Source organism: Alistipes sp. Marseille-P2263 (assembly GCF_018101075.1).
In the GTDB taxonomy this organism is placed as follows: Bacteria; Bacteroidota; Bacteroidia; order Bacteroidales; family Rikenellaceae; genus Alistipes; species Alistipes dispar.
This window is the reverse complement of record NZ_JAGQEJ010000006.1, coordinates 115,344-171,015: the sequence shown is the minus strand read 5'-3', so window position 1 is coordinate 171,015 and position 55,672 is coordinate 115,344. Positions and strand designations below refer to the sequence as shown.

General features: G+C 64.0%; 52 protein-coding genes and 2 tRNA genes (2 of these 54 only partly in view). 28 read left to right on the top strand and 26 right to left on the bottom strand.

The window, feature by feature from the left end; translation table 11 throughout:
• The 4 genes in view from KB554_RS08975 to KB554_RS08960 are tightly spaced (at most 13 nt apart) and all read right to left on the bottom strand, a layout consistent with a single transcriptional unit that may run on beyond the window.
• Positions 1–1,068, bottom strand: partial view of a trehalase family glycosidase gene (locus KB554_RS08975; RefSeq protein WP_211035684.1) — the 5' portion only. 540 nt of this gene lie to the left of the window's left edge; 1,068 of the gene's 1,608 nt are visible here — the first part of the coding sequence; it begins with the start codon at positions 1,066–1,068; its stop codon lies beyond the left edge, outside the window.
• 12 nt (positions 1,069–1,080) lie between these two features.
• Entirely contained in the window at positions 1,081–3,012 is a 1,932-nt protein-coding gene (locus tag KB554_RS08970) for an alkaline phosphatase (protein ID WP_211035682.1), read from the bottom strand.
• A 12-nt stretch (positions 3,013–3,024) separates the two neighbouring features.
• Positions 3,025–3,873 (bottom strand): endonuclease/exonuclease/phosphatase family protein, encoded by an 849-nt coding sequence (locus tag KB554_RS08965; protein ID WP_211035680.1) that lies wholly within the window; start codon positions 3,871–3,873, stop codon positions 3,025–3,027.
• 13 nt (positions 3,874–3,886) lie between these two features.
• Entirely contained in the window at positions 3,887–6,769 is a 2,883-nt protein-coding gene (locus tag KB554_RS08960) for a GH92 family glycosyl hydrolase (RefSeq protein ID WP_211035678.1), read from the bottom strand.
• Between the two features lie 204 nt (positions 6,770–6,973).
• Between KB554_RS08960 and KB554_RS08955 the strand changes: the two genes are divergently transcribed.
• Together KB554_RS08955 and KB554_RS08950 are read left to right on the top strand one after the other, a co-directional pair.
• The gene (locus KB554_RS08955) at positions 6,974–8,152 is read left to right on the top strand and encodes a DNA-binding transcriptional regulator (RefSeq protein ID WP_141428986.1); all 1,179 of its coding nucleotides are present in this window, start codon (positions 6,974–6,976) and stop codon (positions 8,150–8,152) included.
• A gap of 290 nt (positions 8,153–8,442) precedes the next feature.
• Positions 8,443–9,315: an SDR family oxidoreductase gene (locus tag KB554_RS08950; protein WP_141428988.1), complete on the top strand. Its 873-nt coding sequence runs from the start codon at positions 8,443–8,445 to the stop codon at positions 9,313–9,315.
• 193 nt (positions 9,316–9,508) lie between these two features.
• Here the strand turns inward: KB554_RS08950 and KB554_RS08945 are convergent, their stop codons facing one another.
• From KB554_RS08945 to KB554_RS08935, 3 genes are read right to left on the bottom strand one after another with little or no spacing between them, the layout of a single operon-like run.
• Positions 9,509–10,654: a cytochrome d ubiquinol oxidase subunit II gene (locus KB554_RS08945; protein WP_211035677.1), complete on the bottom strand. Its 1,146-nt coding sequence runs from the start codon at positions 10,652–10,654 to the stop codon at positions 9,509–9,511.
• Positions 10,655–10,657: 3 nt separating this feature from the next.
• Positions 10,658–12,223 carry a cytochrome ubiquinol oxidase subunit I gene (locus KB554_RS08940; protein ID WP_141428991.1) on the bottom strand — a complete coding sequence of 522 codons (1,566 nt, stop codon included), beginning with the start codon at positions 12,221–12,223 and terminating at the stop codon, positions 10,658–10,660.
• Between the two features lie 4 nt (positions 12,224–12,227).
• Positions 12,228–12,434, bottom strand: coding sequence for a DUF4492 domain-containing protein (locus KB554_RS08935; protein ID WP_141429996.1), 207 nt, complete (start codon positions 12,432–12,434; stop codon positions 12,228–12,230).
• Positions 12,435–12,526: 92 nt separating this feature from the next.
• On the opposite strand from KB554_RS08935, the gene KB554_RS08930 reads away from it, so the two are divergent.
• Complete coding sequence (locus KB554_RS08930; RefSeq protein WP_211035675.1) at positions 12,527–13,984, top strand: Na+/H+ antiporter NhaC family protein; 1,458 nt, start codon at positions 12,527–12,529, stop codon at positions 13,982–13,984.
• On the top strand, positions 13,981–14,631 hold the full coding sequence (locus tag KB554_RS08925) for an HAD family hydrolase (protein WP_141428994.1): 651 nt from the start codon (positions 13,981–13,983) through the stop codon (positions 14,629–14,631). Before KB554_RS08930 ends, KB554_RS08925 begins: the two co-directional genes overlap by 4 nt.
• A 244-nt stretch (positions 14,632–14,875) precedes the next feature.
• On the opposite strand, the gene KB554_RS08920 is transcribed toward KB554_RS08925, so the two are convergent.
• Positions 14,876–16,024: a sigma-54 dependent transcriptional regulator gene (locus tag KB554_RS08920; protein ID WP_211035673.1), complete on the bottom strand. Its 1,149-nt coding sequence runs from the start codon at positions 16,022–16,024 to the stop codon at positions 14,876–14,878.
• A 191-nt stretch (positions 16,025–16,215) separates the two neighbouring features.
• On the opposite strand from KB554_RS08920, the gene KB554_RS08915 reads away from it, so the two are divergent.
• From KB554_RS08915 to KB554_RS08855, 13 genes are all read left to right on the top strand, one after another.
• Entirely contained in the window at positions 16,216–16,914 is a 699-nt protein-coding gene (locus KB554_RS08915) for a DUF4290 domain-containing protein (protein WP_211035672.1), read from the top strand.
• 191 nt (positions 16,915–17,105) lie between these two features.
• On the top strand, positions 17,106–18,245 hold the full coding sequence (locus KB554_RS08910; protein ID WP_211035671.1) for a TlpA disulfide reductase family protein: 1,140 nt from the start codon (positions 17,106–17,108) through the stop codon (positions 18,243–18,245).
• A 4-nt stretch (positions 18,246–18,249) separates the two neighbouring features.
• Positions 18,250–19,020: a UDP-2,3-diacylglucosamine diphosphatase gene (locus KB554_RS08905; RefSeq protein WP_211035670.1), complete on the top strand. Its 771-nt coding sequence runs from the start codon at positions 18,250–18,252 to the stop codon at positions 19,018–19,020.
• A complete protein-coding gene (gene thyA / locus KB554_RS08900) occupies positions 19,017–19,910 on the top strand; it encodes a thymidylate synthase (RefSeq protein WP_211035669.1) in 894 nt (297 codons plus the stop codon). Before KB554_RS08905 ends, thyA begins: the two co-directional genes overlap by 4 nt.
• A gap of 17 nt (positions 19,911–19,927) precedes the next feature.
• Complete coding sequence (locus KB554_RS08895) at positions 19,928–20,407, top strand: dihydrofolate reductase (protein WP_211035668.1); 480 nt, start codon at positions 19,928–19,930, stop codon at positions 20,405–20,407.
• Positions 20,408–20,481: 74 nt separating this feature from the next.
• Positions 20,482–21,180 carry a 4Fe-4S dicluster domain-containing protein gene (locus tag KB554_RS08890; RefSeq protein ID WP_141429006.1) on the top strand — a complete coding sequence of 233 codons (699 nt, stop codon included), beginning with the start codon at positions 20,482–20,484 and terminating at the stop codon, positions 21,178–21,180.
• A 2-nt stretch (positions 21,181–21,182) separates the two neighbouring features.
• Entirely contained in the window at positions 21,183–22,271 is a 1,089-nt protein-coding gene (locus KB554_RS08885) for a heterodisulfide reductase-related iron-sulfur binding cluster (protein ID WP_211035667.1), read from the top strand.
• Between the two features lie 91 nt (positions 22,272–22,362).
• Positions 22,363–23,370 carry an FAD-dependent oxidoreductase gene (locus tag KB554_RS08880; protein ID WP_211035666.1) on the top strand — a complete coding sequence of 336 codons (1,008 nt, stop codon included), beginning with the start codon at positions 22,363–22,365 and terminating at the stop codon, positions 23,368–23,370.
• A gap of 2 nt (positions 23,371–23,372) precedes the next feature.
• Entirely contained in the window at positions 23,373–23,705 is a 333-nt protein-coding gene (locus tag KB554_RS08875; protein ID WP_141429011.1) for a 4Fe-4S dicluster domain-containing protein, read from the top strand.
• A 2-nt stretch (positions 23,706–23,707) separates the two neighbouring features.
• Positions 23,708–25,495: a (Fe-S)-binding protein gene (locus KB554_RS08870; protein ID WP_211035665.1), complete on the top strand. Its 1,788-nt coding sequence runs from the start codon at positions 23,708–23,710 to the stop codon at positions 25,493–25,495.
• Positions 25,496–25,509: 14 nt separating this feature from the next.
• Positions 25,510–26,418, top strand: coding sequence for a cysteine synthase family protein (locus KB554_RS08865; RefSeq protein ID WP_141429015.1), 909 nt, complete (start codon positions 25,510–25,512; stop codon positions 26,416–26,418).
• A gap of 270 nt (positions 26,419–26,688) precedes the next feature.
• Positions 26,689–26,764, top strand: a tRNA-Met gene (locus tag KB554_RS08860).
• A gap of 162 nt (positions 26,765–26,926) precedes the next feature.
• The gene (locus tag KB554_RS08855; protein ID WP_162852162.1) at positions 26,927–27,091 is read left to right on the top strand and encodes a hypothetical protein; all 165 of its coding nucleotides are present in this window, start codon (positions 26,927–26,929) and stop codon (positions 27,089–27,091) included.
• A 158-nt stretch (positions 27,092–27,249) separates the two neighbouring features.
• Here the strand turns inward: KB554_RS08855 and KB554_RS08850 are convergent, their stop codons facing one another.
• Positions 27,250–29,310 carry a thioredoxin family protein gene (locus KB554_RS08850; protein WP_211035663.1) on the bottom strand — a complete coding sequence of 687 codons (2,061 nt, stop codon included), beginning with the start codon at positions 29,308–29,310 and terminating at the stop codon, positions 27,250–27,252.
• A 68-nt stretch (positions 29,311–29,378) separates the two neighbouring features.
• On the opposite strand from KB554_RS08850, the gene KB554_RS08845 reads away from it, so the two are divergent.
• Positions 29,379–30,278 (top strand): glycosyltransferase family 2 protein, encoded by a 900-nt coding sequence (locus KB554_RS08845; protein ID WP_141429019.1) that lies wholly within the window; start codon positions 29,379–29,381, stop codon positions 30,276–30,278.
• Positions 30,279–30,400: 122 nt separating this feature from the next.
• Here KB554_RS08845 and KB554_RS08840 read toward each other — a convergent pair whose 3' ends face one another.
• The 7 genes from KB554_RS08840 to KB554_RS08810 all read right to left on the bottom strand — a co-directional run bounded on the left by KB554_RS08840 (position 30,401) and on the right by KB554_RS08810 (position 35,954).
• Entirely contained in the window at positions 30,401–31,402 is a 1,002-nt protein-coding gene (locus KB554_RS08840) for an adenosine kinase (protein ID WP_141429021.1), read from the bottom strand.
• A gap of 157 nt (positions 31,403–31,559) precedes the next feature.
• Positions 31,560–32,540: a 6-phosphofructokinase gene (pfkA, locus tag KB554_RS08835; RefSeq protein WP_141429023.1), complete on the bottom strand. Its 981-nt coding sequence runs from the start codon at positions 32,538–32,540 to the stop codon at positions 31,560–31,562.
• Between the two features lie 107 nt (positions 32,541–32,647).
• On the bottom strand, positions 32,648–33,988 hold the full coding sequence (locus KB554_RS08830) for a PspC domain-containing protein (RefSeq protein ID WP_211035661.1): 1,341 nt from the start codon (positions 33,986–33,988) through the stop codon (positions 32,648–32,650).
• Between the two features lie 25 nt (positions 33,989–34,013).
• Positions 34,014–34,826 (bottom strand): head GIN domain-containing protein, encoded by an 813-nt coding sequence (locus tag KB554_RS08825; RefSeq protein ID WP_141429027.1) that lies wholly within the window; start codon positions 34,824–34,826, stop codon positions 34,014–34,016.
• A 29-nt stretch (positions 34,827–34,855) separates the two neighbouring features.
• Positions 34,856–35,191: a PadR family transcriptional regulator gene (locus KB554_RS08820; protein WP_141429028.1), complete on the bottom strand. Its 336-nt coding sequence runs from the start codon at positions 35,189–35,191 to the stop codon at positions 34,856–34,858.
• Positions 35,192–35,195: 4 nt separating this feature from the next.
• Positions 35,196–35,405 carry a PspC domain-containing protein gene (locus KB554_RS08815; RefSeq protein WP_141429030.1) on the bottom strand — a complete coding sequence of 70 codons (210 nt, stop codon included), beginning with the start codon at positions 35,403–35,405 and terminating at the stop codon, positions 35,196–35,198.
• A gap of 6 nt (positions 35,406–35,411) precedes the next feature.
• Positions 35,412–35,954 carry a PspC domain-containing protein gene (locus KB554_RS08810; protein ID WP_211035659.1) on the bottom strand — a complete coding sequence of 181 codons (543 nt, stop codon included), beginning with the start codon at positions 35,952–35,954 and terminating at the stop codon, positions 35,412–35,414.
• A 292-nt stretch (positions 35,955–36,246) separates the two neighbouring features.
• Here KB554_RS08810 and fsa point away from each other — a divergent pair, with 292 nt between their 5' ends.
• The 5 genes from fsa (at position 36,247) to KB554_RS08785 (ending at position 39,443) form a co-directional block, all read left to right on the top strand.
• On the top strand, positions 36,247–36,903 hold the full coding sequence (fsa, locus tag KB554_RS08805; RefSeq protein ID WP_211035657.1) for a fructose-6-phosphate aldolase: 657 nt from the start codon (positions 36,247–36,249) through the stop codon (positions 36,901–36,903).
• A gap of 139 nt (positions 36,904–37,042) precedes the next feature.
• On the top strand, positions 37,043–37,561 hold the full coding sequence (locus KB554_RS08800; RefSeq protein WP_141429034.1) for an RNA polymerase sigma factor: 519 nt from the start codon (positions 37,043–37,045) through the stop codon (positions 37,559–37,561).
• Complete coding sequence (locus tag KB554_RS08795) at positions 37,536–38,066, top strand: hypothetical protein (protein WP_211035655.1); 531 nt, start codon at positions 37,536–37,538, stop codon at positions 38,064–38,066. The genes KB554_RS08800 and KB554_RS08795 overlap by 26 nt, the downstream gene beginning before the upstream one ends.
• Positions 38,067–38,078: 12 nt before the next feature.
• A complete protein-coding gene (locus KB554_RS08790) occupies positions 38,079–38,948 on the top strand; it encodes an outer membrane beta-barrel protein (protein WP_211035653.1) in 870 nt (289 codons plus the stop codon).
• A gap of 12 nt (positions 38,949–38,960) precedes the next feature.
• On the top strand, positions 38,961–39,443 hold the full coding sequence (locus KB554_RS08785; protein ID WP_211035651.1) for a DUF4252 domain-containing protein: 483 nt from the start codon (positions 38,961–38,963) through the stop codon (positions 39,441–39,443).
• 97 nt (positions 39,444–39,540) lie between these two features.
• On the opposite strand, the gene KB554_RS08780 is transcribed toward KB554_RS08785, so the two are convergent.
• From KB554_RS08780 to KB554_RS08770, 3 genes are read right to left on the bottom strand one after another with little or no spacing between them, the layout of a single operon-like run.
• Positions 39,541–40,284: a succinate dehydrogenase/fumarate reductase iron-sulfur subunit gene (locus KB554_RS08780; protein ID WP_141429041.1), complete on the bottom strand. Its 744-nt coding sequence runs from the start codon at positions 40,282–40,284 to the stop codon at positions 39,541–39,543.
• A 39-nt stretch (positions 40,285–40,323) separates the two neighbouring features.
• The gene (locus KB554_RS08775; RefSeq protein ID WP_141429042.1) at positions 40,324–42,270 is read right to left on the bottom strand and encodes a fumarate reductase/succinate dehydrogenase flavoprotein subunit; all 1,947 of its coding nucleotides are present in this window, start codon (positions 42,268–42,270) and stop codon (positions 40,324–40,326) included.
• Between the two features lie 32 nt (positions 42,271–42,302).
• Entirely contained in the window at positions 42,303–43,001 is a 699-nt protein-coding gene (locus KB554_RS08770) for a succinate dehydrogenase cytochrome b subunit (RefSeq protein WP_141429045.1), read from the bottom strand.
• Positions 43,002–43,120: 119 nt separating this feature from the next.
• Between KB554_RS08770 and KB554_RS08765 the strand changes: the two genes are divergently transcribed.
• Both KB554_RS08765 and KB554_RS08760 read left to right on the top strand, forming a co-directional pair.
• Positions 43,121–43,657, top strand: coding sequence for a 5-formyltetrahydrofolate cyclo-ligase (locus tag KB554_RS08765; protein ID WP_211035649.1), 537 nt, complete (start codon positions 43,121–43,123; stop codon positions 43,655–43,657).
• A gap of 141 nt (positions 43,658–43,798) precedes the next feature.
• Positions 43,799–44,614 (top strand): patatin-like phospholipase family protein, encoded by an 816-nt coding sequence (locus KB554_RS08760; protein ID WP_232522858.1) that lies wholly within the window; start codon positions 43,799–43,801, stop codon positions 44,612–44,614.
• Between the two features lie 359 nt (positions 44,615–44,973).
• Here the strand turns inward: KB554_RS08760 and KB554_RS08755 are convergent, their stop codons facing one another.
• Both KB554_RS08755 and KB554_RS08750 read right to left on the bottom strand, forming a co-directional pair.
• On the bottom strand, positions 44,974–46,344 hold the full coding sequence (locus KB554_RS08755; RefSeq protein ID WP_211035647.1) for a DUF5723 family protein: 1,371 nt from the start codon (positions 46,342–46,344) through the stop codon (positions 44,974–44,976).
• 16 nt (positions 46,345–46,360) lie between these two features.
• Entirely contained in the window at positions 46,361–47,284 is a 924-nt protein-coding gene (locus tag KB554_RS08750) for a hypothetical protein (protein WP_141429051.1), read from the bottom strand.
• A gap of 119 nt (positions 47,285–47,403) precedes the next feature.
• Here KB554_RS08750 and uvrC point away from each other — a divergent pair, with 119 nt between their 5' ends.
• The 3 genes from uvrC (at position 47,404) to KB554_RS08735 (ending at position 49,839) form a co-directional block, all read left to right on the top strand.
• On the top strand, positions 47,404–49,227 hold the full coding sequence (uvrC, locus tag KB554_RS08745) for an excinuclease ABC subunit UvrC (RefSeq protein ID WP_141429053.1): 1,824 nt from the start codon (positions 47,404–47,406) through the stop codon (positions 49,225–49,227).
• Positions 49,228–49,488: 261 nt separating this feature from the next.
• Positions 49,489–49,572 (top strand) — tRNA-Leu (locus KB554_RS08740).
• Positions 49,573–49,575: 3 nt separating this feature from the next.
• Positions 49,576–49,839 (top strand): DUF418 domain-containing protein, encoded by a 264-nt coding sequence (locus tag KB554_RS08735; RefSeq protein WP_211035645.1) that lies wholly within the window; start codon positions 49,576–49,578, stop codon positions 49,837–49,839.
• Between the two features lie 136 nt (positions 49,840–49,975).
• On the opposite strand, the gene KB554_RS08730 is transcribed toward KB554_RS08735, so the two are convergent.
• From KB554_RS08730 to KB554_RS08710, 5 genes are all read right to left on the bottom strand, one after another.
• Positions 49,976–50,398 carry a hypothetical protein gene (locus tag KB554_RS08730; RefSeq protein ID WP_211035643.1) on the bottom strand — a complete coding sequence of 141 codons (423 nt, stop codon included), beginning with the start codon at positions 50,396–50,398 and terminating at the stop codon, positions 49,976–49,978.
• A 5-nt stretch (positions 50,399–50,403) separates the two neighbouring features.
• Positions 50,404–52,512: a M6 family metalloprotease domain-containing protein gene (locus KB554_RS08725; RefSeq protein WP_211035642.1), complete on the bottom strand. Its 2,109-nt coding sequence runs from the start codon at positions 52,510–52,512 to the stop codon at positions 50,404–50,406.
• A 166-nt stretch (positions 52,513–52,678) separates the two neighbouring features.
• Positions 52,679–53,899 (bottom strand): DUF4876 domain-containing protein, encoded by a 1,221-nt coding sequence (locus tag KB554_RS08720; RefSeq protein WP_211035640.1) that lies wholly within the window; start codon positions 53,897–53,899, stop codon positions 52,679–52,681.
• A 40-nt stretch (positions 53,900–53,939) separates the two neighbouring features.
• A complete protein-coding gene (locus KB554_RS08715) occupies positions 53,940–55,472 on the bottom strand; it encodes a DUF6850 family outer membrane beta-barrel protein (RefSeq protein ID WP_242116248.1) in 1,533 nt (510 codons plus the stop codon).
• Positions 55,469–55,672 carry the 3' portion of a hypothetical protein gene (locus tag KB554_RS08710; RefSeq protein WP_211035638.1) on the bottom strand. It continues 201 nt past the right edge of the window, so only the last 204 of its 405 coding nucleotides appear in the window; the start codon falls outside the window, past its right edge; the stop codon is at positions 55,469–55,471. Before KB554_RS08710 ends, KB554_RS08715 begins: the two co-directional genes overlap by 4 nt.

The window sequence follows — 55,672 nt, the reverse complement described above, 5'->3', positions numbered from 1 at the left end:
GAGCGAGGGCACGCGGTGCGGGCGGGCGAACTCCGTGGTGTCGGAAAGGTGGGCCACCAGCCGGTCGAGGCGCTCCTTGTCCAGCGCATCGGTTTGCAGGGCCCAGTAGGCTCCGATGCCCTTCGTCGGGCAGAGCGATCCGTCGCCGTAGCGGTCGTGCAGGAATCCGTCCCGCTCGTCCCAGAGGTGTTCGTTGATGTAGCGTTTGAGCATTTTCATCTCCTCTTCCATCCATTCGATCTCCTGCCACCGTTCGATGTGGAATCCGATCTGGAGCAGCGACTCGTCCACGAGCATCTGTTGCAGGTTGGTGTCGAGCCATACCATGTGGCCGTGCGAAAAGATCGGGTTGTATTCGGGTTTCACGCGCGGCATGTTGTCCATGCCCGTGCCCCAGCCGCTCGACCAGTAGGTCCCGTCGGGCCACGTGCGGTTGAGCTTCCACCACTTCGCATAGCCGCACAGCGCGGGGAAGATGCGGTGCAGACGGTCGATGTCGCCGAACTGCCGGAAATAGGTCAGCTCGATCCACGGCAGCAGGTCGGGGCCCGTCGAGGTGGGGTCGTAGCGTTCGAAACAGTCGGAGCCGTCGGCGCGGATTTCGCGGCAGATGAAGCCGTCGGGGTGCTGTTTGGCGTAGAAGTTGTCCATCGACCGCTGGAAGGGGAAATAGCGGTATCCGTAGCGGGCGTAGAGCATCATGAAGGACATGTCCCACATGAAGATGTTGCCGTTGTAGGCCATGTCGAGGTAGGGAGAGACGAATCCCGATCCCTCCTGCGGCTGGCGGATGTTGCCCACGGCGATCCGCCAGGCGTGCCAGTACATTTCGATCTCCTTGTCGTGTCCTTCCCAATACGGGGCGGGCAGGATCCTGCGCGCCTCGTCGAACGGCCGGGGTTCGATGCGTTCGGGCGCGGCCGTGCGGTATTCGTTCTCGGCCACGAAGACCTCCTTTACGTAGGTGTTCTTGTAGGGCAGTTCGTAACGGCCCGACTTCAGCCCCTGGGCGGCGGTCTGGGCGGCGATGCAGAGCGACAGCAGCGTCGCTGCGACGGTTCGTTTCATGGCGTTGTCTGTTTATTCGGTCAGGGAACGGATGCGGCGGGCGATTTCCGTGTTGAGGTAGGTTCCGCAGAAACGGTCGGCGCCGGGGCCGTAGGCGAATACGGGCAGCATGACCGGCGTGTGGTCGTCGCTGACGTAGATGCCCGTGATGCGGCCGGTCTGCTCGTCACCGTCGAGGAGCGTCAGTCCGCCCGTCTCGTGGTCGGCCGTCACGACGACGAGCGTCTCGCCGTTCGAGTCGGCGAATTTCAGCGCCTCGGCCACGGCCATGTCGAAGCTCAGCATCTCGATCACCGAGCCGGGCAGGCAGCGCGAGTGGCCGGCGTAGTCGATCTTCGCCCCTTCGACCATCAGGAAGAAGCCTCCGTCGCCCCGCTCCTGCAGTTTGTCGATCGCGGCGCGCGTGGCTTCGGCCAGCAGCGGGAGGTTGGCCTCCTCGGCCGCGGCCTCCATCCGTTCGTCGATGCAGACGACCTTGTCCTTCGCGTCGTTGATCCGGTCGATCGAACGGACGAAGCGGTAGTTCTTCGCAAGTTCCTTTTCCATGTCCAGGCCGTCGCCGCGTTCGGTGAACTGGCGGATGCCGCTGCCGCAGAGCAGATCGACCGGTGCGTCGAGCAGGCAGCGGGTCAGCTCGTCGGCGTTGTCGCGTTCGACCGAGTGGCCGTAGAAGGCTGCGGGCGTGGCGTCCGCGACGTTGCCGAGCGTCACGACGCCCACCGGAAGCCCCTTCTCCCGGAAATGGTCGCTCAGCGACGGGTAGGGTTGGCCCTCCTCGCTCGTCGAGATGTGGCGGTTGGCATGCCGCTCGCCCGTGGCCAGGGCGCTGCCGCCGGCCGCCGAGTCGGTCGTGAAATATCCCTTCGCGTTGTTGCGCTGAAGACCGATGTAGTTGAAGTTCATCAGCGTGAGACCCTTGTTGGCATAGGCCGCGGCCACGATCTGCGACAGGCCCATGCCGTCGCCGATCAGGAAGATCACGTTCCTGATGCGGCCCTCGCCGCCGTCGTTGAGGTACGTGGGGCGGTAGATGTCGATTCCCTTCGAGAGCCGGAGCTTGTCGTTCTGGAACCCGCGGAAGTCGTGCGTCGTCTTGTCCAGCCGTTCGGTCCCTGTCACGCCGGCGGCGGCCGTGCGGCGGTCGCCGATACGGAAGTTCTTGTTGCCGAAGTCGGCGAAGAAGGCGGCGCAGGCCTCCGGGTTGTCCGTGTTGATGTAGTCGATCCCCATGTCGTAGAAGGTGTAGTAAACCGTGATGCCTTCGGGCGCGTTCCAGAAACGGACGGGTTTGCCCATTGCGTGCGCCCGGTCGATCGCCTCTTGCAGCCGGGCCTTCTCCTCCGGGATGATCGACCCTTTGCCGTTCCATTGCGAGAAAGCCCGGAAATCTGCGCTCACGAGGGCGACGCGGGCCGCCTGCGCAGGCGTGTAGTCGGCGTCCCATGCGCCGTCGAAGCGGATGTATTCGGGATATTCGCCGAACTCCTCAGGGGCGGGTATTCGTCCCGTGGCGACGATCCTTACGGCTTCGGGGTTCGTCGCCGGATCGAACACCTCGGGGTGACGGCCGAGCAGGTCGGCGACGGCGCGCAGCGTCGGCCCGGTCTCCGACTTGAGCTCGATCATCAGTTGCAGATGCCGGTCGGAGTCGGCGAAGGCACGACCGCCGTTGCGGGCGAACAGCGTGGCGATCGGTTCGACGTAGAGCGCTTCGAAGGTCAGCGCCGGATTCGGCTCTTCGGGGTCGTGACCCACGAGGAGCTGCCCGTCGTGCAGGAAGACGTCGGCTTCGATCGACGAAACCTGTTGGGCATAGGCCTGATAGAACGGTACGCGGCGGGCGTAGTCGTTGTGCGAATGGATCAGCACGGGAGGCTGCGCGGCGGCGACCGTGCAGAACGGCAGCGCGGCGAGCAGCAGAACAAGGCGGAGATTCGGTTTCATTGCAGGTTGTTTTTAACGGTTGAATTCGAGTGTCGCGGCGACGGGCGCGTGGTCGGAGAGATACCCGCCGCCGAGCGTGTCGGGCAGCACCTCGCAGCGCACGGCCCGGATGCCGCCGCCGATGAAGATGTAGTCCAGCAGCGGCCTTTCGGCTTCGGGAATCCGTCCGAAATCGGAGAAACTCCACGCCGGACCCGACCGCTCCGCGGCGGTGAGGCGTGCGTCGCGCAGGAATCCGTCTTCGCCGACATGCGCGATCACGGGCGAATCCGGCTCGGCGTTGAAGTCTCCCGTGAGGATCACCGGGCGGTCGCCGCGCAGCGAGTCGATGCGCTGCCGGAGCAGTGCGACGCCTTCGCGGCGGGCCGTTTCGCCTTCGTGGTCGAGGTGCGTGTTGATGAAGAGGAATTCCCGGCCGTCGCTGCCGCGCCGCAGCACGACCCACGTGGCCAGCCGTTCGCAGGCGCCGTCCCATCCCTTCGACCCGGCGCGTCCGGGTTCCTCGCTCAGCCAGAACGTGCCCGAGTCGAGCAGGTCGAACGTCCCGTCGCGGAAGAGCACCGCGTTGAACTCGCCCGCGCGGACGCCGTCTTCGCGGCCCACGCCGACGGCCCGGTAGTCGGGCAGCGCCGCGCGGAGGTCGTCGAACTGGTTGGCCAGCAGCTCCTGCGTTCCGAGCAGGTCGGGTTTCCGGGTACGGATCAGTCCGGCGATGCGTTCGCGGCGGAAGCGCCAGTTGTCCGGACCGTCTTCGGGATTGTCGTAACGCATGTTGAGCGTCATGACGCCGAGCGGCCGCGGTTCGGAGTCGCCGCAGGCGGTCGCGGCGCCGAGGGCCAGCAGCAGGAGAAGTCGTTTCATGGCAGGTTGTTTTTCATTCGACGTAAAGATTTCCGGCGGGAATCGGGGTGAACTCCTTTTCACCGGGCGCTTTCCAGCTCCACGAGAGTTCCTGTCCCTCGTAATCCTCGAAATAACGCAGCTCGAAGGCGTGCAGCCCCGCTTCGAGCGCCACGCGGCCGGTCGCTGTGACCGAGGCGTGCGAGCCGTCGTTGTCCACGACCTTGCGGCCGTCGATCAGCAGCACGCTGCCGTCGTCGCTCTTGGTGGCGAACTCCCAGATTCCGCGTCGCGGAATCCGGATCAGCCCTTCGAACAGATAGGCGAAATGGTCTTCCTGCAGGGCGCCGGCGATCGAAGGTTCGGGCATGACGCCGGTAGCGGTCCGACGGCCTCCGGGAATGTCGGCCGTGCGGGCGAACCGCCCTTCGTAATATGTGTACCGCACGCCCTGTGTCGCGGCCTCGGTGGCTGCGGGCGGCAGGAACCGGGCCTTTTCGGCGCGGAGCGTCAGCGTGTGGCTGGGCGCTGCTCCCGCTTTGAAGCCTTTGGCGCGGAGCGTCAGCGAACGGTCCACGCGCACCGGTTCGGTGTAGCGGGGCGATTGCGGTCCGGGCTCCGAGCCGTCGAGCGTGTAGCGGATTTCGGCCCCGGGGGTGGTCGTCGCCAGTGTGATCTCGACCGGCTCGGTGAACAGGTGCGCGGATTGCGTCGTGTAGGGGATCGAAACGACCTCGCCCCGGGTCAGCGAATAGGGGCGGGCGTCGGGGGACGTGCCCCGGTCGAAGTCCGGTTCGGGACGGAGCGCGAAGTGCAGCTCGCCGCCCCGCATGAGCTGTTCGTAGGTGAGGACGTTCGTCTCCACGGGTTGGCCGTCGAGCGTCACGGAGCCGATGTAGCGGTTCCGCTGCGGATCGTCGGCCGTGACGGTCAGCGTCCGTCCGCCGGAGAGCCGCACCACGGCGCGCTCGAACAACGGTGCGGTGAGCACGAACTCGTTCGACCCGGGGCAGACGGGGTAGAACCCCAGCGAGGAGAAGATATACCAGGCCGACATTTGGCCGCAGTCCTCGTTGCCGACGATGCCCTCGGGCGTCGGGGCATACATTTCGTCGAGCAGGCGCCGCGTCAGCTCCTGCGTCCGCCACGGCATTCCGACATAGTTGTAGAGGTAGGCCATGTGGTGACTCGGTTCGTTGCCGTGGGCATACTGGCCCATGAGTCCCGTGACGTCGGCCACGTCGAGCCGCATTTCGTCCGAGGTGAGCGTAAAGAGCCGGTCGAGCTCGCGTACGAACGCTTCGCGCCCGCCGAACAGTTGTTCGAGGCCGTTCACGTCGTGCGGTGCGAAGAAGCGGTAGTGCCACGGCGTAGCTTCGGTGTAGTCGCGTCCCGTGGCGAACTCCTCGAAAGGCGTCGTCCAGCCGCCGTCGGACCGCCGACCCCGGAAGAAGCGTGTCGAACCGTCGAACACGTTCACGTAGTTGAGCGCCCGGCGGTAGTACGCTTCGGCCGTTTCGTCGCGGCCCAGCGCTTCGGCCATGCGGGCGATCGTCCAGTCGTCGTAGGCGTATTCGAGGGTGCAGGAGACCGATTCGCGCCTGATGTTCGAGGGGATGAATCCCGTGGCCACGTAGTAGTCGGAACCCTTCTTGTTGCGGTTCGACGAGCGGATCATGGCCTCGAGCGCATGCTCGGCGTCGAAGCCGCGGATGCCCTTCAGGTAGGCGTCGGCGATGACCGACACGGCGTGATAGCCGATCATCGTGCCCGTTTCGCCCGAGGCGAGAGGCCAAATGGGCAGTTCTCCCGTGGCGTCGTACATGTCGAGCATACTGAAGATCATGTCGTTTACGAGCGTGGTGTCGATGAGCGTCTGCAACGGATGCCATGCGCGGAAGGTGTCCCACAGCGAGAAGGTGGAGTAGTAGGCGCGCCCTTCGGGGACCCGGGCGATCGTTCCGTCGTGCCGGCGGTATTGCCCGTTGACATCGCTCATCAGGTTGGGCGTCAGGCAGGCGTGGTATTGCGCCGTGCGGAACACGGTGCGTTCGTCGCGCGTGCCGCCTTCGACGGAGATGCGTCCCAGGGCTTCCCGCCACGACGCTTCGGCGCGGGTGCGCACGGCGTCGAAGTCGAGCTCGGGAACCTCCGCGAGGCTGTTTTCGCGGGCGTTCTCCGCGCTGACCGACGAAAGGCCGACGGCTGCCGTGAGGTGCTCCGTGCCGGGGGCGAACGTCAGCACCGCCTGCCTGCCGCCGAGCAGCTCGACGTCGGTGAACGGCTCGGAGAACCGGGCCCAGAAATAGACGTACCGGTCGGCGACCCATCCTTGCGAGCGGCGCATTCCGGAGAGTTCGGCGGGACCCGTCCGGCGCAGTTCGCTCCGGTCGATCCGCGCTTCGGCGATCGTGTGCGTCAGGTCCACGATGACGCGCCGCGGCCCGTCGCCGCGGAACGTATATCGGTGTACGCCCGTGCGGGGCGAGGCCGTCAGTTCGACCGTCAGCCGTTCGTCGGGCAGCTCGACGCGGTAGTAGCCGCACGAAGCCCGTTCGCCGTCGTGCGAGAAACGGTAGGGCTGCGGCCGGTACAGGCTGTCGCGCGCCACCTCCGCGCGGAGGGTGGGGTGGAAGAGGATGTCGGCCAGATCGGCGCATCCTGTGCCGCTGAGGTGGGTGTGCGAGAAGCCGTCGATCGTCGTGTCGTCGTAGTGGTAGCCCGCGCAGGCGTCCCAGTCGCCCGCCCGCGTGTCGGGACTGAGCTGCACCATGCCGAAAGGCGTGGCGGCGCCGGGATAGGTGTGGCCGTGGAAACCCGTGCCGATGAACGGATCGACGTATCCGATCGGGTCGGAGGGCTGCGTGCAGGCGGTGCCGACGCAGGCCAGCAGCATGCAGGTGAGGTTTCGTATCATGGTCGTCAAGGTCGGTTTCGTTTCGGTTTTCACAAAAGTAGCGCGCCTTCCGGAGTCGGATGGCGGCGATTTGCGTATTTGATTCCTCGCATCGCGCAAAAGCGGTTTCCGGCGTGCAGCCGGGAATTCGGATGACAAAAAACGACCGTGCCGCGGAAAAATTTCCGGAAAAAGAGTATCTTTATCCCGGAAAAATATTCCGGAATGGCACGTATCCTCTTTCTGACCGACTTCTCGGAAGCCTACGCGCGCAATCTGCTGCTCGGGATCGCCCGTTATGCCCGCAATGCCGGGCAGGCGTGGAGCCTCTGCCGGCTGCCGCTGTCGATCCGCGACAAGTTCGGCATCGGCGCCGTGCTCGAGCTGGCCGGCAGGATGCGCGCCGACGCCGTGATCGGACAGTTTTACAATACGGACAATGTGGAGCTGTTCGCGCAGAGGGGCATCATCACCGTCGCGCAGGATTTCGAGGCGCGCTTCCCGAACATACCCAACATTACCGGACCGCATTTCCTGGCCGGAAAGATGGGGGCGGAGTATTTCCTCAAGAAGGGATTCCGGCACTTCGCGTTCTACGGTATGCGCGACGTCGTGTGGTCCGACGAGCGGTTGCAGGGGTTCCGCGAGACGGTGCGTGCGGCGAACCCCGGATTCAGTTTTTCTGCCCTGGACAAAAGCTCCCGGAACGAGTTGTGGAACTACGATCCCGTGCAGTTGGTGGCTTGGCTGCGTGCGTTGCCGAAACCGGTCGCTGTCATGGCCTGCGACGACAACCACGCCTATCATATCACCGAAGCCTGCCAGCAGCGCGAGGGGGGGGGGAAATTGCGCATTCCGGACGATATCGCGGTGCTCGGCGTGGACAACGACGAGACGATCTGCCGCCTGTCGGAGCCGAATCTCTCGTCGCTGAACCAGAATATCGAGCAGGGCGGCTACGACGTCGCGCAGCTGATCGACCGGATCATCCGCGACCCGGCGACGCCGCGCGAGGATGTGATGGTCATGCCGACGCACATCGTGACGCGCCAGTCCACGGACATTTACGCCAACGGCGACCAGCATATCGCCGAAGTGCTGAAATACATTCACGAAAATATCCGGGAGAAGATTTCGGTCGATGAGCTGGTGGCGCTGGTTCCGCTCTCGCGCCGCCTGCTGGAGACGCGTTTCAAGAAGAGCATGGGGACTTCGATCTACGACTACATCATCCAGACCCGCATCGAGAAGGTCGCCCAGTTCCTGTGCGAGGGAATGAGCGTGTCGGAGGCCGCCCTCGAACTGGGCTTCTCCGACATCAAGAACCTTTCGCGCATGTTCCGCCAGTTGCGCGGCATGACTCCTTCGGAATATCGCAGGCACGTGCTTCATCCCGAACGCTGATTCCGCCCTCCGGTGCGGCGGCGGTTCGCGGAACCGTGCGGCATGCGGATCGTCCGGCGCCGGACGTGCGGTGCTTCCGTGTCGTCGGCAGCGGGGACGCACCGGTCCGTGCACCGCCTTTCGGAGAAGGCGGTGCGATCTTTTCGCCCGTTTTGTTCGAATGTCGTTCGTTTTTTGTACCTTTACCCCCGCTTCGCCGCGGTGTCCGTCCGTGGAAAGGCCCGGAAAACGGCCTCCCGAAGGAGACTCGGGCGGCGAAGCCGATTTTTTTGAACTAAACGAAAATTACGATGGCTTACAACTTACTGAAAGGAAAGAAAGGATTGATTTTCGGCGCGCTCAACGAGCAGTCGATCGCCTGGAAGGTGGCGGAACGCGCCGTGGAGGAGGGGGCCGAGATCGTCCTCACGAATACCGCCGTGTCGATCCGCATGGGAACGATCGGCCGGCTGGCCGAGAAGTGCCGTACGATCGTCGTGCCGGCCGACGCCACGAGCGTGGCGGATCTGGAGAACCTGATGGACAGGACGATGGAGCATTTCGGCGGCAAGTTCGACTTCATGCTCCACTCGATCGGCATGTCGCCCAACGTTCGCAAGGGCCGCACCTACGACGATCTGGATTACGACTACCTTTCCAAGACGCTCGACATTTCGGCCATCTCGTTCCACAAGGCCATCCAGGTGGCCCGCAAGAAGGACGCCATCAACGACTGGGGTTCGATCGTGGCGCTCTCGTATATCGCCGCGCAGCGCACGCTCTACGGCTACAACGACATGGCCGACGCCAAGGCCCTGCTGGAGTCGATCGCCCGCAGCTTCGGTTATATCTACGGCCGGGAGAAGCACGTGCGCATCAACACCGTCTCGCAGTCGCCGACGCAGACCACGGCCGGCAGCGGCGTGCTGGGGCTGGGCGACCTGATGTCGTTCGCCGAGAACATGTCGCCGCTGGGCAACGCCTCGGCCGAGGATTGCGCCGACTACGTGCTGACGCTCTTCTCGGACCTCACGCGCAAGGTGACGATGCAGAACCTCTACCACGACGGAGGATTCTCGTCGATGGGCATGTCGCGCCGCGCGATGAAGACCTACGAGAAGGGCATGCGGTTCGACGACGTGCACCAGAACCAATACCCCTTCGGAAAGGAGGAGACGAAATAGTTTCCGGAGCGGGAAGACGTTCCGGGGAAGTCGCTTTCCCGGAAGACAGGATGAAAAAACGGAGGCTCAAGCCTCCGTTTTTTCATGTCATGGCCGCTTCATGTCGGGGCGGATGTGCCGGCATGCGCGGACGGGCGGGGGATGCCGCCGTGCGGCAGGGGCTTCTGTCGGGGGTATTCCGCCCGGTCTGGGTTCAGTACTGGTGTCCGTCGCCGCGGATTTCGTCGCGGGTGATCGGACGGCGGTTCAGCGCGCGCCAGGCGTACCAGATATAGGCCGCCACGAAGGGCACGAAGAGCGACACCCAGGCCATCGTCCGGAGCGTGAAGAGGCTCGACGAGGAGTTGCGGATCGTCAGCGACGACTGCATGTCCACCAGCGAAGGGTAGTAGGCCGTATCGTTCCAGCCGGCGGCGAGCAGCAGGGCCAGCACCGCGAGGATCGTCCCCGAACCGCCGAACCAGACGGCCCGCCGGTTGCCCCGCCAGCCTGTGTAGATGCTCCAGAGCACGAGCAGGACACCGGCGAGCAGCGCGGCGGCGACATAGGGCATCGCGGTGAGGTTGTGCAGGTATTTGTACTCCTCGACCCGGATTGCGCCCGTCGCGGGGTCTGCCGTCAGACCGTCGGCGACGAGCAGCGCCGCGAGCCAGCCGACGAAGCAGCCGACGAAACCCGGGGTCATGACGGCGATCCGGCGGCGGCAGCGCGCGGCGATCGTCTCGTCGTCGATGCTGTTCATCAGGTACTGGCAGGCGAGCAGTTGCGCGAGCAGCGTCACGGCCAGGCCCAGCAGCCAGTTGCGGATGTCGGCGACGGCCTCCAGGCCGTGCCACGGGGTAGTCCATTGCGAGATGACCGCCTCGCCGCCCGTTCCGGCCAGGTTGAGCCGGTCCACGGTGAAGTTCGCTCCCGTGAAGAGCGTCGAGACGGCCATGCCCAGCAGCAGCGGGCCGAGCAGGCCGTTGATGAGCAGGAAGGCGTTGTAGGTCCTCTCGCCGAAGACGTTCGCGGGCTTGCGTCGGTATTCGTAGGCCACGGCCTGGATGACGAAGCAGAGCAGAATGGCCGTCCAGACGTAGGCCGCGCCGCCGAACGACGTGGAGTAGAAGAGCGGGAACGAGGCGAAGAAGGCGCCGCCGAAGGTGACGAGCGTCGTGAAGGTGAACTCCCATTTGCGTCCCAGCGCATTGACGATCATGTTGCGCTCCTCGTCCGTGCGCCCGAGGTCGTAGAGCATGGCCTGTCCGCCCTGTACGAAGAGCAGGAAGACCAGAAGGGCGCCCAGCAGCGAGATGATGAGCCACCAATAGTGTTGCAGCAGAGTCAGCGTGTCCATGGCTTATTCGTTTTTGGGTCCGATTTTGATTTGGCGGAACATGATGCTCAGTTCGGCGACGAGCAGTGCCGTGAAGAGCGCCAGGAAGAGGAAGAAGGTCGTGGCGACCGAGCCGCTCGGAATCTTCGAGGCGGCGACACCCACGGGCATCAAGTCCTGAATGGCCCAGGGCTGGCGTCCGGCTTCGGCGACGATCCACCCCGTCTGCGAGGCCAGGTAGGCCAGCGGCACGCACCACACGGCCGTGTGCAGCAGCCAGCGCTTCGCGGCCAGGCGGTCGCGGCGGTTGTACCACCAGACGAGGCCCAGAACGAGTATGAAGAGACACCCCGCGCCGACCATCACGCGGAACGAGTAGAAGAGCAGCGGCACGTTCGGGACGAGCTGCTGCGGGCTTTCCAGATAGCCGTAGCCGAAGTAGGCGAAGTACTCGCGCAGGAAGTGTCCGCCCTGCGGCGTCGAGCGGTCGAACAGCGCCTCGATCTGCCGCATCGTCCCCTCGTCGCCCTCGTCGCGCGCCCGGCGGTAGCGGTCGAGCGTGGCGATGACGGCGTGCCCGCGGGCGATCTTCTCCTCGGCCGAGAGAATGCCCCGCTCGGGGTTGCCCTCCACCAGGTCGTTGATGCCCGGCACGAAGGCGTCGGCGTCGCGGAAGCTCATGATCGAGAGCAACTTCGGAATGTCGATCTTGAAATAGAAGGCTTCGTCGCCCGACGCGTGCCCGGCCTGGGGGCGCAGCAGTCCGACGGCCGTGAGCGGCGCTCCCTCCCGTCCGTCGTAGAGCGCCTCCATGGCGGCCAGCTTCATCGGCTGCGTGCGGGCCGCGATGGCGCCCGAGCGGTCGCCGGTCCAGGCCGTGGCCAGGGCCGATACGAGCCCGAAGAGCGAGGCGATGGCGATGCTTTTGGAAGCCATGCGCTTTTCGCGGCCCCGGAGCAGGTACCATGCCGAAACGCCCACGACGAAGAGCGCCGCGAGGGTGAACGACGAAGTGACCGTGTGCAGGAACTTATTGACCGCCACGGGCGAGAGGGCCACGGCCGAGAACGAACTCATCTCGTTGCGGACCGTTTCGAGGTTGAAGTCGCAGCCCACGGGGTGCTGCATCCAGGCGTTGGCCACCAGAATCCACCAGGCCGAGAGGTTGGCGCCGATGGCCGTGAGCCACGTGGCGGCGAGGTGGAAGCGTTTGGAGACCTTGTCCCAGCCGAAGAACATGACGGCGATGAAGGTGCTCTCCATGAAGAAGGCCAGAATGCCCTCGATGGCCAGCGGCGCGCCGAAGATGTCGCCCACGAAGTGCGAATAGTTCGACCAGTTGGTGCCGAACTCGAATTCGAGGATGATGCCCGTGGCTACGCCGATGGCGAAATTGATGCCGAACAGGCGCATCCAGAATCGGGTCGTGCGGCGCCAGAACGCGTCGCCCGTGCGGACGTAGAGGGTCTCCATGACGGCGATGAGGAATCCCAGTCCGAGCGTCAGCGGCACGAAGAGCCAGTGGTAGATGGCCGTCAGGGCGAATTGCGCCCGCGACCAATCGACGGTCGATAGGTAGTCGGTAATCATAGCGTTATTTTTCGGGAATCAGATTTTCCAGCACATGATCGGCGCGTTCACGGGAGTCCATCCCGGCGAGCAGGTCGGGAAAGAAGAAGAGGCGCAGCACGGCGAAGAGGATGAAGAGCTTCACGAGGATAATGGCCCAGAGCGTGCGCCCCAGGGTCATCGAGCGGAACCCGTCGATATAGAATCGGGCTATTTTGCGGAGCGTCTGCATCGTTTCCGGTCGTTTCGTCTCCAAAGATAGTGTTTTTTTCGTACTTTTGCACCTCCGGAGCGAAATCCGGCTGTTATTGAATCGAAAATCCAATGAATGCGAAACGAACGGAAGAACGGCTGCCTTCGCCGTGGGTGTCGGCCGTCCCGCTGGCAGTGCTCACGGTGCTGCTGTACGTCGTGATCCGCTGCTTCGGCGGCGACGCCATCAACGGCGGCAGCCAGATCGCGCTGCTCTCGGCCGCATCGGTCTGCGTGATGCTCTCCATCGGAATCTACCGCTGCCGGTGGGCCGTTCTGGAGGAGGCCATCATCGACAACATCCGCGCCTCGGCCTCGGCCATCCTCATCCTGCTGCTCATCGGCGCCATCGCCGGGTCGTGGATGGTCAGCGGCGTCGTGCCGACGCTCATCTGCTACGGCCTGCACATCCTTCATCCGTCGTTCTTTCTGGTGGCCTCGTGCCTCATCTGCGCCGGCGTGTCGCTGATGACCGGCAGCTCGTGGACCACGATCGCCACCATCGGCGTGGCGCTCATGGGCATCGGGCAGGCGATGGGCTTTCCCGAGGGATGGGTCGCCGGAGCGATCATCTCGGGGGCCTATTTCGGCGACAAGATCTCGCTGCTCTCCGATACGACGGTGCTGGCCTCCTCGACGGTCGGCGTCCCGGTCTTCACGCACATCCGCTACATGCTCTACACCACCGTGCCGTCGATGCTCGTGGCGCTCGCGGTCTTCACCGTGGCGGGACTGTGGCTCAACCACGGCACGGCGGAACAGACGGTGCTTTACGCCGATGCGCTCCGCGCGACGTTCCGCATCTCGCCGTGGCTGCTTCTCGTGCCGCTGGCCACGGGGCTGCTCATCGCGCGCAAGCTCCCGGCGATCGTGACGCTCTTCGCCGCGGCGGTCTTCGCCTGCGTAGCGATGCTCGCGGCGCAGCCGGGGCTGGTGGCGCAGGTGGCGGGCGTCGCGGAGACCGACTTCCTCTCCGGATTCAAGGGGGTGCTGATGACCCTCTTCGGCCCGACGTCGCTCGCTACGGGCTCGCCCGTGCTGGACGAGCTGGTTGCGACGCGCGGCATGGCCGGAATGCTCAACACCGTGTGGCTCATCATCTGCGCCATGTGCTTCGGCGGCGTGATGACCGGCAGCGGCATGCTGCGCTCGCTCACGGCGATCTTCCTGCGGTTCGTGCGCCGCACCTTCCCGGCCGTGGCCTCGACCGTCGGCGCGGGCATCTTCTTCAACCTCTGCACGGCCGACCAGTACATCTCGATCATCCTCTCGGGGCGTCTCTTCCGCGAACTCTACGCACGGCGCGGGCTGGAGGAACGGCTGCTGAGCCGCTCGGTGGAGGATTCGGCCACGGTGTGTTCGGTGCTCGTCCCGTGGAACTCGTGCGGCATGACGCAGGCCACGGTGCTCGGCGTCTCGACCTTCGTCTATATGCCCTACTGCGTCTTCAACCTCGTCAGCCCGCTCATGTCGCTGATAGTGGCCGCCGCAGGGTGGAAAATCCGGAAAAACAACAATCCCGTGCGATGAATACGAAACTGGTTATCTTCGATCTCGACGGCACGCTGCTCGATACGATCGGCGACCTGGCCGTCGCCTGCAACGCCGTGCTGGCCCTTCGCGGGCTGCCGCAGCACTCCTACGGGGAGTACTGCCGTTTCGTGGGAAACGGCATCATGCGGCTCGTCGAGCGGGCCCTGCCCGAGGAGTTGCGCACCCCCGAAAACGTGGCGCTCGTGCGGGCCGACTTCGTGCGTTACTATACGGAGCATATCGACCGCCATACGAAACCCTATGCCGGCATTCCGGAGCTCGTGGAGGAGCTTCGGCGGCGCGGGGTGCGGCTGGCCGTGGCCTCGAACAAATTCCAGGCCGGGACCGAAAAGCTCGTCGGGCTGTTCTTTCCTTCGGTGCCGTTCGCCGCGGTCCTCGGACAGCGCGCGGGAGTGCCGCTCAAGCCCTCGCCGGCGGTGGTGGAGGAGATTCTCGCCCGCACCGGTACGCCGCGCGGGGAGGTGCTCTACGTAGGCGATTCGGGCGTGGACATGGAGACCGCGGCGGCGGCCGGCGTGCGTTCGGTTGGCGTGACGTGGGGATTCCGGGCCCGGCAGGAACTCGTGGAGGCCGGGGCGCAGCATCTCGTGGACCGTCCGGAGGAGATTCTCGCGCTGTTGTAGCGGGGCGGTTCCGGGGGCGGATTTCCGGCGGTCCGCGGCGGTTTCCGGACGGATTATGCCTGTCCGGGAAAAATACCCCCGATCGTGTTCCCTATTGGCTGCATCGCGCGGCAGGAAAGGGTGCGGACGGGATCGGGAGGCGACGGAACGGCGGCTGTTGGAGCGGTCGGGGAGCCGGTGCGCGAGGCGGGCTTCGAGCAGGCCGGAGTGAAGGCCGCCGCGGCGCGGGCGCGGCTCCGGTCCGTCAGTTGCAGTAGGTCTTCACGTCGGCGGCGGTGATGCGCCCGTCGGAGAGGATGAGCAGCCGCTCGACGACGTTGCGCAGTTCGCGGACGTTGCCGCTCCACGGCATCGCTTGCAGGGCGGCGACCGCCTCGGGGTCGATGGGTTTGGGCGCCAGTCCGTATTCGGCCGATATGAGGCGGATGAAGTGGTCCGTGAGCAGCGGAATGTCCGCGGCGTGTTCGCGCAGCGCGGGGACCCGTACGACGATGACGCCGATGCGGTGGTAGAGGTCCTCGCGGAAGTTGCCCCGGCGGATCTCCTCGCGGAGGTCCTTGTTCGTCGCGGCCACCACGCGCACGTCCACCTCGATGTCCTTGTCGCTGCCCACGCGGCTGATGCGCCGCTCCTGCAGGGCACGCAGCACCTTGGCCTGCGCCGCAGGCGACATGTCGCCGATTTCGTCCATGAAGAGCGTGCCGCCGTCGGCCTGTTCGAATTTGCCCTTGCGCTGTTTGATGGCCGATGTGAAGGCGCCGCGCTCGTGACCGAACAGCTCGCTTTCGATCAGTTCCGAAGGGATGGCCGCGCAGTTCACCTCGACGAACGGTCCCGCGGCGCGGGCGCTTCCGGCGTGGAGGCGGCGCGCCACCAGCTCCTTGCCCGTGCCGTTTTCGCCCGTGATCAGTACGCGCGCCTCCGACGGGGCGACGCGGTCGATCAGCCGGCGGACGCGGTCGATCTCGGGCGAGTCGCCGATGATCGGCTCGGCCTGCGCGGAACGTGCGCGGCGGCTGCGGCGCACGCCCGGCGCTGCCGTCGGGGCGGCGGGCGCCGCGACAGCGGGCGGGTTCTCGATCGTCCGCTGAATGGATTGCAGCAGGTGGTTCATGTCGATGGGCTTGGTGAGGAAATCCTGCGCTCCGTTGCGGACGGCCCGCACGGCCGAGTCGATCGACGTCTCGGTCGAAAGGGCGATGAAGGGTATGCCGGCATCCGGAACTTTGCATGCCGTGTCGGAGAGGATCACGTCGAAGGGAATCTTCGCGCACATGTCCGACGCCTCCTTTTCGTTTTCGGTGGCCTCGGTCGAGAAACCTTCGTATTCGAGCCGCTCGCGCAGAATGTTTCGCACGCTTTTTGATTGGTCCAGAATTAAAACTTTTGCCATAGCTTATATTTGAAAAAAATTATCTACTTTTGTCCCAAAGTTAAGGTTTTCCGCGCCGTTGGACGAATCCGGCAGGACCGGACGGCGCGGGCGGAAAACAGTTCGAAACGTCTTGATAAGGTCTATCGCGAAGGCCCGGCCGGAGGCTCCGGCGGACCGAACGGGACAGTGTGCGGGACCGAAACAGCAATATGAAGAAGAATTACAATTACACGCGACGCAAGTTGTACCTGCCCGAATACGGGCGCCATATCCAGGAGATGATCGACTCGCTGCTGGAGATAGAGGACCGGCGCGAACGCAACCGTCAGGCGCGGGCCGTCATCGCCGTCATGGGCAACCTGAACCCGCTGCTGCGCGACACGGCGGACTTCACCCACAAACTCTGGGACCATCTGTTCATCATGTCTGATTTCCAGTTGGATGTGGACAGTCCCTACCCGCGTCCCTCGCGGCAGGAACTGACCGTTTCGCCCCGTCCGATGGCCTATACGCAGGGGCGGATCGCCTACAAGCATTACGGCAAATACGTCGAGCGGATGATCCGGTCGCTGGCCGGGTGTCCCGACGGGCGGGCCGTGGCCGGAGCGGTGGACAATCTGGCCCGCTACATGCGTGCCAAGAGCTACGAATATAATCAGGAGCATCCCAACAACGAAGTGATCGTAAAGGACATCAAGCACATGTCCGGGGGAGCCATCGAAATCGACGAAGCGGCCATAAACAACCTCCGAAGCGACTATAAACAGCACTTTTCGGCGCGTCCCCAGAAGGGCGCGCAGCAGGGCCGGCAGCCTTACCAGCAGCGGCGGCAGCAGCAGAACCGCCAGCAGCAGCACGGACGCAGTTTCCCCAAGAACGGCTCCGCGCACCGCAGTCCGTCGAAATGATCCGCCGCTCCCGCCGGGATGCGGGGAGGCGGAGCGGAGTTGCCGTCCGGGGCGCGATGCCCCGGGGCGGAACGGAGTTTGCGTCCGGCGTGAGCGGATCATTTGGTCCCTTTTGCGGGCGCGAATAAATTTTTGGCACTTCCCGCGCTTTGTATTATCTTTGTGTTCGTCAAATGCGAAAACGACCATTCATGAGCAGAGAAACGTTTGTCGTCCTGTGCGCTGCGGCTGCCGCCATGTGCGGCTGCCAGTCTTCGAAAGTGAAAATTTCGGGCCGCATCGTCGGCACGGAGCCCCGCAATATCTATCTGGAGGAGGTCACGCCGCTCCGGCAGACGATCGTCGATTCGACGGTGCTCGCCGCCGACGGCAGCTACCTGTTCCGGCTCCGCGACATCGCCGCATCGCCCTCCCTCTACAATGTGGTGTACGACAACGAGCGGATTCCGCTGCTCGTGGAGGGCGGCGACCGTGTGACGGTGAACTCCGCGGGAAGCGTCGTGCGCAACTATACGGTCGAGGGGTCGGCCGAGTCGGAGCTGCTGCGCGAGTTCTACCAGGCCTTCGTCGTTGGCGCGCAGCATCTGGACGAAATCGCCTCTCGCTTCGCCGAGCCGAACCTTTCGGAAGAACGGCACCGGGAGCTGATGAAGGAGTACACGGACGAGTATTTCCGTATCCGCCGCGAGCAGTTGCGCTTCATCGTCGAGAACAAGTCTTCGCTGGCGGCGGTCTATGCGCTCTATCAGCGTCTGCCGGGCGACAGCTACCTGTTCAACGGCGACGGGGACGTGGTTTACTACCGTACGGTGGCCGAAGCCGTGGCCGAACGCTATCCCGGCTCGCCCTACGTCGGGGCGTTGCAGGCCGAGGTGGCGCGTATGGACGCGCAGGCCGGGCTGGCCTCGAAGGTGAGCGAGCTGAACTACCCCGATCTGGAACTGACCGACATGTACGGAGAGAAGGTCCGCCTCTCGAAGGTGGCCGAGGGAAAGGTCGTGCTGCTGGACTTCTGGTCGGCCGAGCTGGGCACGAGCAATGCGCTCAACGCCGACCTGAAGGAGCTGTACGCGAAATACGCCGGCCGCGGGTTCGAGGTCTATCAGGTGGGTATCGACACGTCGAAACCGCTGTGGATCACGGCTGTTCAGGAACAGCAACTGCCGTGGAAGTCGGTCACCGACCTGCGCGGGCGCGCCTCGTCGGCCCTGGTGGTCTATAACGTGCAGCGCATTCCGGCCAATTTCCTCATCGACCGCGAGGGAACGATCGTCGGAAAGAACCTCTACGGCCGGAGCCTCGAGGAGAAACTCGAACAGTTGCTTCCGTAGCCGAATGTACTACTTCGCCTCGGACATACACCTCGGCGCCGGCGATCCGGAGACGGCGCGGCGCACGGAGCGGCGTTTCGTCGCATGGCTCGACGCCGCGGGGCGCGATGCGGAGGCGATCTTTCTTCTGGGCGACATCTTCGACTTCTGGTTCGAATACCGCCGCGTGGTTCCCAAAGGCTTCGTGCGGACGCTCGGCAAGCTGGCCGAACTCACGGACCGGGGCGTGCGCGTGGTCTTCTTCACGGGCAACCACGATATGTGGGTGGGCGACTACCTCGCGCGTGAATGCGGCGTGGAAATCCACACCGCGCCGCAGGAGGTGACGCTCGCCGGACAGCGGCTCTTCCTGGCCCACGGCGACAACATGCGCATCGAGGGGCAGCCGGCGCTGCGCCTGCTCAACACGGTGTTCCGGTCGCGGACGCTGCGGCGGCTCTTCGCCTGGGGCGTGCATCCCGATCTGGCGATGAAGTTCGGCCGCTGGTGGAGCGGCAAGTCGCGCAAGCGGCACAACGACGCCGACCGCCGGGCCGCCGAGACGGGTTGCGGAGGCGGTTTCGACGCCTCGCTCACCGAACCGCTCATCGACTATGCCCGCGACTATGCCCGCACGCACGCCGTGGATCATTTCCTCTTCGGACACATGCACTTCGCCCGCGATTACCGCGAGGGGGCGCTGCACACGGTGCATCTGGGCTGCTGGGAGAAGAACCCCTCCTACGCCGTGCTGGACGACGGAGGACGTCTGACGCTCAAAACGCTCGAACCATGAAACAATACCTCGACCTGCTGCGCCGCATCCGGACGGAGGGCGTCGTGCGCGGCGACCGCACGGGAACCGGCACGATGGGGGTCTTCGGACACCAGATGCGTTTCGATCTGGAGGAGGGCTTTCCGCTGCTGACCACCAAGCGGGTCTTCCTCAAGGGGGTGATCCACGAGTTGCTGTGGTTCCTCGCCGGAGACACCAATATAAAATACCTCGTCGAAAACGGCGTCCACATCTGGGACAACGACGCCTACCGCTACTATAACGAACTTTGCGCCCGTTGCGGCGTGCGCCCCGTGTCGCGCGAGGAGTTCCTCGCCTCGGCGGGTGGTCCGTCGCCGATCGAAGGCTACCGTTACGGCGATCTGAACCATGTCTATGGCTACCAGTGGCGGTCGTGGCCCCGGCCCGGCGGGGGCGCGGTGGACCAGATCGAGCAGGTGGTGGAGACGATCCGCCGCAACCCCGAGTCGCGGCGGCTGCTGGTCTCGGCGTGGAACGTCGCGGAGATCGGCGAGATGGCCCTGCCGCCGTGCCACGTGCTGTTCCAGTTCTATGTGGCCGGGGGGCGGCTGTCGTGCCAGTTGTACCAGCGCAGCGCCGACACGTTTCTCGGAGTGCCCTTCAATATCGCCTCCTATGCCCTGCTGACGATGATGACGGCGCAGGTCTGCGGCCTCCGGCCGGGAGAGTTCGTCCATACGCTCGGCGACGCACACCTCTACCTGAACCATCTGGAGCAGGCCGACGAGCAGCTCGCACGCACGCCGCGTCCGCTGCCCGCGATGCGGCTCAACCCCGCGGTGCGCTCCCTCGGGGCGTTCCGTTACGGAGATTTCACGCTCGAAGGCTACGATCCCTGGCCGGCGATCAAGGCCCCCATGTCGTTCTGACCAAAAAAACGATTCCCATGCTTTCCCTTATCGCTGCCGTCGCCGAGAACGGTGTGATCGGCGACAAAAACGCCCTGCTGTGGCATATTTCCGAAGACCTGAAACATTTCAGGGCCGTGACGACGGGCCATCCCGTCGTGATGGGCCGCAAGACCTTCCTTTCGCTCGGGCGTCCGCTGCCCGGGCGCACGAACGTCGTCCTCACGCGGCAGGCGCTCGACATTCCGGGCTGTACGGTGGTCCACTCGCTGGAGGAGGCCGTCGCGCTCTTTCCGGACGACGAGGAGGTGTTCGTCATCGGCGGGGCGCAGGTCTATGCCGAGGCGCTGCCGCTGGCCGGCCGCTTCTATCTCACGCGCGTGCGGCATCCCTACGAGGGCGACACGCGCTTCCCGGCATGGGACGAGAACGAATGGCGCCTCGCGGCCTCGGAGGCGTTCCCGTGCGGAGCGTCCTATCCCTGGCCCTTTGTCTTCGAAACCTGGGAGCGGCGCTGAATTTACGCATTTATACCACCCCGCGACCCGGCGGGATTCCCTACCTTTGCGCTTGCAAAGGTTTTTTTGCGTCTATGGGAAAGTATTTCGATCTGTTGATGGAGGACGTGCGGATGCGCGAGGGGCTGCATTCGTGCATGAACTGCGGCGTCTGCACGGGCGTCTGCCCCGCGGCGGAGTTCTACAACTACGACCCGCGGCAGATCGTCAATATCGTGCAGACGCGCGACGACGAGGCCATCGAGGAGCTGCTCCGCAGCGACACGATCTGGTATTGCGGCGAATGCATGTCGTGCCGTCCGCGCTGCCCGCGGGGCAATACGCCGGGGTATGTGATCCAGGCGCTCCGGCGGCTGTCGCAGAAGCTCGGCCTGTTCGTCGAGAGCGAGAAGGGCCGCCAGCAGTTGGCCCTCAAGCGCATCATCGGCGACAACATCCTGCGCACGGGCTATTGCCTCGTGCCGCGGCTCGTGAAGCCCGAGCTGCATCCCGAGCAGGGGACCGTCTGGCAGTGGATCTACGACAACGACAAGGAGGTTTACGGCCGTTTCACGCCCGTTTACATGAAACAGGGGGCCGGGGCGCTGCGGCGCATCGACGACGAGTCGCTCGACGAGATTCGCCGCATCTTCGACGTGAGCGGCGGACGCGAGATGTTCGACGACATCGAGCGCCACTCGGACCGCAAGGCCCGCGAGATGGGTTACTCCGAGGGGGCCGGCGAACGCTACCTCATGGATGTTTTCACGACGAACAGCAACGAACACGATTAGCCATGATGAAACGGGCAAGCTGGACGGATTACCAGAAACAGATCGCCGACGACCGCTACTACTACGGCCGCAGTTGCATCCGGCAGAATTTTTTCCCGGGCAGCGAAAAGGCGTTCATCGACATACTGCGGCACGACCTGGGGCGCGACCTGCTGGACGACCCCAAGCACTCCTCGTGCACGGGCATCGGCTATCATTCGGACATCGTGCCGCTGGAGACGATCATGACGGTCGTGGCGCGGCAGTTCTCGCTGATGAACGAGGCGGGGTACGAGAATTTCGTCACCTCGTGCATCACCTCCTTCGGCGTCTATACCGAGGTGCTGGCCACCTGGGCCGAGTTCCCCGAGACGGAGGAGCGTACGCGCGAGAACCTGCTGAAGGCCACCGGACGCGAATTCCGCAAGCCGGCCAGTCTGGCCCACACGTCGGACGTCATGTTCCATTTCCGCGACCGGATCGCCGCACAGGCCCGGCGGCGGCTGGTGAACGTGGCGACGGGCGAACCGCTGCGCGTGGTCGAGCACATCGGCTGCCACTACGCCAAGATCTTCCCGAAGTCCGGGATCGGCGGTTCGGAGTTCCCCTACGTGCTGGCCGGCATGGTCGAGGCGTGGGGCGGCGAGTGCGTTGATTACCCCGAACGGCGGCACTGCTGCGGATTCGGGTTCCGCAACTACCTCGTGCAGGCCAACCGCGGCTATTCGATCGCCAACTCGCACAAGAAGCTGGAGAGCATGGCCCCCTACAAGCCCGACTTCATCGTGGCCAACTGTCCGGGTTGCGCCATGTTCCTCGACAAGTGGCAGTACGCCATCGCCGAGATGGAGGGCACGACCTACGGGGAGAACGGCCACGGCATCCCGGTCCTCACCTACGAGGAGATGGCCGGGCTGGTGCTGGGCTACGACCCCTGGGCGCTGGGAATGCAGATGCACCAGGTCGATGTCGAGCCGCTGCTCGACAAGATGGGTGTCGAATACGACCCCGCGGCCAAATACCTCGGCCGCAACGGGAAATATATCGGCAAGCCCGCCTCGGCGGTGGTGAACTGCGGCACGACCGACACGGTGTACGACATAAGGGAGTAGAAGCCGCGTCCGGCCGCGGTCCCGAAGACTGCGGGAAAGCCCCCTCCTCCGGGAGTGCGGGGCGACGTTGAATGGTAGCAAAAATTCGGATATGAAAAAACGGATCATCGTCATAGGCGGCGGCGCGGCGGGTATGCAGACCGCGCTGCGGCTCGCCGAACAGGGCGCCGAGGCGGTCCTTCTGGAGAAGGAGGCCGAGCTGGGCGGCAAGCTCCGGGGCTGGCATGTGCTCTTCCCGTCGTTCACTCCGGCCGGGGAGGTGCTCTCCGAGTTGCGGCGGCGGGTGGCGGCGAGCGGCGTGCGGGTGGAGACGGGCGCCGAAGTGGTGGGCCTTTCGCCCCGGGAGGTGCGGCTGGCCGACGGACGGACCCTTGCGTGCGACGCGGCGGTTCTCTGCACGGGTTTCACGCTCTTCGACGCCTCGGTCAAGGAGGAGTACGGCTACGGCATTTACGACAACGTGCTGACGTCGGTCGATGTCGAACGGATGCTCCGCGAGGGGCGTGTGGCCAAGGCCGACGGCTCGCAGCCGCGGCGGATCGCCTTCCTCCACTGCGTCGGATCGCGCGACGAGAAGGTGTGCCAGCAGCACTGTTCGAAGGTGTGCTGCATCACGGGTGTCAAGCAGGCGATGGAGATGAAGCGGCTCTTTCCCGACGCCGACGTTTTCAATTTCTACATGGACATACGCATGTTCGGTCCGGGATACGAGGAGATGTACCGCGAGGCGCAGCAGCGCTATAACATCCATTTCGTCCGCGGCCGCATCTCGGAGGCCGGGCCCACGCTCGACGGACGGGTGCAGATCAAGGCCGAGGATACGCTGACGGGCCGTCCGCTGCGCATGAGCGTCGATCTGCTGGTGCTGCTGGTGGGCATGCGCGCCAACGACGACAACGCCGCGCTGGCCGCCGGGGCCGGGCTGCGGCTCGCTCCGAGCGGGTTCCTGCAGCCGCGCGACCTGTTCCTGGACAACGTCCGCAGTTCGGCGGACGGGATCTTCTGCGCCGGGGCGGTCTCCGCGCCCAAAAGCCTCGGCGAGACGTTGAACGAAGGGACCGCTGCGGCCGACGCCGCGGTCCGCTACGCGGGGATGTAGGCATGGCGATCCGTTTCGGCTATACCATTTCGAAACCCCGGGCGATCGACCTCGACCGCAACAACCTGCGCAAGAGCGACGAAATCCTGCGCGAGATGCCCGAGTTGCAGACCTGCATCGGCTGCGGAGGCTGCACGGCGGTCTGCACGGCCGGAAATCTCACGGAGTTCAACTTCCGGCGGGTCCACACGCTCGTCCGCCGCGGCGAGTATCAGGGGGCCTACGAGGAGATGAACAAGTGCATGCTGTGCGGCAAGTGCCGGCTGGTGTGCCCGCGCGGCATCAATACGCGGGGCGTGGTGCTGTTGATAAAACGTAAACTGGGGGACTTCTGACGATGACCTTTTTCGCGCCTTTCTGCATTCCGTTCATGGTCGGTGCGGCCGTGATGTTCCTTACCCTCGCGTGGAAGTGGGGCGTGTGGCTCTGGCGTCTGCCCCGGGCCGACAAGATGCGCATCGTGCGCGGCCTGCCCACGCGCCGCACGGCGGAGGCCGTGTGGGAGGTGGTGAGCGAGTCGCTGCTGCACCGCCGGATCTTCCGCGTCAATCCGCTGCTGGGCTACATGCACATGTCGCTGGCCTTCGGGTGGTTCCTGCTGATCGCCGTGGGGTGGATCGAGACGGTCGCCTACCTCGGCTTCCGCTACGTGCCGTTGCAGGGGCATGTCTTTTTCAAATACTTCGCCACGGGGCTGGAGCACAAGCCGGCATTCGACTTTGCGATGGACCTGCTGCTGCTGTTCGTCCTCTCGGGCGTGGCGCTGGCATGGGCCAAACGCTTCCGTTCGCGGGCGATGGGCCTGCGCCGCACGACGAAACACGTGCCGGGCGACCGTGTGGCGCTGTCGGCTCTCTGGTTCGTCTTCCCGGCCCGTTTGGCGGCCGAAAGCGCGACCTGCGCCCTTTACGGCGGCGGGGGATTCCTCACCGGATCGCTCGGCGCCTGGCTGGCCGATCATGTCGGGGTGCTGCCGCTCATGAACTTCGAGTCGGCGGCATGGTGGTTCTATTCGTCGTGCCTCGGAGTTTTCTTCGTGGCGCTGCCCTTCTCGCGCTACATGCACATTTTCACCGAGATTCCGCTCATCTTCCTGCGCCGCTACGGCCTGCGGTCGGGCGAGAAGGAGACCTCCTACGACCGCTTCCAGACCGATGCCTGCTCGCGTTGCGGCATCTGCATCGACCCCTGCCAGTTGCAAAGCGTGCTGGGGAAGGATACGGTGCAGTCGGTCTATTTCCTGCGCGACCGCCGCTACGGCATGCTGCGGCGCGAGACGGCCGACGACTGCCTGATGTGCGGCCGCTGCGCCGTGAAGTGTCCCGTGGGCATCGACCTCAATACGCTGCGGCTCAATTCGCGCGATACGATGCGCAACGTGCCCGATGAACGGCGTTACGGCTATTTCGCCGGGCTGGACCGCTCCTCCGGGACGGGCAAGGTGGGTTATTTCGCCGGGTGTATGACCCTGCTGACGCCCCGCACCCTGTCGGCGATGGAGCGCGTGTTCGGCGCCGCCGGCGAGGAGGTGTGGTGGGCCGACCGCGAAGGGGGCGTCTGCTGCGGGCGGCCGCTCAAACTGGCGGGCGAGACCGATTCGGCCCGCCGGATGATGCGCTACAATACGGAGCTGTTCCGCAAACACGGCATCACGACGCTGGTGACCTCCTGTCCGATCTGTCTCAAGGTCTTCCGCGAGGATTACGACCTGCCGGGGATCGAGGTGCTGCACCATTCGGAATATATCCATCGGCTGCTCCGCACGGGGCGGCTGGCGGTGGCGCACGGCGCGACGCGCTTCACGTACCACGATCCCTGCGAACTGGGCCGCGGCAGCGGCATCTACGACGAGCCGCGTGCGGTGATCGGTGCGGTCGGGGAGCTGCTCGAACCCGCCTCGACGCGGGAGAACGCCCTCTGCTGCGGATCGTCGGTGGCCAACACGGCGATTTCCGACGAGGGGCAGCTCCGCATCGCCCGCGCGGTGGGCGCCGAACTCGAGGCGACGGGCGCCGAGGTCGTAGTCACGGCCTGCCCGCTCTGCAAGAAAGCGCTCGGACGCGGCGTGAAAGCTCCGGTGCGCGATCTGGCGGAGGTGGTGGCGGACAGTCTGGTACGTAATTAAACGAAGGAAACGAGATGGATGTGAAGCAGAATATTCTGGGAGCGATCGGGCGGACGCCGATGGTGCGGATCAATTCGCTTTGGTCGAGTCCCTGCGTGAATATCTTCGCCAAGCTCGAAGGGTTCAATCCCACGGGCAGCATCAAGGACCGGATCGCCGTCAAGATGATCGAGGCGGCCGAACGCGAGGGACGGCTCATGCCCGGGAAGACGATCATCGAACCGACGTCGGGCAATACCGGGATCGGGCTGGCGATCGTGGGCATCGTCAAGGGCTATCCCGTGGAGATCGTGATGAGCGAAGCGGTGTCGGTCGAACGGCGCAAGATCATCCGCGCCTACGGCGGCAAGGTCCGTCTGACGCCCGCGGCGGAGGGGACCGACGGGGCGATCCGGCTGGCCCGCAGACTGGTGGCCGAGAACCCCGACAAGTATTTCATGCCCGATCAGTTCGCCAATGCCTGCAACTACCTGGCGCACTACGAGAATACGGCGCTGGAAATCTGGCAGCAGACCGGCGGCGAGATCGACTACCTGGTCTGCGCGCTCGGGACCTCCGGGACGCTGATGGGCCTGTCGCGGTTCCTGAAGACGATGAAGCCGTCGATCCGGGTCGTCTGCGCGCAGCCTACGCAGGGGCACTACATCCAGGGGTTGAAGAACATGGAGGAGGCGATCGTGCCGGCGATCTACGATGCTTCGAAAATCGACGTGCAGGAGCTCGTCGAGAGCGAGGAGGCGATCGAGATGGCCCGGCAGATCATCGCCCGCGAAGGGATCTTCGCCGGGATGAGCAGCGGTGCGGCGATGCTCGCGGCCCTGCGCACGGCCGAGCGGATCGAACGGGGAAATATCGTCGTCGTATTCCCCGACCGGGCCGAGAAGTACCTTTCGACGCAGATGTTCGCCCGCTTCGACGACTGACGCGCTGCGGCTGCGGGACGCCCTGTCCGGGATCTTTCGCCGGAAGCCTCTGCGGTCCCGGGACCGTTATCCGGCCGGTCCGGTTGCCGGGCGGCGGATCGGAGGCGGCTGCCCGTTGCGAATGAAAAAATATTTTCGGATTAAACGATTAACAGTCAGTCGGTTTTCGGCGGACGGGCTGCGTGGGGCGAAATTTTATTTGCCGGAACCGGATTTTTGTATTATCTTTGCACATGCAAAAGCGATAGATCGCACAAGCTAACGATATATCGCGGGATGGAGCAGTTGGCAGCTCGTCGGGCTCATAACCCGAAGGTCGGAGGTTCGAGTCCTCCTCCCGCTACCAAGGCGGACAATTCGGCGGAATTGTCCGTTTTTTTGTGCAAAGAAAGAACGGGAGGGGCGTGCCGTGCGGTTTTCGGAGGAGGTTCGTGCGGTTCGATGCCTGCTTTTGCGGGTTCGGCGTGCATTTTGCAGCGACAGGGGTGTAACCATAAATTCGGAAGCCATGAAAGAAAAAGAGAACACGACCTGCGATCCCTGCGAGCGGAATTTCGAACGCAATATCGACCGGATGGTGAAGGCGGGCGAAGCCCCCGCGGAGAAGACACGCCGGGAGAAGGAGGCCGAGGTGAAATCGGCCTTCGCCGAAGAACATCCGGCCGCGAAGTGATTCGGGGCGTATGAAAGGCCGAGGGGCGGAACGCATTGCGTTCCGCCCCTCGGCATGCCGGCAGACCAGAAGCGGCGACGGGGAAAAATCCCGCCGTTTCGGCCGGAGCGGCGGTTCCCGCATTTCGCAACGGAGCCGCTCCTCCTCTCCGGCCCGCGCTACCGTTCCGCCCGATATGCTTCGAGTCCGCTTCGGAGGAATGCGACGAATCCGGGTATGCTGAGGTCGTATCCGCGGGGCGGTACGAGCATCTTGCCGCCTCGTCCCTGCAGGACGTAGTAGGGCTGTGCGTTCACGCCGTATGTCGTGAGCGCGTAGCGGGAGTTGATCTTGCCGAGGCTTTTCAGCACTTTTCCCGACTCGGTCGTGACCCATTCGTTCTCGGGGAGCACTTTCTTGTCGTCGGAGTAGAGCGCGACGATCACGTAGTCGTTGCGCAGCATGGCGAGCACCTCGGGGTCGGACCATACGCGGGCCTCCATTTCGCGGCAATTGACGCAACCGTGTCCCGTGAAGTCGATGAAGAGCGGCTTTCCGACCTTTTCGGCATAGGCTTCGGCCTCCCGGAGATCGAAAAACCCTTCGAGCCCGTGCGGCAGGTGGAGGAAGTCGCTGTATTTGGGTTTGAGCCCTTCGACGGTCCGCAGCCCCTCTCCGGAGGCCGTACTTCCCGCGGCCGCGCCGCCCTGTCCTGCGACGAAGTCCTGTGTCGCAAGGGGCGGAAGATAGCCCGAAAGGCCTTTGAGCGGGGCGCCCCACATGCCGGGAAGGAGGTAGATGACGAACGAGAAGGTGACGATGGCCAGTGCGAGGCGTCCCACACCCAGGTAGGGCATGTCGCTGTCGTGGGCGAATTTGATTTTCCCCAGCAGGTAGAATCCCAGCAGGGAGAAGGTGACGATCCACACGGCGAGGTAGATCTCGCGGTCGAGCAGTCCCCAGTGGTAGGTCTGGTCGGCCACGGAGAGGAATTTCAGACCCAGCGCGACTTCGATGAATCCCAGTACGACCTTCACCGAATTGAGCCATCCGCCGCTTTTGGGCAGCTTCTTGAGCATCGCGGGAAAGAATGCGAAGAGGGTGAAGGGCAGGGCGAAGGCCACGGAGAATGCGAGCATGGTGACGATCGGACTCCAGAACTCGCCTGCTGTGGACTTGATGAGCACCGATCCGACGATGGGACCCGTGCAGGAGAACGACACCAGCACGAGCGTCAGGGCCATGAAGAAGATGCCGGCCAGCCCCTTCGAATCGGCCTTCGCGTCGGTCTTATTGACCATCCACGAGGGCATGGTGATCTCGAACGCACCGAAGAACGAGGCGGCGAAGACCATGAATACGAGGAAGAAGAGGATGTTCGGCAGCCAGTGCGTGGCCAGCCAGTTGAATATGTCGGCCGTCACGGCGTCGCCGCCAAGGATGCGCGTGACGAGAATGATCGCCGCGATGGGGAGCGTGTAGAGGGCCACGATGAAGAATCCGTACATGGCGGCGCGGAAACGGCCCAGCGCCGGGCTTCCGGAACCTTTCATGAAGAACGAGACGGTCATCGGGACCATCGGGAAGACGCAGGGGGTCAGCAGCGCGGCGAATCCCCAGAGGATCGCCTCGATGATGAGCGACCAGAGCGTACCTCCGCCCGCGGCATCGGGCGCCGTTGCCGGAGTCGTCGCGGCGAGCGCGGCGGAGGGACCGTTCCCCGTTGCGCCGGCCTCCGTGTCCGACGGCCGCGACGCGGGAACCGCGCCTTCTCCGGCCGCCGAACCCTCTGGAACCGCGATCGTCAGTTCCGTATCGTCGGGCGGCATGCAGCTCGTATCGTCGCAGATCATCCATTCGATCTGCGCCTTGAGCACGGCCTGCGGAGCCGCGAGTTTCACCCGCTGGGCGAAACGGGCCTTTCCGGAGAAAGTTCCGATCTCCATGCCGAACAGTTCGTCGAAATAGCGGTGCGGCGTGTCGAGCTGTTCGACGCCGCCTTCGAGCGTGACGTCCTCGTTCGGCGTGAAGGTGATCGTCGTGGCGTTGGGACCTCCGTCGTAGGGGCCCATGTCGTACATGTGGTAGCCTGCGGGAATCGCGGCTTCGAGCACGATGCGGTAGGCGTTGTCGTCGAGACGTTCCGCCGTGCCCGTCCACGTGACGTTTTGGCCCGCGGCCGATGCGGCGGCGAACAGTGCCGCGAAGAGCGGCAAAAGTATGCGCATTGGTCTCTGCATGGTCGTATTCGTTTTATAATCCGGACAAATATAGCGGTTTTTTGCGGATTAATCGCTACATTCGCGGGATGATTCGTCTGTCGCTCGTAATCCCTACCTACAACCGTGCCGCGCCGCTGCTGGCGGCGCTCGAATCCGTCGTGCGGCAGGATCTCCCGCCGCAGGAATGGGAATGCGTCGTGGTGAACAACAATTCGCCGGACGATACCGAGGCGCGTTTCGGGGCTTTCGCCGCGGCGCATCCCGGAGTGACGCTCCGCATGGTCCGCGAGGAGAGTCCGGGGGTGTCGTACGCCCGCAACCGGGGGCTTGCGGAGGCGCGCGGGGGGATCGTGGTCTTCATCGACGACGACGAGCGGGTGAACGAAGGCTTCCTGAGGGCCTATGCCGACTTTTTCGACTCGCATCCCGAGGCCGTCGTGGCCGGGGGGCGCATTGTCGCCGAGTATCCCGGGGGACGTCCGGCGTGGATGTCGAAGTGGGTCGAGATGCCGATCGCCAATCCGATGGATTTCGGCGACGCGGTGCGTCCCTTTCCCGCGGGACGGGTCCCGGGCGGCGGCAACATGGCGTTCCGGCGGGCGGGGCTGGAGGGATTCGGCGGTTTCGATCCCTCGCTCGGCCGGGCGAACGGCGAGCTGATCGGCGGCGAGGAGAACGACTTCTTCGAACGGCTGCGGCGCGGCGGCGAGACGATCTGGTACGTTCCCGGTGCGGTGATGTGGCATATCATCCCCCCGTCGAAGCTCACGGAGGAGTACTTCCGGCGGCTGAGCCGCAACGTGGGCGTGAGCCAGCGGCTCCGGGCGCGGATTCACGGCCGCATGGCGAAGACCTGCGCGCTCGAGATCGCGAAGTGGGGAGCGACGCTGCTGCTGGCGCTGACCATGCCGCCCCGCAAGTCCCGCTGGCTCCTGCGCCTGCGCTGGGGGATCGCGCGGGGAATCTTCTGCGGTCCCGGGCGGTAGGCGGCGCGCCCGAGACTGTCCGGACCGGTATGATCGTGGAATCGGCGAAAAAAGGACGTCTCGCGTGGAGGCGTCCTTCGTGTTTCGGTCCGGAGTTTCGTGTGCTTGTCCGGTATCTGAATCTAAAAGAGGTATTTCTCGTGCTTGACCTTGCTGACCAGCCGGTAGATGTCTTTCCAGGCATCTTCGCCGAAGGTCGTGCCCACGACTTCGATCACCTTGCCTGCGGTGATGGCGCCGATCGTGCCGCACTGGCGCAGCGAAAGCCCTTCGCACAGCCCGGCGAGGAATCCCGCCGCGTAGAAGTCCCCTGCGCCCGTGGTGTCCACGCGTCTGGCGGCGGCCATGATGCCCACATGCACCACCTCGTCGCCCCGTTTGATGAGCGCGCCCTTCGTGCCGATCTTCACCACGGCCAGTTCGGCCAGCTCCGAAATCGCCTGCAGGGCGTTCAGCGGCTCGGCTTCGCAGGCGAAGGTCTTGGCCTCGTCCTCGTTGGCGAAGACGATATCGACGTATTCGCGCACCAGGTCGCGCAGGAACGTGAGGTTCTCGGCGACGATATTGAAGCTCGCCAGGTCGATAGCCACCTTCAGCCCGCACTCCTTGGCCGTGCGGGCGGCCTGCAAGATGAGGTCGTGGCTCTGCACCAGATACCCTTCGACGTAGAGACAGTCGTAGCCGTCGAAGATCGAGGGCTCGATCTCCGCGGCCGACAGCTCCAGCGCTGCGCCGAGGTGGGTCACCATCGTCCGCTCCCCGTCGGGGGAGATGAGCGAAACGCATTTGCCCGAACGCTCCTTTCCGCGGAAGATGAGCGGCTCGATGCCGAGGTTCTCGAGGGCCTGGATGAAGAAGTCGCCCGTGGTGTCGGGGCCCACCTTGCCGATGAAGCCCACCTTGCAGCCCAACTGCGCCATGGCGCGGATCGTGTTGCCTGCCGAGCCGCCGAGCGAGAGCGAGTAGGGGAGTCCGGCCACCGATTTCGAGATTTCGGTCTGGAGCACGGTGTCCACCAGACTCATCGAGCCTTTGGCTAATTTGAACCGTCCCAGCACGGAGTCGGTTTTCAGATTGACCAGCATGTCCGTAAGGGCGTTGCCGATGCCGATTACGCGTTTCATTGGTTTGTGTTCGGGTTTTTGAGGGTTTGCCGCGGTTCCCTTTCCGTCCGTTCGCCCGGGATGTCTTCCGCAGGGACGCACGCATCTCCCTGCGGCCGCTTCCGACGGGCGGAGCGCCGGTGGAGGAGACGGGAACCGTATCCGGGTCTTCCCGGTATTATATGGATAGTATCTTCACCAGATCCAGCGCACCGCGGTCGATGCCCTTGTTGTGCTTGACCGCCTTGGCGAAGGGCACATAGACGATCTGCCCGTTGCGGATGCCGATCATCACGTTGCGCTGTCCGTCGAGAATCGCCTCGATGGCCGCTTCGCCCATGCGCGAGGCCAGAATGCGGTCCACGGCCGTGGGCGAACCGCCGCGCTGAATGTGTCCCAGAATCGTCACACGGGCGTCGTACTGCGGGAACTCCTTCTTGACACGTTGGGCCAGCGCCGTGGCGCCGCCCGTCTTGGGGTTCTCCGCTACGATCACGATCGCCGAATTCTTGCTCTTGCGGAAACCGTGGTTTATCAGTTCGGCCAACTGGTCCACCTCGGTCTCCATCTCCGGGATGATAGCGGCCTCGGAGCCCGTGGCGATGGCGCTGTTGAGCGCCAGATAGCCGGCCGTGTGGCCCATCACTTCGACGAAGAAGAGCCGCTCGTGGCTCGACGCCGTGTCGCGCAGCTTATCGACGGCCTCCATGATCGTATTGAGCGCCGTGTCGTAGCCGATCGTCGAGTCCGTGCCGCCCAGGTCGTTGTCGATCGTTCCGGGAAGTCCGACGATCGGAACGTTGTACTCCTGGGCGAAGATTTCGGCGCCTGTCAGCGAACCGTCGCCGCCGATCACCACCAGCGCGTCGATACCGGCCTCCGCCATATTGTCGTGGGCGGCCTTGCGTCCTTCGGGCGTGGTGAACTCCTGACAGCGCGCTGTCTTGAGGATCGTGCCGCCCAGTTGGATGATATTGCTCACGCTCTGCGACTTGAATTCTACGATCTCGTTGAACACCAGTCCCTTGTATCCGCGCATGATACCCTTTACGGCGAAGCCGTTGTAGATCGCGCTGCGCGTCACCGCGCGAATCGCCGCATTCATGCCCGGGGCGTCGCCGCCCGAAGTCAGAACGCCTATGCATTTGATTCCGGCCATACTCTCATTCGTTAAAAAACAAAACCGCCCAAAGATAGTGATTTTTCGGGTTTCCGCAAAAAAGAGGGGCGGCATTCGCGGCCGCCCCTCCGATCGGTGGATCGTCTCTATTCCGTTGCAGCCGAATCGGCCTGTCCGCCGGTGTTTTCCGCACCGGCCAACGCTTCGAGCGTGACGGTCGTCTTCCCGTCCTTCTCTCCGGTCTGCGCCTTGAGCGCCACGACCTCCCGTCCGTCGGAGTTCACCTTCAGTTCGCCCTGCTGCTTGTCTAACGTGATGTCGAGCGACTTCGACGGTACGGAGATATGGAGGGCCTTGCGGCCTTCGCGGACCACGCTCTCCTCGTCGTAGTTCTCCAGCAGCTCTTCGAGCGTCGTGATGCTGTCGTCGATGACGATCTCCTGCCGCAGCGCCTCGCGGAATGCGGCGCGCTTGTGGCGGATACGCTCCCCGACGTTCTCGTGGATGGCGATCGTCGAGCAGGCGATGATCGAAGCCAGCCACAGAAGGAAGATCGCCAGCACGGTCTTGCCGCCGGGCTTGCGCGAGGCGATCAGGCACATCAGTACGTAGATCAGCAGGATGACCGGGATGAGGACCGCGAAGATGCCCAGCACGGGAACCCAGAGCGTCATCTCCTGAAGGAATGCCGGCGAGAGCAGTTCCGATCCGCCGACGATCACGGCGAACAGCCCGATGATGAGGGCGCAGGCGGCCATGATAAGCCCGAAGACCAGCACCCCGGCGATGATTTTCAGCAGGATCAGCACCACCTGGCCGAAGAGCGACACGGCCTCCGCCACGATCGGTTTGGCCCGGGCGTCGGGGTCGTTGCTTGCGGCGGCCGCGGTGGTCTCCCCGATGGTCTGCGCCGTGATCTTCTCGCCGTTCATCTCCAGCTTCTGCCGGGCCGTGCGGGCCGCCGGGACGGCGAACCACATGATGAAGTAGCAGATCAGGAAGATGCCGAACAGGTTGCCGAACATCGGGCTGAACCAGTGCAGGAAGGGAATCCACCCGAAGCAACTGAACAGCAGCGGGAGGAAAAGTCCCAGCCGCACCCACACGGGGTCTATGTCGAAGTACCGGCCGATGCCGGCGCAGACGCCTCCCAGCTTGGCGTTCTCCGTGTCGCGGTAGAGACGGCGCGGGATGCGCGGGGTGTCGCTGTGCAGGTCGGCGTCTGCCGTCTCGGAGATGTCCTCGGCGGAGCCCATCTGGCGGATGATATTCTCGATGAGCGGCTTCTCGACGATGCGGGCGTTGTCTTGCGCCGAGAGGATCAGTTCGGCGATGCGCGCCTCGATGTCGGCGACGATCTCCGCCCCGTCGGCCGAATCCTTGTAGGAGCGTTTCAGGCTCTCGAGATAGGCGGCCAGCTCTTCGTAGGCGTCGGCGTCCAGCGTGAACGCCACGCCCGAAATACTGCATTTCTTGACCTCTTTCATGGTTTTGCGTGCTTGGGGAATGGATTTAGTTGCGGATGCTGCCGCCGCTCGATTTGCTCAGGTGGGTCGAGCAGTCGCCCGAGTAACGGATCGACGAACCGCTCGAGGCGTTGGCGCGGAGCGTTCCGGAGCAGTGCACCGAGGCTTTGGAGCCGCTCGAGGTGTCGATCGAGCACGTCGCGGCGTCGAGTTCGTCGGCCGAAAGCTTGGCGGCCGAGCTGAGGTTGGCACGGAATTGGGCGGCTTTGCCCGAAAGGGTGATCTTCGCGGCGCTCGACGCGTCGGCGCGGCACTCCTCGACGTCGAGGGCGGCGACGATCTTCGAAGCGCTCGACGCGTCGAGCGAGCACTTCCCTGCCTTGACGGCCGCTTCGACCTTCGCGGCGCTGGAGGTCTCGATCGAGAAATCGTCGGCGCCGAGCGCCGTGCGGCAGACGATCTGCGAGGCGCTCGATGCCTTGAGCGCACGGATCTTGCCGTTGGACGGTACGGTGACCGTCACGTGGGCGTTCGAGACGCTTCGGGCGCCTTTGCGGCCCTGGTCGAGTGCGACGCGCAGCGTGCCCTGCCGCTCCTCCACGACGACGTATTCCATCAGGTTGTCGTCTGCTTCGATGCGGATGCGGTCCGTGTTGTCGTCCGTGATGAGGACCGTGACTCCGCAGGCCGAGGAGACGGTCTCGAAGTCCGGGGCCGGGATCGTGCGGTCGATGAGGTTGCCGCTGCCGTTGATCCGGTTCGGGGAGGCGAGAACCTCCGAGGCGGAGAGGCCGAGGATGCAGCCTGCGACGGATGCCAGTGCACCCAGGATGACGAATATCAGAAGGATCTTTTTCATGGTTGTGATTTGTTAGGGTTTTGTCGTTTTCATGCGTTTTTCCCGTGGCGGATGACCTGAATCTGTCCGACGAGCTCGTCCCACGCCTCGTCGAGCGTGCGGAGGTACTCGCAGCCCTTCTCGGTCAGGGTATAGTATTTTCGGGGAGGTCCCTGCGGGGACTCCTCCCAGCGGTAGGTCAGCAGGCCTGCGTTCTTCTGCCGCGTGAGAATCGGGTAGAGCGTACCCTCGACTACGATCATCTCGGCCGCCTTGAGCTCGGCGATGATCTTCGGAGCATACGAGTCCCCGCGCGAGAGGATTGCGAGGATGCAATACTCCAGGATTCCTTTGCGCATCTGCGCTTTTACGTTGTCTTCGGCCATGGTTTCAGGGGTTTAAGCGTTTCGGGGCCTTGGGCACGATCAGCCAGAGGATGATGTAAACCCAGAGCGAGAGACCGCCGAAAAGAATCAGAATGAGGGTGGCGATGCGGACCAGCGATACGTCGAGTCCGAAAAATTCCGCCAGACCGGCGCATACGCCGGCGATGATGCTGTCCTGCGAGCGGAATAACCGCCTGTTGTCGTTCGTTGCCATTGTGTTTTATCGTTTTTTGTCGTTGAGCGTGAATTTGCGTGCCGGTTGTTCGGGAATGACGATCCAGAGGATGATGTAGGCCCAGATCGAAAGGCCGCCGAAGAGAATCAGCAGCAGCGTTACGAGGCGGATCATCGTCGGGTCGGCGTCGAAGTATTCGCCCAGTCCGCCGCAGACTCCTGCGATCGAGCGTTCGGTCCGCGAGCGGTAGAGTTTGCGCGGGGAGGGCGTTTCGTCCTCTTTCGGCGCGGGATCGCCGTTTTCCGACGCTCCGGCCGCAGCGTCGCGGCGCGGTTCCCCGAAGGCGGCCGGAGTGCCCATCTGGTTCATCGTGGCGCGCACGACGTCGAGCGTGATGACCCGCATGGGCGACGATACCCGCTCGCGGAAGATTTCGGCGATGCGGCGCTCGATGTCGCCCATCGTCTCCGTGTCGTCCTCCGGCAGACGGTTCCGGATGTCGTCCAGATAACACCGCAGCGTGCGGCAGGCGTCGTCGTCGAGCGTGAAGGCTTCGGAGCCGATGTTTACGGTAACAGTCTCTTTCATGGTCGTAAAGGTATTGTCGCAGGTTTGTTGTTTTGCGGGTTCTACTATTTTTACATTGCAAATATAATACTTGTTTAAGTATTATGCAATGCAAAGTACTATATTTTTTCGTTTGCATGCGATTTTTTTTCACGGAGCCTTTCCGAAGATTTCCGAAGGGGATGATGAATTATACATAGGTATGTCGTCGTACCGGCGGCATTTCGTGTCGCAAAGCGGTGTCGGGAAGGCCGCCGTATCGGATTTTTTCGTATCTTGGAGTGACCAAACCTTAAAACCTTACCGCAATACGATGAAATTCTTTGTCGATACGGCGAATCTCGATCAGATTCGCGAGGCCCATGCGATGGGCGTGCTCGACGGGGTGACGACCAACCCGTCGTTGATGGCCCGGGAGAATATCCGGGGCGAGGAGGCGTGCCGCCGCCATTACGTCGAAATCTGCCGGATCGTGCAGGGCGACGTGAGCGCCGAGGTGATCTCGACGGATTTCGAAGGAATGGTGCGCGAGGGCGAAGCGCTGGCGGCGCTCGACCCGCATATCGTCGTCAAGCTGCCGTGCACGGCCGAGGGAATCCGCGCCGTCCGCCATTTCGCCGAACGGGGCATCCGCACCAACTGCACGCTGGTCTTCTCCGTCGGGCAGGCGCTGCTGGCCGCCAAGGCGGGCGCTACCTACGTTTCGCCTTTCGTCGGCCGTCTGGACGACATTTCGGAAGACGGCGTGGAGCTGGTGGCGCATATCGTCCGCGTCTATCGGACCTACGGGTTCCGGACGCAGGTGCTGGCGGCCTCGATCCGCCACACGCGCCATATCATCCAGTGTCTCGATGCCGGAGCCGATGTGGCGACCTGCCCGCTCTCGGCGATCAAGGGGCTGCTCCGCCATCCGCTCACGGAGAGCGGGCTGGCGCAGTTCCTGGCGGATCATGCCCGGGTGAACGGATAGCCCGCCGGGCGGACGGGACGGAAGGGGCGGGGATGTCGCGGGCGGATCCCCGCCCCGTTGCGTGTCCGTTCCGGAGAAAAGATGTGAAAAATTGCAGGCGTATGTTGCGTTTCGCGCCTCCGTTTCGTCTTATGTGCAAATGAAGGAGTTGGACTTCGACCGAGATATCGTGCCGCTTCGCGACCGGATGTTCCGCTATGCGCAGAGCCTGCTGCTGTGCGCAGCCGAAGCGGAGGATGTGGTGCACGATCTGCTGGAACGCTTCTGGCGGGAACGGGAACGGCTCTGCGTGCGGAGCGATGTCGGCTCTTTCGTGATGACCGCCGTGCGGAACCGCTGTTACGACAGCCTCCGCAGACGCGAGGCCGACCGGCGGCGCGGGGAGGCGGCGGCCTGCCGGACGGATCGCTTCGCCGCGGAGGATGCCGAGCGGTGGGAGGCCCGCGAGCTGGTGCGGCGGGCGATGGCCTGCCTCCCCGAGCGGCAGCGGGAGACGCTCCACCTGAAGGACATAGAGGGCGTTCCGACCTGCGAGATCGCCCGGATGCTCGGCTGCGACGAAGCACAGGTGCGCGTAATCCTCTCCCGCGCCCGTCACGGACTGCGAGAGGCGTTGAAAAAATGGATGGACGATGAACGAACGACGAAAACGGATTGAGGAGCTGGCGGCGCGCTATTTCGAGGCCCGGACGACGGATGCCGAGGAACGCGAGCTGCGCGAGCTGTCCCGCGAGGGGGATTCCGGGATGACGGAGGAGTTGCGGGTGCTCTTCGGAGGGCTGGATGCGCTGGCCGGAGAGCGGATGCCTGTTGATCGGGGAACGGCCGTCGGGCGGCTGTCTGCCGCGGAGCGGCCGCATGTCCCGTCGGGCAGCAGGTCTGCCGGGCGGCAGCTCCGGATGCCCGGTTCCGGGATGCCGCTTCGGCGGAGCGTGCGGCGGAGCGTGCGGCGGTTCGTGCCGTGGTGGGGCGTCGCGGCGGCTGCGGCGGTGGCGCTGGGAGCGTTCCTCTGCGTGGAACTGCTGCGCGAGCCCTATTGCTATATCGACGGACGGGCGGTCTATGACCGGGAGACCGCCATGCGGACGACGGCCTATCTCGGTTCGTTCGCCGTACTCGAATCGCCCGGCCGCATCGTGGACGACCTGTTGGAAAACCGATAAAAAACCGAATATATGGACAAAAAATTGGCATTCACCGGATTCTTTTTGTTGTGTACCCTGCTTTCCGCCACGGCGCAGCAGGCCGATTCGCTGCGTATTCTGCCGGAGCCGCCGTCCGCCGGAGCGGGCGAGCCGATCGGGGAGGTGGAGAACGAGCTGGTGACCATGCGCCGCGGCAGCGACGACAGCAGCGTGGTTCTCGAGGTGGCGGGGTTCGGCCTGACGCTCGGACGGGCTTCCGACACGGAGACGGGCAAACACCGCGAGGTGAAATCCTATCCGCGCGTGTGCGGAGTGTTCTGCGACGGCATCGAGCTGGGTTTCAACACGCTGGTCGGTCTCGACTATGCGGGTTATCCGGCCGGAACGGAGGATTTTCTCGACGTGCGGCCCGGCAATTCGTTCCACTTCGGCATCACGCCGGTCGGTCTGGATATCGACCTGGACCGGAAACGGAAATTCGGATTCTCGACCGGTCTGCGCTATACGGTCGATAACTACCGGTTGTCGAACAATTCGATCACGCTGGGGCGCGAGGACGGCCGGATCGTCCCCGTGGCGCTGGACGAGCCGGCCGGCAAGTCGAAACTGCGCATCACGTCGCTCGGTTTCCCGCTGCAATTCTCCTACGAGCCGGTCCGCCATCTGAACATCGCGGTCGTCGGTTACTGCGATTTCACAGTCGGGGTCAATTCCATCTACAAGAAACCCAAGGTGAAGAACGGCCTGTCCGGAGTGAATCCCTTCCGGTTCGGAATCGGCGGGGCGGTCTCCTACCGCGGTTTCGGCGTCTATGTCCGCTACGGCATCACCCCGCTTTTCAGGAGCAGTGTCGGGCCGACCTGTCACCCGCTGTCGTTCGGTGTCTGTATCTTCATGTAAACGGAGGTGTCTATGAAACGGATCGTATTGTTGTTGCTGGCGTCGCTGCCGATGCTGGTGCAGGCGCAGAATGTCTCCTGGAAGTTTTTCGACCGTTATACGAAGGCCGAAGGGTTCACCAGCGTGCAGTTGGAGCGGAAGATGATGCGGATGATGAGCCGGCAGGCCGCCGAAAAGGGCGACGAAGGGCTGGCCGGACTGCTGGCCGGTATCCAGTATATCCGGATCGTGGCGCTCGACAAGGGGGACGGCGGTCAGTTCGTCGCCGATGCCGAGGCCCTTGCGACCGCTCCGGACAACCGCTTCCATCTGGTGATGTCGGAGACCGAAGGGGGCCAGACCACGAAATTCTATCTGCGCGAGGCGGAGTTCTACTACTATTCGGAGCTGCTGATGCTGACCTACGGCACGAAGGAGACCGTCGCGGTGAACATCTACGGGCAGTTCGATCTCAAGCAGGTCGCACGGCTCTCGTCGATCCGCCCGCAGCGGTAACGGTTCCGGTTTTCGGACCGGAACAGAGCGCACTTCATTAAGAGAAACACCCCGGCCTGAAACGGCCGGGGTGTTTTCGGTTTCGTCGGTTCGGGACTTAGTCCTCGAACTTCGCGGAGAGGAATTCGCGGTTCAGACGGGCGATATGCGCGATCGAGATGGATTTCGGGCATTCGGCCTGGCAGGCTCCCGTGTTGGTGCAGTTTCCGAATCCCAGTTCGTCCATCTTGGCGACCATCGCCTTGGCGCGGCGGGCGCCCTCCACGCGGCCCTGCGGCAGCTTGGCCAGCGACGACACGCGGGCTGCGACGAAGAGCATCGCCGAGCCGTTCTTGCATGTCGCGGCGCACGCTCCGCAGCCGATGCAGGCGGCGGCGTCCATCGACTCGTCGGCGTCGGGCTTCGGAATCGGAATGGCGTTTGCGTCGGGCACGGAGTTCGTGCGTACGGAGATGAAGCCTCCGGCTTGCAGGATCTGGTCGTAGGCCGAGCGGTTCACCACGAGGTCCTTGATGACGGGGAAAGCCGCCGAGCGCCACGGCTCGATGGTGATGGTCGCGCCGTCCTTGAACTTGCGCATGTAGATCTGGCACGTGGTGGCCGCCTGGCCGGGGCCGTGCGCGTGGCCGTCGATGTGCAGCGAGCACATGCCGCAGATGCCCTCGCGGCAGTCGTGGTCGAAGGCCACGGGCTCCTTGCCCTCGTGGATGAGGTTGTTGTTCAGGATGTCGAGCATCTCGAGGAACGAGGTGTCGGCCGAAATGTTCTCGACCTTGTACGTTTCGAATGCGCCTTTCGATTTAGCGTCCTTTTGACGCCATATCTTTAATGTAAAATTCATGGTTTCGATTCGATGATTAAAGTTTAACGTCAATTGGATTTAGTCCTTGTAGTTGCGCTGGGCGGGGTGTACGAACTCGAAATTCAGCGGCTCCTTGGTCAGCTCCGGAGCCTGGTCCATACCCTTGTACTCCCAGACGGCGGCATAGACGAACTTTTCGTCGTCGCGCTTCGCCTCGCCCTCTTCGGTCTGGTGCTCGACGCGGAAATGGCCGCCGCACGACTCCTCGCGGTTGAGTGCGTCGCGGGCCATCAGCTCGCCCAGCTCGAGGAAATCCGCCAGGCGGATCGCCTTCTCCAGCTCTACGTTAAACTCGTTTTCGCGGCCTACCACCTTCACGTCCTTCCAGAACTCCTTGCGCAGGGCCTGGATTTCGGTGATGGCCTTTTCGAGCGACTCCTTCGTGCGGGCCATGCCGACGTTCTCCCACATGATGTGGCCCAGCTTCTTGTGGATGTCGTCCACCGACTGCTTGCCCTGGATCGAGAGGAGTTTCGCGATCTTCTCCCGGACGCCCTTCTCGGCCTCGTCGAAGGCCTTGGTGTCGGTCTTCACTTTCGGAGCCTGGATCTTGTGCGAGAGGTAGTCGCCGATGGTGTAGGGCAGCACGAAATAGCCGTCTGCGAGACCCTGCATGAGGGCCGATGCGCCCAGACGGTTCGCGCCGTGGTCCGAGAAGTTGGCCTCGCCGATGGCGTAGAGGCCCGGGATGGTGGTCATCAGGTTGTAGTCCACCCAGATGCCGCCCATCGTGTAGTGCACGGCGGGGAAAATCTGCATCGGCTGCTCGTAGGGGCTGACGTCGGTGATCTCCTCGTACATGTCGAACAGGTTGCCGTAACGCTGCTTGATGATGTCCTTGCCCAGACGCTCGATGGCGGTCTTGAAGTCGAGGAACACGGCCAGACCCGTCTCGTTCACGCCGTAGCCGGCGTCGCAGCGCTCCTTGGCGGCGCGCGAAGCCACGTCGCGCGGCACGAGGTTGCCGAAGGCCGGGTAGCGGCGCTCCAGATAGTAGTCGCGGTCCTCCTCGGCGATGTCCGAAGGCTGCTTGGCTCCCGAACGGATCGCCTTCACGTCCTCGAGCTTCTTGGGAACCCAGATGCGGCCGTCGTTGCGCAGCGACTCCGACATGAGCGTGAGTTTCGACTGCTGGTCGCCGTGTACGGGAATACACGTGGGGTGGATCTGCGTGAAGCAGGGGTTGGCGAAGCCGGCGCCCTTGCGGTAGCACTGGAAGGCGGCCGAGCCGTTCGACGCCATGGCGTTGGTCGAGAGGAAGAAGACGTTGCCGTAGCCGCCCGTGGCGATCACGACGGCGTGCGCGCCGTGGCGCTCGATCTCGCCCGTCACGAGGTTGCGGGCGATGATGCCGCGCGCCTCGCCGTCCTCGATGACGATGTCGAGCATCTCGTGGCGCGGGTAGCTCTTCACCGAGCCGGCGGCGATCTCCTTGTTCAGGGCCGCGTAGGCGCCGAGCAGAAGCTGCTGGCCGGTCTGGCCGCGGGCGTAGAAGGTGCGCGATACCTGAGCGCCGCCGAACGAACGGTTGGCCAGCAGGCCGCCGTACTCGCGGGCGAAGGGCACGCCCTGTGCCACGCACTGATCGATGATGAGGTTCGAGACCTCGGCCAGGCGGTAGACGTTGGCCTCGCGGGCGCGGTAGTCGCCGCCCTTGATCGTGTCGTAGAACAGACGGTATATCGAGTCGTTGTCGTTCTGGTAGTTCTTCGCGGCGTTGATACCGCCCTGTGCGGCGATCGAGTGGGCGCGGCGGGGCGAATCCTGGATGCAGAACACCTTGACGTTGTAGCCCAGTTCGCCGAGCGAAGCGGCTGCGGAGGCGCCTCCCAGACCGGTTCCGACGATGATGATGTCGAGCTTGCGCTTGTTGGCGGGGCTTACGACCTTGATAGCTGCCTTGTGGTTGCTCCACTTCTCGGCGAGCGCACCGGCAGGAATTTTAGCATCTAATTTTAAAGCCATATCGTTTGTGTGTTTGTTGTTCTACGAATTGATTAGCAAGCGGCGCCTGCGATGCAGGGGCAGAGGAAGAAGACGAGCACCACGGCAGCGAACCCGAGGAACACGATCGTCGCCACGATATTGGCGATGCACTTCAGACGGGGATACCACGTGTCGTTGGCCCAGCCTACGGTCTGGAACATGGACCACACGCCGTGCGTGAGGTGGAACCACAGCGCGGCGAACCAGACGAGATAGAGCACCACGTAGTACCACTGCGAGAAGGTGTAGGCGATGAGCGACGCACCGTCGGCCGCGCCGAAGCCCAGCGAGTTGGTGTGTCCGCCCAGAATCTCTACGAGCTGCATCTTCGCCCAGAAGTTGTAGAGGTGGAGCAGCAGGCCCAGCAGGACGATGACGCCCAGCACGAGCATGTTCTTCGAAGCCCACGTCACGCCCGGCTCCTGCACCGTGACAGCGTAACGCTGCGAGCCGCGTGCGCGGTAGTTGTTCAGCGTGAGGACGATGGCGTAGATGAAGTGCACCACGACACCCAGCGCCAGAACGGCCGTTCCGACGAGTGCGTACCAGTTGGCGCCCAGCAGCTCGCAGATCGTGTTGTAGGCTTCGGGCGAGAGGATCGCCGTGACGTTCATCGACATGTGGAAGAGGATGAAGAGCACGAGGAAGCATCCCGTCACGCTCATTACTAACTTCTTGCCAAGCGAGGAATTAGATAGAAAACAGCTCATAATGTTTTGAATTTGTTTATATTTGTTAAAGATTTGTGTTTCCGTTGGCAAAGATAGCCATTGTTCGCGGAATAACAACAAAAACGGGCGGGAATTTTGTGCCCGGAAGGAGGGTTCGTATGACGAAAAAAGAGCTGCGCCGGACGATGAAGGCGCGCAATCTTTCGCTCGGGGCCGAAGCGCGGTCCGTGGCCTCGGCGCGGATATTCGGCCGGGTCGGGGAGTTGCCGGCCTTCGCCGCGGCGCATACGGTGGCGCTCTTCTCGGCCCTGCCGGACGAACCGGACACCGGGGGAGTGGCGGAGAGGTGGCGTGCGGCGGGGAAGCGGCTGGTTCTGCCGCGCGTCGAGGGCGACGCCATGCGCTTCTGCGACTGCGATCCGGCGGCGCTGCGGCGCGGGGCGTTCGGCATCGCCGAGCCGGAGCCCGGGGCGCGGACGTGTCCGCCCGGGGAGATCGACCTCGTGGTGGTTCCCGGGGTGGCCTTCACGGCCGGAGGTGTCCGGTTGGGACGCGGGAAGGGGTATTACGACCGTTATCTTTCGCAGGCGGAGTTCCGCGGGGCGACGGTCGGGGTCTGCTATGCGCACCAACTGGTCGGGGAGCTGCCCTCCGAACCGCACGACGTGGCGGTGGACTGCGTCGTGGCGGAGTGAGGCGCCGCGTATCGCGGCACGAAGCGTGCACGGTATGGCCGGCCGTGCGGAGTGCGTCCGGGACATTGCGGCAGGAGGTTCCGGACCGCGGACCCGACCGGGGTGTTCCGGCCGGTGCGGAAAGATAAAACAACCGTTGAAATGACAGGAGAGAAGGGTATGGGAGCGAAAAAACGCCGGGTTGCGCTCGTGCTGGGCGGCGGCGGAGCGCGGGGAATCGCGCATATCGGCGCGATCGGGGAGCTGGAGCGCCGGGGATTCGAGATCGCGGCCGTGGCGGGAACGTCGATGGGGGCGCTGGTCGGCGGCATGTACGCTGCGGGGCATCTGGAGCCTTTCCGGGAGTGGATGTGCGCGCTGGACCGCTATAAGGTCTTCAGCCTGGTCGATTTCGCCTTCAGCTCCGAAGGACTGGTCAAGGGCGACCGCGTGATCGCGGCGATGAAGGAGCTGGTTCCCGACGTGCGGATCGAACGGATGCCGCTGCCGTTCGCCGCCGTGGCGGCCGACCTGCTGACCGGACGCGAGGTGGTGCTCGACAGCGGCGGGCTGTACGATGCCATCCGGGCGTCGATTTCCATCCCTTCGGTTTTCCGGCCCGTGCGCCGCGACGGCATGGTGCTCATCGACGGCGGCACGGTCAATCCGCTGCCGCTCAACCGCGTGCGGCGCGAGGAGGGCGACCTGCTGATCGCCGTGGACGTCTGCGCCCCGTTCGCAGCGGCTCCGGCGGCCGGCAAGGTGTCGCTGAACTATTACCGGATGCTCACCGCCTCGTCGCAGATCATGCAGCAGCATATCGCGGGGCTGATGCGCCGGCTGTACCGGCCCGACGTCGTCGTGGAGCTGCCGGCCGACAGCTTCAGCATGTTCGAGTTCTACCGTTCGGAGGAGATCGTCGAAGCGGGGCGCCGGGCGACCTGCGAGGCGCTCGAACGCCGTGCGGCCGGGGACTGATATGGCATGGATTTTGTTAAAATCGGAAAAAGATTGCGGCGGTCCGTTTTTGAAGAATTCAAAGAATAATAAATAAGTAGTGACGCAACTTCACACAGATTTGAGGACCGCCGCAATGTTGTCTTCGACTCCGGAAAAACTTCCCGGATTCCTATGCGGCAAAGATAAAGAAAGATTCTGAAATCGCAACTGTTTTGCCTGAATGTGATATGGGTACGCCCAAAAGGCCGAAACCCGTATCCTTTTCCGCTCCGGAGTTCCCTTTCCGGGGTATGCGTGCGGCCCGTATCGTCTATGCGGACGCCCGGACTCTCCGTTACGGAGGGTCCGGGCGTCCGGTTTGGCGTATGTGCGCCGCGTCAGCGGAGGTAGTCGCGGCAGCCGCGGTGGCCGCGCTTGCCGATCGGGAAGCCGAGTCCGAGCGTGACGTTCATCGAACTTTGCCGGATCGGAATCCACTGCGGGGTGTGCTTGGCCATCAGGACGTCGGTGGCGACGAAGAAATTGATCCAGCCCGGACAGAGGTTCAGCGCCAGGCCGAGTGCGCCGCCGTTGTTGCCGATCACCGTGTAGCTGCCCGTGAGGTGGAACCAGTCGATCGGGCGGAAATTGACCGACCCGGTGATGTTGTGCAGCGTCTTGTATTCCCAGAAGCGCATCGTGTAGAGCAGGCCCACGCTGGCGCGGTTCTGCCACATCTTGTATTCGAGCCCGGCGTTCACCGTGGCGCGCAGCATGCGCGTCGCGCTGCTGGCCTCCTGCTTCTGGAATTCGAGTACGTCGAGGTTGAAGTCGGGCTGCGAGCTCGTGCCCTCGCCGTCCACGGTGACGCCCGTGAACTCCATGTTCTTGACCGAACGGCCCGAAAGGGTGTTGCCCTTGCCCCAGCCGATGAAGCCCAGGTCGTTGATCGCCAGCGAAGCCTGCAGGTCGGGCAGGATGTCGTACGTGGCGCCCAGATCGACGGCGAAACCGTAACCCGTCGGGCTGGTGGGCTTGAAGTCGATGTCGTCGAATGTGTAAACCATCTCGCCGCTGTCGTTCATCTCGGTCGTGGCCTCCAGCCCGGCGGCCGAAATGTCGAGCGATCCGTCGGCCTCGACGGCCCAGCGGTCCTCGTTCAGCGATACGTCGAAGCGGTTGAAGTTGGACTTCGCGCGGACGATTCCGGCGAGGAACTTGCCGCGCACGCCGACGTAGAGGCGGTCGTCGAGCAGCGGGAACGAATAGGAGAAGGCCGCCTCGAGGTAGGAGTCGCTGATTACGCCGATGTCGCTGATGCGCCCCTCCTGCCCGTTCTTGATGAAGTCGAAGAGCGAGTAGGGGATGTTGGCTTCGGCGTTGGCCCGCACGTTGAGGTCGAACGACCAGAAATTCTTGCGGTTTTTCGTGTAGGCGCCGAATCCGATGACGTTGATGCGGGTGTCCGCCCCCAGCAGGTTTTTGTCCTTGAGGCCCGAAAGCGCCTCGGCGGCCGATACGGAGCTGTCGAGCAGCGTCACGAGTTTCCCGTCGCGGGGATAGAAGATCTTGTCGAGCGAGATGTTGCCGCTCATGCCGACCTGGATGCCTCCCAGCACGGGGAAGTTCACGTAGCCGCGCTGCGGTGCGAAGGCCGGGTTGAGCTGGCTGCGGAAGGTCGAGCCTTCCATGAAGTAGGACGAGGGGTTCTGGGCTGCGGCGCCGACCGTTACGAGAAGCGCCGCCAGTAAGATGCGGATTTTTTTCATGTTCGGTGCGCTTTTATCAGATGTCGAGTTTCAGACCGCCGCGTTTTACGAGCCGCAGGTCGATGGTGATTTGCTGTTTCGCGGAGTTGTCGAAGCCGCGGTCTCGGTAATAGATTTCGAGCGCGATGGGAATGCGGATCGTGGCTCCGTCCACGATCTGCCGCAGGTCGTCGGCGTAGAGCTGCGTTGAGGGAATGGCGTTCTCCTCCTTCGTGGCGTCCACCGTGATTTCGAATGCGACGTCGGAGGGCAGGAATACCGGTTCGAGCCGCATCGTCACCGGCAGACGGCTCGAGATCGAGCCGTAGATGTGCAGCGTATTCTTGGCATCGGGCGTACCCTCCGGGTCGAGGTTGTCGGAGAGCATGTCGATCACCTCGTCGTCGAGGTCGATATGCCCGATTTCGTACTCCACCGGTTCGATGTCGATGGTTCTGAGGTAGTCCGAGGCGACCTGCTTGATCCGGGTTTCGATTTCGTCGGCGGAGAGCTCGAGCGCCGTCTTGAAAGCCTCGGTGTACTCTTCGAGCGGAATGCCGGACTCTTCGATGCCGATCGCTCCGGCGAACTCGTCGTAGTATTTCTCGTAGGTCAGCCGGACCACTCCGTCCAGCTTCTCCGGGTTCTGCCGCATTTCGGCGATCGTATTTCCGATAAGACCGTCGCGGTAATCGGAGTCGCCGGTCAGGGCGGGGAGGTTCACTTCCTTTTCGGAAGAGGGCAGCCAGATGTCGGCTTCCCGGAAGATCGCTTCGATGTTCACGCCGTTTTCGGCGATTTCATCCATCGAAACCTGCACGGTGGCGAGCGGAATCCGGAATTCGGAATTTTCGTCGCCGATGGCGACGTTGTCGAAATCGAGGTCGCTCAAATCGTAATCCCGATCGACACACGCCGTCATGAGCGCTCCGGAGAGGAGCAACAGGGAAAGGGTTCTCATAGGGACAAGTGTTGATTTCGGGCGCAAAGGTAGAAAGTTCCGATAAATAAAACAAAATATCGGACGTTTTTGTATATGCGGTCCGTCTTTGCGGGATATTTGTTACATTTGCAGCGTCTATGGCCGCATCCGAGAAATCCGATCTGAAGGAGCAGGTGGCTCTGCTGCCGCTCTCGCCCGGCGTCTATCAGTTCGTGGACCGCCGCGGGACGGTTATCTACGTGGGCAAGGCCAAGAGCCTGCGCAAGCGCGTTTCGTCCTATTTCGTGCAGTCGAAGGAGCACAGCGCGAAGGTGCGGGTGCTGGTCCGCCAGATCGCCGCCGTCCGTCACATCGTCGTCGGGAGCGAGACGGATGCCCTGCTGCTCGAAAACTCCCTGATAAAGAGCCTCCAGCCGCGTTACAACATCCTGCTCAAGGACGACAAGACCTATCCGTGGATCGTCGTGCGGCGCGAGGCGTTTCCCCGCGTGCAGTCCACGCGCACGCTGCTGCGCGACGGCTCGCAGTACTTTGGTCCCTACGGGTCGGTGATGATGCAGCGCAGCGTGCTGGACTTCATCCGCGAGGTGGTCCCGCTGCGTACGTGCAAACTCAATCTTTCGCCCGAACAGATCGCCCGGGGACGCTATTCGGTCTGCCTGCAATACCATCTGGGCAACTGCAAGGGGCCCTGCGTCGGTTTGCAGAGCGAGGAGGAGTACGCCCGGCAGGTGGAGCTGGTCGTCTCGGTGCTCCGCGGCGATCTGCGCCCCGTGCGGCAGTATCTCGAAGGGGAGATGGAACGTGCGGCGGGGGAGCTGCGCTTCGAGGCGGCGCAGCGCTACAAGCAGCGGCTCGACGCGCTGGACAACTACGCCGGTCGGTCGGTGATCGTCAGCGCGCGGATCGTCGATGTCGATGTCTTCTCGCTGCTGCCGGACGACGACGCGGCGTGGTGCAACTTCGTGCGCATCCGCCACGGCTCGGTGGTGGGCGTCTCGACGGTGAAACTCTCGACGGGCGTGGGAGCCGACGAGCGCGACATGCTGACGCTGGCCATACAGCATATCGTCGAACACATTGCCGGGGGCGAGCTGGCCCGCGAGGTGATCGTGCCGTTCCTGCCCTCGACGACGCTGCTCTTCGACGGCGTGACCTTCACCGTGCCCAAGCGGGGCGAGAAGCTCGACCTGCTGGAGTTTTCGCGCAAGAGTGCCCGTATCTACCGTGCCGAGCAGCTCAGGAATCTCGAAATCCGGAATCCCGAGCGCTACACCGAACGGCTGCTGAACGCCTTGCAGAAGGAGCTGCGTCTCGACCGTCCGCCGCGGCATATCGAGTGTTTCGACAACTCGAATTTGCAGGGGGCGCATCCGGTGGCTTCGTGCGTGGTGTTCCGCGACGGGAAACCCTCCCGCAAGGAGTACCGTCATTTCAATATCAGGACCGTCGAGGGCCCCGACGACTACGCTTCGATGCGCGAGGTGGTCTTCCGGCGTTATACGCGCCTCATGGCCGAGGGGGCCGAGTTGCCCGACCTCGTTATCGCCGACGGCGGCAAGGGGCAGATGGGGGTGATCCATGAGGTGCTGGAGCGGCTGGGGCTGGACATTCCCATCGCCGGACTGGCCAAGGACGACCGCCACCGCACTTCCGAACTCTACTGCGGTTTTCCGCCGCTACTGGTCGGCGTGCGCCCCACCTCGCCGCTCTTCCATTTCCTGACGCATATCCAGGACGAAGTGCACCGTTTCGCCGTCTCGTTCCACCGTCAGAAACGCAGCAAGGACTTTATCCATAGCGAACTGGAGCGGATCGAAGGGGTGGGCGAACGGACGATCCGAACGCTTCTGCGCCATTTCCGCACGGTGGAGAAGGTCCGCACGGCCCCGGCCGAAGAGCTGTCGGCGCTCGTCGGTCCGGCGAAGGCGAAGAAGATCCTGGCGTATTTCGGGCGGTAGTCCCCGGATTTCCGTCCGCCGTGTGCTGTCCGTCCCCCCCCCTCCGAATATCCGGTGTGGAGGTTGCCGGAAGCGGTTGTTTCCGGGCGTTGCCGGCCGGGTCGCGGCCGGTTCCCGGCAACTCGATTGCGGCCGTGCGGAGGTTCCCTTCGGGAAAAATCGGCTTATTTTTTGAAAAGTTGCGAAAATCCCTTATCTTTGTCCTCCCGATTCATCGCGTATGCGTCGGAGGCGGAACGATCCGCCTGCGCAGGCGACACTGCCCGGATGGCGGAATCGGTAGACGCGTTGGTCTCAAACACCAATGACAGCAATGTCGTGCCGGTTCGACCCCGGCTCCGGGTACAGATGAAAACTTCCGGACAGTCGAAAAACGACTGTCCGGAAGTTTCGTTTCTGCCGTTCTGCGACGGAATCCGCGGCCGGGGACATTTTGCGGCCGGTCCGGACCGGGAGTGTCCGGGCGTCTTTTTCAGCGTTGCGGCCTGTCTGGCCTGTACGACGGAGCAGATCGCGCTGAGCCACCGCTGGCTGCGACGGTTCCGTTTCGGTCCTGTGGAACGGCTGTGGCGGACGGGGACACGCATGTCGTGGCGGCCGTCGGCTCGGTGAGCCGGAGTTTCCGGCCGTTCCTCTCTTCTGCCGGGTGCTTTGTCGCAGGCGGCCGGTCCGCCTGTCTGCCGCAAATGTCGCCGCCTTGCGTGCGTTTGCGGCAAACGTTTCGCTCGTTTCCGGCTCGCGTCGCGCGTTACGGCATGACGCGCGGAAAGACGAATCCGATGCGCGTCTGGTCCGACCAGAGGCGGAGATACTCCCCGTCCGAGCCGACCGACGCCATGTAGCCTGCGTCGCCCAGACCCAGTTCCATGTTCTCCGAGATCGTCGCGGCGCTTTTCTCGCCCTCGGCAGGCATCGCCTCCAGCCGGAGGGAGACGTACTGCCGTCCCTCGTCGTCCTGAATGCGGAAAAGGCATTGCGACGGGTCGGCGAGCAACTGGTGGCTCTCCCGGTCGAAGAGGAACACGGGCTTGCCGTTGCGATAGACGCCGGGCGTCTCGGCCGTGAGCAGCGCCTTGCGCTGGGTCCTGAGCTCTTCGTCGGAGGTATCTTTCGAGCAACCACCTCCCGCGGTGAGCAGCAGGGCGGGAAGCAGGAATTTTCCGATTTTCATGGCGTTCATTTTACGGTGATGTATTTGATGAGGTACTGCTCCGAGCCGCTTTCGGCTTCGGTGACGACGGCCGTCAGACGGTGTTCCCCGGCCGGGAGCGTGACGTAGGTCTCCTCGGTCCGCTCTCCGTCGATGTACCATGCGACGCTTTCCATCCGGCGGGGGTAGTCGAGGACGCTCAGCGCGACGGGCCGGTCGTGCGAGAATCCGTCGGCCGGCACGGCGATATGCACGCCGTTCTGCGTGGAGATGGGCGAGGTCGTGAACGACAGCGTCCGGCTGCTGGAACTCTCGTCCGAGAGGAGCGTGACGGTCGCCGAATAGGTCATAGCGGGCAGCAGGCCGCCGATGTGGAGGGCGTTTCCGCGCACGGTCCGTTCGCCTTCCGTCCTTCCCGACCGGCCCCAGCTTACCTTCCATTCGCTTTCGGGAGCGCCGTCCCACGTCAGCAGGGCGTCGTACTGCCGGGCTTCGGCCGTGATTTCGAGTGCGGCGGTCTTCCTGGCCTTCATCCGGATATGTCCGCCGGAGCGTTCGATCTCGCCGAACGCCGCGCCGGGCGCTTCGTTCTTCCAGGAGACGTAGTGCCTGTTGCTGCCCGGAGAGAGGCTCCGGACGTCGTCCGTTCCCGGGAAAAAGGTCCGTCCGGCGCTCTGCGTTCCGTAGGAGGACGGAACCGACCGCACGAGTTTCATGCACTCGTGGCCCGGGTTGCAGTTCAGCGAGTTGCCCGTGTGCCACCTGGAGGCGTATGCCGGTGTGTAGTCCACGTGGTAAACGAGCATCCCGCCCTCTCCGACGTCGGGGATGTGCCGGTCCCACTTGTTGCCCGCCGGATCGCGGCTTTCGAGCAGGAAATAGTCGTTGTCGGTCGGCGTACGCACGAGGTATCCTTCGTCGTTGGTGACGGGCCCCAGCTCCAGATCGCCCCCGTCGGCGATCTCCTCCGGTTCGGCCCATCCGACCATCCAGCGCTCCAGGATGTTGAGTGCCGGGGGCGTGCGTCCGTCGTTGTTGTAGCTGCCGCTGCACATGAGCGAATACGATTCGAGCGCCGGGGCGTTGCCGCCCGAGCCCGCATAGTCCGTGTCGTAGAAGTCGGGCCAGCCGAGCACGTGGCCGAATTCGTGGCAGAAGGTCCCGATGCCGGCCATCACGCGGTCGGCGTTCAGTTCCGACGAGCAGGCGTAGCCTGCGAGCTGCACTCCGTCCAGCAGGACATTCCGGTAGCGCGGGTCGCCCTGCACGTCCCACCGGTGTGGCCAGATCGTCTGCGGGTCGGCCGTCTCGGCCTGGTTGTGTCCCGCGTAGAACACGAAGACGTCGCGGATCACGCCGTCGTCGGCGAACTGCGAGAAGTCGATTTCGTCGTCGGCCAGACGGCATGTCTCGACGATCAGTTCCGGGGTGTTGTCCGTCCCGTCCGATCCGGCGTAGTAGGCCGCCTCGCGGGAGGCGCGGTAGGGGCCCGCGACGACGAATTCCGGGTCGAAGCGTCCGTTGGAGTTGTCGTGGTAGTAGTTCCATGCGCTGCCCGTGGCGCCGTTTACGCTGTAATTGTCCTGCATGAGCAGGTCGTGGAAGTCCTGCTGCGCGCTGCCCGATACGAACGTTCGGTCGGGAAACTCCACGAGCAGGATCAGCGACCGGAGCTTTCCGACGGTCGTCGCGGAGGAGATTCGGCGCGGTGCGGAGGGTTTGCCCTCGGCGGCGGCCGCTTCGTCCGGGGTGGCAGGGGATTGCAGTCGGGCGGGGCGTTCCATCGTGCGCACGTAGGTCGGTTTGAGCCCGGGACCCAGTTTGGCGACGAGGGCGCGTTCTCCGGCCGAAAGCGCACCGACCGGTCGGGCCTTTACCTGCGTGGGAACAAGCCGCCCCTCGGCGTTGCGCGAGGCGTAGTAAAGATCGCCGTCCGCGCCGCCCGTGAGCGTGTAGCCCTCTTCGGAGAGGAAATAGTGGTAACGCTCGTCGCCGACGATGCGGACGAGCAGTTGCGAGCCGTCGCTTTGGGTGATGCGCACCGGGCGGGGGTAGGCCGGTACGCCCCGGACCGGTGCGCGGCCGAGCGTCAGCGCCGAAAGCATCAGTGCGAATGGGAGAATGTGGCGTTGCATGGCATGTCGTTAAGGGTGAGCGATTGTCCGGGAGGACCGGATCATGCGTATAAAGGTAACTCTTTAATTTTGAAAAAGCAAACCGATCGCGCGGATCGGTTTGCCGTCTCTTTTCGCCGGATGCGCGCCGGGGGACCGGACGGGTCCCTCGGTGTGCCCGGAGCCTCTATTTCGCCAGCAGCGAAGGTGTCGTGTTCGGCGTGAAGTCGTTCGACGAGTTGTTCGTATCGACGAGTTTGCCGTCGGCGCCGGTCTTGCGGATCACCGACTTGTTGAACCGGTCGGGGTCCGAATCCTCCGTGCCGCACCAGGTGTAGCCCGCATCGAGCGATGTGCCCCAGGGAGCCATGCCGAAGGTGTTGCGTCCGCCCGTGTTCACGGCGTCGAGCACCCACTCGTTGGGAACGAAGTAGCCCTTGATGGGCATTTCGTAGTCGGAGCCGTTCGGCGAGTGGAAGATATAGTAGTATCCGTCGCCGATCGGGTGGTCCTGCAGGAACTGTTCGCCGGTCGTGCCTGCGGGAGGCATGGCGATCGCGATGCCGTAGGCGCCCCGGTTGTGCAGGCTGTGCACGGTCAGCGTCTGGGCATACCATTTGTCGAGATTGGGAACGGCCGGGTTGTCGGTGTCCAGGAAGTTTTCGTTCGACGATTCGTCGTACCACTCGAAGTCGGCGGTCGTGGCGTCCCACGAGTCGGGGTTGCTCTCGAGGTGGTTCTGGGCGTTATTGACGATAATCAGCGATTCGCCGGCCTTGACCGGTACGTCGCGGCCGCTGCCCGGAATGGCGTAGAAGGCCTGTCCGGCGCAATACTCTTCGCGGAAATCGACCGCTGCGGGGATCTCGCCCTCCATGTTGGAGAGCACCGAGCTTTGCAGGATCAGCAGCATGCCGTCGGCATAGAGGTCCTCGTCCGTGTTGTTGCGGATTTTGATGTATTGGTCGCCCTGATATTTGTCGGGGCTTCCGGTCTCGGGCAGCGCCGTGCCCGTGAAGTAGATCTCCTCGATGACGAACTCGCCGTTCTTTGCGGCCACGTTGCTCTGTTTGATCGTCACCGTGGCCAGCAGGTCGCTCCGGCCCTTGCGCGTCACGGTCACGGTCGTCTGCCGTTCGGCGCCCGTTTCGTTTTTGGCCACTTCGAGCACCAGCGTCCTGCCCTCCGTTTCGGCTTCGTTTACGCCCACCCACGAGCTCGCCTCGTCCGGGATCGAGACGTCGAAATCCGCCTCCGGAACGTTCACCAGTACGTTGCCGCCGTTCAGACGCATCGAGGACGATACCGTTACGGGTTCCACGGGATCGTCGGTTTTCTCATCCGAGCAGGATACGGCGCCGGCCGAGACGAGGGCGGCCGCCGCCAGCATGTAGATCAGTTTTTTCATACGTTTGTTTTTTATTGGTTTGTAATGATGGAATGAATTGTCAGAACAGGAATCCGCAGGCCGCCGTGAGGTTGTGTTCCGCCAAGCCTCCTTCGTAGAGGCGGGGGCTCCAGCCGGCCTCCGCGAAGCAGGCGGTGCGTCCCCGCAGGCGGCGTTCGGCGCGGAAGCCCGCCTCGGGGGCCAGTGTCCGGCTGTTCAGCCGTTCGGCCGTGCCGGTCAGGTATTCGGCCAGGTAGTCCGCCAGCCCGGGGAGCGAGAGCGTTCCGGAAGGGGCTCCGTAGCAGCCTATGCCGAGCGAGGCTTTGAACCTCCAGCGGGTGAGGAGCCATTCCGCATGGCCCCGGAGCGAACCTCCGAGCCGCGAGAGCGTCATTTCGCGCGACGGCCAGAGGTATTCGGCCGCAGACTGCTGCCATTCGACGCCGGGGCGGAGCGCATAGCGGCGGTTGCCGCGCCGCCATTCGACGGTCGCTTCGGCCCCGGCCTGCCAGATGCGGTTCTCGTACATCGCCTGCCGGTCCACGGGCGTCCCCTGTCCGGTGCGGTCGGCGACCATTTCGATCCCCAGCCGTTGCGAGCGGGCCGCATACGCCCCGAGGCTCCAGCGTCCGGCGCGGTAGGCGACGTGCGCTTCGCCCCGCTGCGTGCGGAGGGTGCTGACGGGGATGGAGTTGTTCGGTCGGTAGTTCCGGTCCGTGGTGAACCGGCTGTATTCGGCGCGGGCGTACCACCCTTCGGGACGGTGCGGCATGAGCTGCGCCGCCACGGCGTATCCGCGGCCGGTATAGGCGGTGAGCGTGCTGCCCGATTTCCCCGAGTAGCGTTGCAGGATGCTGCCCAGTCCGGCCATGAAGAGCTCGCGCACGGTGTTGGTTTCGTTGAAGAAGGAGATTCTCGAGTTCTGTTTGTAGAGCCGTCCCCTGAGGTCGAGGATCAGCACGCTGCGTCCGAGCTCCATGCCGGCGCCGAGCCGGAACGTGAAGTCCGAGACGACGTTGTGAGGTCGGGGATCGACCTGCCGGTATTCCTGCGCGGCGCGGTAGTCGCCCCGCAGGGCGATGTCGAAGCGGCCGATCCGCCGGGCGTAGCCGCCGCCGAAGGCGTACTCCTCGGTCGTGAGGTCGCCGCCCACGGAATCCGCCACGATATAGGGATAGAGCAGCAGGTAGTCGGCCGTGGAGTTCCAGCGGACGTTGCGGCGGTTGCCGCGCACGTACCGGGCGTCGGCCCAGACGACGCTCCGGTCGTCGAGGCGGCGGAAACTTTCGGCGTAGAATCCGCCTTCGAGCGCTCCGTCGCCGAGCGGTTGCAGCCGCGCCTCCTCCTCCCGGCGCAGATTCATGCGCACGGCCAGTTGCGAGAGCGACCGGTTCGGGCGTCGGAGCGCGGCGGCGGGCGACGCTTCGTAGAACCGGGCCGTGGCGTGTTCCGCCTCCGCCTCGGCGAGCGATGCGCATTCGGAGATTCCCGCCGTGTCGCGCCGGAACGCCGTCGAGTCGGTCCGGGCGGCCGCCGGGAGGGGCAGCAGAAACAGGATTGTCAGCAGTGCGGCTTTCATGGCGTCGGGTCTCATCGGTTGGCTTGGAGTAACAGGACCGCCGATTCCTGCCCGTTCACCCACGTGACGGCTTTCGCCCTGTCGTTGGCATAGTCGGCGCAGTACAGCCGGCGTGTCGTGCCGTCGGCGTAGGTCGCCCGGGCTTCGACGATGAAGTTGTAGATGCCCCGGCGGAGCCGGACGGTCGTCCGGTTCCGTTCCACCGTTTCCGGGAA

Excerpts from the sequence above, each read along its gene's own strand:
- KB554_RS08970 (WP_211035682.1), bottom strand. The coding sequence starts at position 3,012 with ATGAAACCGAATCTCCGCCTTGTTCTGCTGCTCGCCGCGCTGCCGTTC.
- KB554_RS08965 (WP_211035680.1), bottom strand. The coding sequence starts at position 3,873 with ATGAAACGACTTCTCCTGCTGCTGGCCCTCGGCGCCGCGACCGCCTGC.
- KB554_RS08960 (WP_211035678.1), bottom strand. The coding sequence starts at position 6,769 with ATGATACGAAACCTCACCTGCATGCTGCTGGCCTGCGTCGGCACCGCC.
- KB554_RS08955 (WP_141428986.1), top strand. The coding sequence starts at position 6,974 with ATGGCACGTATCCTCTTTCTGACCGACTTCTCGGAAGCCTACGCGCGC.
- KB554_RS08950 (WP_141428988.1), top strand. The coding sequence starts at position 8,443 with ATGGCTTACAACTTACTGAAAGGAAAGAAAGGATTGATTTTCGGCGCG.
- KB554_RS08945 (WP_211035677.1), bottom strand. The coding sequence starts at position 10,654 with ATGGACACGCTGACTCTGCTGCAACACTATTGGTGGCTCATCATCTCG.
- KB554_RS08940 (WP_141428991.1), bottom strand. The coding sequence starts at position 12,223 with ATGATTACCGACTACCTATCGACCGTCGATTGGTCGCGGGCGCAATTC.
- KB554_RS08935 (WP_141429996.1), bottom strand. The coding sequence starts at position 12,434 with ATGCAGACGCTCCGCAAAATAGCCCGATTCTATATCGACGGGTTCCGC.
- KB554_RS08930 (WP_211035675.1), top strand. The coding sequence starts at position 12,527 with ATGAATGCGAAACGAACGGAAGAACGGCTGCCTTCGCCGTGGGTGTCG.
- KB554_RS08925 (WP_141428994.1), top strand. The coding sequence starts at position 13,981 with ATGAATACGAAACTGGTTATCTTCGATCTCGACGGCACGCTGCTCGAT.
- KB554_RS08920 (WP_211035673.1), bottom strand. The coding sequence starts at position 16,024 with ATGGCAAAAGTTTTAATTCTGGACCAATCAAAAAGCGTGCGAAACATT.
- KB554_RS08915 (WP_211035672.1), top strand. The coding sequence starts at position 16,216 with ATGAAGAAGAATTACAATTACACGCGACGCAAGTTGTACCTGCCCGAA.
- KB554_RS08910 (WP_211035671.1), top strand. The coding sequence starts at position 17,106 with ATGAGCAGAGAAACGTTTGTCGTCCTGTGCGCTGCGGCTGCCGCCATG.
- KB554_RS08905 (WP_211035670.1), top strand. The coding sequence starts at position 18,250 with ATGTACTACTTCGCCTCGGACATACACCTCGGCGCCGGCGATCCGGAG.
- thyA (WP_211035669.1), top strand. The coding sequence starts at position 19,017 with ATGAAACAATACCTCGACCTGCTGCGCCGCATCCGGACGGAGGGCGTC.
- KB554_RS08895 (WP_211035668.1), top strand. The coding sequence starts at position 19,928 with ATGCTTTCCCTTATCGCTGCCGTCGCCGAGAACGGTGTGATCGGCGAC.
- KB554_RS08890 (WP_141429006.1), top strand. The coding sequence starts at position 20,482 with ATGGGAAAGTATTTCGATCTGTTGATGGAGGACGTGCGGATGCGCGAG.
- KB554_RS08885 (WP_211035667.1), top strand. The coding sequence starts at position 21,183 with ATGATGAAACGGGCAAGCTGGACGGATTACCAGAAACAGATCGCCGAC.
- KB554_RS08880 (WP_211035666.1), top strand. The coding sequence starts at position 22,363 with ATGAAAAAACGGATCATCGTCATAGGCGGCGGCGCGGCGGGTATGCAG.
- KB554_RS08875 (WP_141429011.1), top strand. The coding sequence starts at position 23,373 with ATGGCGATCCGTTTCGGCTATACCATTTCGAAACCCCGGGCGATCGAC.
- KB554_RS08870 (WP_211035665.1), top strand. The coding sequence starts at position 23,708 with ATGACCTTTTTCGCGCCTTTCTGCATTCCGTTCATGGTCGGTGCGGCC.
- KB554_RS08865 (WP_141429015.1), top strand. The coding sequence starts at position 25,510 with ATGGATGTGAAGCAGAATATTCTGGGAGCGATCGGGCGGACGCCGATG.
- KB554_RS08855 (WP_162852162.1), top strand. The coding sequence starts at position 26,927 with ATGAAAGAAAAAGAGAACACGACCTGCGATCCCTGCGAGCGGAATTTC.
- KB554_RS08850 (WP_211035663.1), bottom strand. The coding sequence starts at position 29,310 with ATGCAGAGACCAATGCGCATACTTTTGCCGCTCTTCGCGGCACTGTTC.
- KB554_RS08845 (WP_141429019.1), top strand. The coding sequence starts at position 29,379 with ATGATTCGTCTGTCGCTCGTAATCCCTACCTACAACCGTGCCGCGCCG.
- KB554_RS08840 (WP_141429021.1), bottom strand. The coding sequence starts at position 31,402 with ATGAAACGCGTAATCGGCATCGGCAACGCCCTTACGGACATGCTGGTC.
- pfkA (WP_141429023.1), bottom strand. The coding sequence starts at position 32,540 with ATGGCCGGAATCAAATGCATAGGCGTTCTGACTTCGGGCGGCGACGCC.
- KB554_RS08830 (WP_211035661.1), bottom strand. The coding sequence starts at position 33,988 with ATGAAAGAGGTCAAGAAATGCAGTATTTCGGGCGTGGCGTTCACGCTG.
- KB554_RS08825 (WP_141429027.1), bottom strand. The coding sequence starts at position 34,826 with ATGAAAAAGATCCTTCTGATATTCGTCATCCTGGGTGCACTGGCATCC.
- KB554_RS08820 (WP_141429028.1), bottom strand. The coding sequence starts at position 35,191 with ATGGCCGAAGACAACGTAAAAGCGCAGATGCGCAAAGGAATCCTGGAG.
- KB554_RS08815 (WP_141429030.1), bottom strand. The coding sequence starts at position 35,405 with ATGGCAACGAACGACAACAGGCGGTTATTCCGCTCGCAGGACAGCATC.
- KB554_RS08810 (WP_211035659.1), bottom strand. The coding sequence starts at position 35,954 with ATGAAAGAGACTGTTACCGTAAACATCGGCTCCGAAGCCTTCACGCTC.
- fsa (WP_211035657.1), top strand. The coding sequence starts at position 36,247 with ATGAAATTCTTTGTCGATACGGCGAATCTCGATCAGATTCGCGAGGCC.
- KB554_RS08800 (WP_141429034.1), top strand. The coding sequence starts at position 37,043 with ATGAAGGAGTTGGACTTCGACCGAGATATCGTGCCGCTTCGCGACCGG.
- KB554_RS08795 (WP_211035655.1), top strand. The coding sequence starts at position 37,536 with ATGAACGAACGACGAAAACGGATTGAGGAGCTGGCGGCGCGCTATTTC.
- KB554_RS08790 (WP_211035653.1), top strand. The coding sequence starts at position 38,079 with ATGGACAAAAAATTGGCATTCACCGGATTCTTTTTGTTGTGTACCCTG.
- KB554_RS08785 (WP_211035651.1), top strand. The coding sequence starts at position 38,961 with ATGAAACGGATCGTATTGTTGTTGCTGGCGTCGCTGCCGATGCTGGTG.
- KB554_RS08780 (WP_141429041.1), bottom strand. The coding sequence starts at position 40,284 with ATGAATTTTACATTAAAGATATGGCGTCAAAAGGACGCTAAATCGAAA.
- KB554_RS08775 (WP_141429042.1), bottom strand. The coding sequence starts at position 42,270 with ATGGCTTTAAAATTAGATGCTAAAATTCCTGCCGGTGCGCTCGCCGAG.
- KB554_RS08770 (WP_141429045.1), bottom strand. The coding sequence starts at position 43,001 with ATGAGCTGTTTTCTATCTAATTCCTCGCTTGGCAAGAAGTTAGTAATG.
- KB554_RS08765 (WP_211035649.1), top strand. The coding sequence starts at position 43,121 with ATGACGAAAAAAGAGCTGCGCCGGACGATGAAGGCGCGCAATCTTTCG.
- KB554_RS08760 (WP_232522858.1), top strand. The coding sequence starts at position 43,799 with ATGACAGGAGAGAAGGGTATGGGAGCGAAAAAACGCCGGGTTGCGCTC.
- KB554_RS08755 (WP_211035647.1), bottom strand. The coding sequence starts at position 46,344 with ATGAAAAAAATCCGCATCTTACTGGCGGCGCTTCTCGTAACGGTCGGC.
- KB554_RS08750 (WP_141429051.1), bottom strand. The coding sequence starts at position 47,284 with ATGAGAACCCTTTCCCTGTTGCTCCTCTCCGGAGCGCTCATGACGGCG.
- uvrC (WP_141429053.1), top strand. The coding sequence starts at position 47,404 with ATGGCCGCATCCGAGAAATCCGATCTGAAGGAGCAGGTGGCTCTGCTG.
- KB554_RS08735 (WP_211035645.1), top strand. The coding sequence starts at position 49,576 with ATGAAAACTTCCGGACAGTCGAAAAACGACTGTCCGGAAGTTTCGTTT.
- KB554_RS08730 (WP_211035643.1), bottom strand. The coding sequence starts at position 50,398 with ATGAAAATCGGAAAATTCCTGCTTCCCGCCCTGCTGCTCACCGCGGGA.
- KB554_RS08725 (WP_211035642.1), bottom strand. The coding sequence starts at position 52,512 with ATGCAACGCCACATTCTCCCATTCGCACTGATGCTTTCGGCGCTGACG.
- KB554_RS08720 (WP_211035640.1), bottom strand. The coding sequence starts at position 53,899 with ATGAAAAAACTGATCTACATGCTGGCGGCGGCCGCCCTCGTCTCGGCC.
- KB554_RS08715 (WP_242116248.1), bottom strand. The coding sequence starts at position 55,472 with ATGAGACCCGACGCCATGAAAGCCGCACTGCTGACAATCCTGTTTCTG.